Source organism: Kitasatospora sp. NPDC030952 (assembly GCF_055571335.1).
In genome coordinates this window covers 98,040-147,607 of sequence record NZ_JBVIFM010000023.1, presented here as the reverse complement: position 1 = coordinate 147,607, position 49,568 = coordinate 98,040, and the positions used below count along the sequence as shown (strand labels likewise).

42 protein-coding genes and 7 pseudogenes (1 of these 49 only partly in view) are annotated in these 49,568 nt (G+C 72.2%); 18 read left to right on the top strand and 31 right to left on the bottom strand.

Annotated features, from left to right (window positions below):
- Window positions 1-134: 134 nt before the first annotated feature.
- On the bottom strand, window positions 135-518 hold the full coding sequence (locus ACZ47G_RS31860; RefSeq protein WP_465748647.1) for an SH3 domain-containing protein: 384 nt from the start codon (window positions 516-518) through the stop codon (window positions 135-137).
- 183 nt (window positions 519-701) lie between these two features.
- Between ACZ47G_RS31860 and ACZ47G_RS31855 the strand changes: the two genes are divergently transcribed.
- The gene (locus ACZ47G_RS31855; protein ID WP_465748645.1) at window positions 702-1,913 is read left to right on the top strand and encodes a C40 family peptidase; all 1,212 of its coding nucleotides are present in this window, start codon (window positions 702-704) and stop codon (window positions 1,911-1,913) included.
- A gap of 75 nt (window positions 1,914-1,988) precedes the next feature.
- On the opposite strand, the gene ACZ47G_RS31850 is transcribed toward ACZ47G_RS31855, so the two are convergent.
- The 6 genes from ACZ47G_RS31850 to ACZ47G_RS31825 form a co-directional block, all read right to left on the bottom strand.
- Window positions 1,989-2,366, bottom strand: a complete 378-nt coding sequence (locus ACZ47G_RS31850) for a lasso peptide biosynthesis B2 protein (protein WP_465748653.1) — start codon at window positions 2,364-2,366, stop codon at window positions 1,989-1,991.
- A 46-nt stretch (window positions 2,367-2,412) separates the two neighbouring features.
- Complete coding sequence (locus ACZ47G_RS31845; RefSeq protein ID WP_465748643.1) at window positions 2,413-2,670, bottom strand: lasso peptide biosynthesis PqqD family chaperone; 258 nt, start codon at window positions 2,668-2,670, stop codon at window positions 2,413-2,415.
- Entirely contained in the window at window positions 2,643-4,055 is a 1,413-nt protein-coding gene (locus ACZ47G_RS31840) for an asparagine synthase-related protein (protein ID WP_465748641.1), read from the bottom strand. Before ACZ47G_RS31840 ends, ACZ47G_RS31845 begins: the two co-directional genes overlap by 28 nt.
- 2 nt (window positions 4,056-4,057) lie before the next feature.
- On the bottom strand, window positions 4,058-4,183 hold the full coding sequence (locus ACZ47G_RS31835) for a lasso RiPP family leader peptide-containing protein (protein ID WP_465748639.1): 126 nt from the start codon (window positions 4,181-4,183) through the stop codon (window positions 4,058-4,060).
- A 360-nt stretch (window positions 4,184-4,543) separates the two neighbouring features.
- Entirely contained in the window at window positions 4,544-5,035 is a 492-nt protein-coding gene (locus ACZ47G_RS31830) for a serine hydrolase (RefSeq protein WP_465748637.1), read from the bottom strand.
- 112 nt (window positions 5,036-5,147) lie between these two features.
- Complete coding sequence (locus ACZ47G_RS31825; RefSeq protein ID WP_465748635.1) at window positions 5,148-5,636, bottom strand: carboxymuconolactone decarboxylase family protein; 489 nt, start codon at window positions 5,634-5,636, stop codon at window positions 5,148-5,150.
- Between the two features lie 138 nt (window positions 5,637-5,774).
- On the opposite strand from ACZ47G_RS31825, the gene ACZ47G_RS31820 reads away from it, so the two are divergent.
- Window positions 5,775-6,758 (top strand): pirin family protein, encoded by a 984-nt coding sequence (locus tag ACZ47G_RS31820; RefSeq protein WP_465748633.1) that lies wholly within the window; start codon window positions 5,775-5,777, stop codon window positions 6,756-6,758.
- Between the two features lie 295 nt (window positions 6,759-7,053).
- On the top strand, window positions 7,054-7,500 hold the full coding sequence (locus ACZ47G_RS31815) for a hypothetical protein (RefSeq protein WP_465748631.1): 447 nt from the start codon (window positions 7,054-7,056) through the stop codon (window positions 7,498-7,500).
- Between the two features lie 148 nt (window positions 7,501-7,648).
- Here ACZ47G_RS31815 and ACZ47G_RS31810 read toward each other — a convergent pair whose 3' ends face one another.
- Window positions 7,649-8,533 (bottom strand): hypothetical protein, encoded by an 885-nt coding sequence (locus ACZ47G_RS31810; RefSeq protein ID WP_465748629.1) that lies wholly within the window; start codon window positions 8,531-8,533, stop codon window positions 7,649-7,651.
- Between the two features lie 312 nt (window positions 8,534-8,845).
- Between ACZ47G_RS31810 and ACZ47G_RS31805 the strand changes: the two genes are divergently transcribed.
- Window positions 8,846-9,139 (top strand): hypothetical protein, encoded by a 294-nt coding sequence (locus ACZ47G_RS31805; RefSeq protein WP_465748628.1) that lies wholly within the window; start codon window positions 8,846-8,848, stop codon window positions 9,137-9,139.
- Window positions 9,140-9,229: 90 nt separating this feature from the next.
- Window positions 9,230-10,717, top strand: coding sequence for a protein kinase domain-containing protein (locus ACZ47G_RS31800; RefSeq protein WP_465748627.1), 1,488 nt, complete (start codon window positions 9,230-9,232; stop codon window positions 10,715-10,717).
- 469 nt (window positions 10,718-11,186) lie between these two features.
- On the opposite strand, the gene ACZ47G_RS31795 is transcribed toward ACZ47G_RS31800, so the two are convergent.
- Window positions 11,187-11,735 (bottom strand): hypothetical protein, encoded by a 549-nt coding sequence (locus tag ACZ47G_RS31795; RefSeq protein ID WP_465748625.1) that lies wholly within the window; start codon window positions 11,733-11,735, stop codon window positions 11,187-11,189.
- Window positions 11,736-12,063: 328 nt separating this feature from the next.
- Between ACZ47G_RS31795 and ACZ47G_RS31790 the strand changes: the two are divergent.
- Window positions 12,064-12,288: pseudogene (locus tag ACZ47G_RS31790) on the top strand (hypothetical protein); the annotation flags it as partial.
- A gap of 348 nt (window positions 12,289-12,636) precedes the next feature.
- On the opposite strand, the gene ACZ47G_RS31785 reads toward ACZ47G_RS31790, so the two are convergent.
- Window positions 12,637-12,804, bottom strand: a complete 168-nt coding sequence (locus tag ACZ47G_RS31785) for a hypothetical protein (protein ID WP_465748623.1) — start codon at window positions 12,802-12,804, stop codon at window positions 12,637-12,639.
- Window positions 12,805-12,883: 79 nt separating this feature from the next.
- Here ACZ47G_RS31785 and ACZ47G_RS31780 point away from each other — a divergent pair, with 79 nt between their 5' ends.
- On the top strand, window positions 12,884-14,926 hold the full coding sequence (locus ACZ47G_RS31780) for a jacalin-like lectin (protein WP_465748621.1): 2,043 nt from the start codon (window positions 12,884-12,886) through the stop codon (window positions 14,924-14,926).
- A gap of 212 nt (window positions 14,927-15,138) precedes the next feature.
- On the opposite strand, the gene ACZ47G_RS31775 is transcribed toward ACZ47G_RS31780, so the two are convergent.
- Window positions 15,139-16,125: an Acg family FMN-binding oxidoreductase gene (locus ACZ47G_RS31775; protein ID WP_465748619.1), complete on the bottom strand. Its 987-nt coding sequence runs from the start codon at window positions 16,123-16,125 to the stop codon at window positions 15,139-15,141.
- Window positions 16,126-16,252: 127 nt separating this feature from the next.
- A complete protein-coding gene (locus ACZ47G_RS31770) occupies window positions 16,253-16,459 on the bottom strand; it encodes a hypothetical protein (protein ID WP_465748617.1) in 207 nt (68 codons plus the stop codon).
- A 30-nt stretch (window positions 16,460-16,489) separates the two neighbouring features.
- Here ACZ47G_RS31770 and ACZ47G_RS31765 point away from each other — a divergent pair, with 30 nt between their 5' ends.
- Window positions 16,490-16,663 carry a hypothetical protein gene (locus ACZ47G_RS31765; RefSeq protein ID WP_465748615.1) on the top strand — a complete coding sequence of 58 codons (174 nt, stop codon included), beginning with the start codon at window positions 16,490-16,492 and terminating at the stop codon, window positions 16,661-16,663.
- Window positions 16,664-16,821: 158 nt separating this feature from the next.
- Complete coding sequence (locus ACZ47G_RS31760; RefSeq protein ID WP_465748613.1) at window positions 16,822-17,013, top strand: hypothetical protein; 192 nt, start codon at window positions 16,822-16,824, stop codon at window positions 17,011-17,013.
- A gap of 100 nt (window positions 17,014-17,113) precedes the next feature.
- Here ACZ47G_RS31760 and ACZ47G_RS31755 read toward each other — a convergent pair whose 3' ends face one another.
- From ACZ47G_RS31755 to ACZ47G_RS31740, 4 genes and pseudogenes are all read right to left on the bottom strand, one after another.
- On the bottom strand, window positions 17,114-17,992 hold the full coding sequence (locus ACZ47G_RS31755) for a hypothetical protein (RefSeq protein ID WP_465748611.1): 879 nt from the start codon (window positions 17,990-17,992) through the stop codon (window positions 17,114-17,116).
- A 194-nt stretch (window positions 17,993-18,186) separates the two neighbouring features.
- Window positions 18,187-18,791, bottom strand: a pseudogene (locus ACZ47G_RS31750) (winged helix-turn-helix domain-containing protein).
- A 240-nt stretch (window positions 18,792-19,031) separates the two neighbouring features.
- Window positions 19,032-19,961, bottom strand: a complete 930-nt coding sequence (locus ACZ47G_RS31745) for an SDR family NAD(P)-dependent oxidoreductase (RefSeq protein ID WP_465748609.1) — start codon at window positions 19,959-19,961, stop codon at window positions 19,032-19,034.
- 48 nt (window positions 19,962-20,009) lie between these two features.
- The gene (locus tag ACZ47G_RS31740) at window positions 20,010-20,900 is read right to left on the bottom strand and encodes an SDR family NAD(P)-dependent oxidoreductase (protein ID WP_465748607.1); all 891 of its coding nucleotides are present in this window, start codon (window positions 20,898-20,900) and stop codon (window positions 20,010-20,012) included.
- A gap of 71 nt (window positions 20,901-20,971) precedes the next feature.
- On the opposite strand from ACZ47G_RS31740, the pseudogene ACZ47G_RS31735 reads away from it, so the two are divergent.
- Window positions 20,972-21,900: pseudogene (locus ACZ47G_RS31735) on the top strand (LysR family transcriptional regulator).
- A gap of 115 nt (window positions 21,901-22,015) precedes the next feature.
- On the opposite strand, the gene ACZ47G_RS31730 reads toward ACZ47G_RS31735, so the two are convergent.
- On the bottom strand, window positions 22,016-22,756 hold the full coding sequence (locus tag ACZ47G_RS31730) for an SDR family NAD(P)-dependent oxidoreductase (RefSeq protein ID WP_465748605.1): 741 nt from the start codon (window positions 22,754-22,756) through the stop codon (window positions 22,016-22,018).
- 120 nt (window positions 22,757-22,876) lie between these two features.
- Here ACZ47G_RS31730 and ACZ47G_RS31725 point away from each other — a divergent pair, with 120 nt between their 5' ends.
- Together ACZ47G_RS31725 and ACZ47G_RS31720 are read left to right on the top strand one after the other, a co-directional pair.
- Window positions 22,877-23,521 (top strand): TetR/AcrR family transcriptional regulator, encoded by a 645-nt coding sequence (locus tag ACZ47G_RS31725; protein ID WP_465748603.1) that lies wholly within the window; start codon window positions 22,877-22,879, stop codon window positions 23,519-23,521.
- Between the two features lie 149 nt (window positions 23,522-23,670).
- Window positions 23,671-23,837 (top strand): annotated as a pseudogene (locus ACZ47G_RS31720) (IS481 family transposase); the annotation flags it as partial.
- 88 nt (window positions 23,838-23,925) lie between these two features.
- Here ACZ47G_RS31720 and ACZ47G_RS31715 read toward each other — a convergent pair.
- The gene (locus ACZ47G_RS31715) at window positions 23,926-24,588 is read right to left on the bottom strand and encodes an Lsr2 family DNA-binding protein (protein ID WP_465748601.1); all 663 of its coding nucleotides are present in this window, start codon (window positions 24,586-24,588) and stop codon (window positions 23,926-23,928) included.
- Window positions 24,589-24,781: 193 nt separating this feature from the next.
- Here ACZ47G_RS31715 and ACZ47G_RS31710 point away from each other — a divergent pair.
- Both ACZ47G_RS31710 and ACZ47G_RS31705 read left to right on the top strand, forming a co-directional pair.
- A pseudogene (locus ACZ47G_RS31710) lies at window positions 24,782-25,116 on the top strand (transposase); the annotation flags it as partial.
- A 63-nt stretch (window positions 25,117-25,179) separates the two neighbouring features.
- Window positions 25,180-26,370 carry a PP2C family protein-serine/threonine phosphatase gene (locus ACZ47G_RS31705; protein WP_465748599.1) on the top strand — a complete coding sequence of 397 codons (1,191 nt, stop codon included), beginning with the start codon at window positions 25,180-25,182 and terminating at the stop codon, window positions 26,368-26,370.
- A gap of 82 nt (window positions 26,371-26,452) precedes the next feature.
- Here the strand turns inward: ACZ47G_RS31705 and ACZ47G_RS31700 are convergent.
- From ACZ47G_RS31700 to ACZ47G_RS31685, 4 genes and pseudogenes are all read right to left on the bottom strand, one after another.
- Window positions 26,453-26,569 (bottom strand): annotated as a pseudogene (locus tag ACZ47G_RS31700) (IS5/IS1182 family transposase); the annotation flags it as partial.
- A 13-nt stretch (window positions 26,570-26,582) separates the two neighbouring features.
- Complete coding sequence (locus ACZ47G_RS31695; RefSeq protein WP_465748597.1) at window positions 26,583-27,473, bottom strand: extracellular catalytic domain type 1 short-chain-length polyhydroxyalkanoate depolymerase; 891 nt, start codon at window positions 27,471-27,473, stop codon at window positions 26,583-26,585.
- 1,325 nt (window positions 27,474-28,798) lie between these two features.
- Entirely contained in the window at window positions 28,799-29,974 is a 1,176-nt protein-coding gene (locus tag ACZ47G_RS31690) for a magnesium and cobalt transport protein CorA (RefSeq protein ID WP_465748595.1), read from the bottom strand.
- Window positions 29,975-30,163: 189 nt separating this feature from the next.
- Window positions 30,164-30,763 carry a hypothetical protein gene (locus ACZ47G_RS31685; RefSeq protein ID WP_465748593.1) on the bottom strand — a complete coding sequence of 200 codons (600 nt, stop codon included), beginning with the start codon at window positions 30,761-30,763 and terminating at the stop codon, window positions 30,164-30,166.
- A gap of 460 nt (window positions 30,764-31,223) precedes the next feature.
- Here ACZ47G_RS31685 and ACZ47G_RS31680 point away from each other — a divergent pair, with 460 nt between their 5' ends.
- Window positions 31,224-31,829: a PadR family transcriptional regulator gene (locus ACZ47G_RS31680; RefSeq protein ID WP_465748591.1), complete on the top strand. Its 606-nt coding sequence runs from the start codon at window positions 31,224-31,226 to the stop codon at window positions 31,827-31,829.
- A 20-nt stretch (window positions 31,830-31,849) separates the two neighbouring features.
- Here ACZ47G_RS31680 and ACZ47G_RS31675 read toward each other — a convergent pair whose 3' ends face one another.
- From ACZ47G_RS31675 to ACZ47G_RS31665, 3 genes are all read right to left on the bottom strand, one after another.
- Window positions 31,850-32,644, bottom strand: coding sequence for an SGNH/GDSL hydrolase family protein (locus ACZ47G_RS31675; RefSeq protein ID WP_465748589.1), 795 nt, complete (start codon window positions 32,642-32,644; stop codon window positions 31,850-31,852).
- A complete protein-coding gene (locus ACZ47G_RS31670) occupies window positions 32,641-33,042 on the bottom strand; it encodes a nuclear transport factor 2 family protein (protein ID WP_465748587.1) in 402 nt (133 codons plus the stop codon). The genes ACZ47G_RS31675 and ACZ47G_RS31670 overlap by 4 nt, the downstream gene beginning before the upstream one ends.
- Before the next feature lie 495 nt (window positions 33,043-33,537).
- A complete protein-coding gene (locus ACZ47G_RS31665; protein WP_465748585.1) occupies window positions 33,538-33,756 on the bottom strand; it encodes a hypothetical protein in 219 nt (72 codons plus the stop codon).
- Between the two features lie 183 nt (window positions 33,757-33,939).
- Here ACZ47G_RS31665 and ACZ47G_RS31660 point away from each other — a divergent pair, with 183 nt between their 5' ends.
- From ACZ47G_RS31660 to ACZ47G_RS31650, 3 genes and pseudogenes are all read left to right on the top strand, one after another.
- Window positions 33,940-34,746 carry a hypothetical protein gene (locus ACZ47G_RS31660; protein ID WP_465748583.1) on the top strand — a complete coding sequence of 269 codons (807 nt, stop codon included), beginning with the start codon at window positions 33,940-33,942 and terminating at the stop codon, window positions 34,744-34,746.
- A gap of 155 nt (window positions 34,747-34,901) precedes the next feature.
- Window positions 34,902-35,657, top strand: coding sequence for a YcnI family copper-binding membrane protein (locus ACZ47G_RS31655; protein ID WP_465748581.1), 756 nt, complete (start codon window positions 34,902-34,904; stop codon window positions 35,655-35,657).
- Between the two features lie 292 nt (window positions 35,658-35,949).
- Window positions 35,950-36,126, top strand: a pseudogene (locus tag ACZ47G_RS31650) (IS701 family transposase); the annotation flags it as partial.
- Between the two features lie 63 nt (window positions 36,127-36,189).
- Here ACZ47G_RS31650 and ACZ47G_RS31645 read toward each other — a convergent pair.
- The 6 genes in view from ACZ47G_RS31645 to ACZ47G_RS31620 are tightly spaced (at most 17 nt apart) and all read right to left on the bottom strand, a layout consistent with a single transcriptional unit that may run on beyond the window.
- Entirely contained in the window at window positions 36,190-37,974 is a 1,785-nt protein-coding gene (locus ACZ47G_RS31645; protein WP_465748579.1) for an ABC transporter ATP-binding protein, read from the bottom strand.
- Entirely contained in the window at window positions 37,971-39,779 is a 1,809-nt protein-coding gene (locus tag ACZ47G_RS31640; RefSeq protein ID WP_465748577.1) for an ABC transporter ATP-binding protein, read from the bottom strand. The genes ACZ47G_RS31645 and ACZ47G_RS31640 overlap by 4 nt, the downstream gene beginning before the upstream one ends.
- Window positions 39,776-41,440: a (2,3-dihydroxybenzoyl)adenylate synthase gene (locus ACZ47G_RS31635; RefSeq protein WP_465748575.1), complete on the bottom strand. Its 1,665-nt coding sequence runs from the start codon at window positions 41,438-41,440 to the stop codon at window positions 39,776-39,778. Before ACZ47G_RS31635 ends, ACZ47G_RS31640 begins: the two co-directional genes overlap by 4 nt.
- Entirely contained in the window at window positions 41,434-42,738 is a 1,305-nt protein-coding gene (locus ACZ47G_RS31630; protein WP_465748573.1) for a salicylate synthase, read from the bottom strand. Before ACZ47G_RS31630 ends, ACZ47G_RS31635 begins: the two co-directional genes overlap by 7 nt.
- A 17-nt stretch (window positions 42,739-42,755) precedes the next feature.
- Window positions 42,756-48,242 carry a non-ribosomal peptide synthetase gene (locus ACZ47G_RS31625; RefSeq protein ID WP_465748571.1) on the bottom strand — a complete coding sequence of 1,829 codons (5,487 nt, stop codon included), beginning with the start codon at window positions 48,240-48,242 and terminating at the stop codon, window positions 42,756-42,758.
- Window positions 48,239-49,568: the 3' portion of an FAD-binding oxidoreductase gene (locus tag ACZ47G_RS31620; protein ID WP_465748569.1), read on the bottom strand. Its footprint extends 68 nt past the window's final position; the window shows 1,330 of its 1,398 coding nt (coding positions 69-1,398); its start codon lies off the right edge, out of view; its stop codon occupies window positions 48,239-48,241. Before ACZ47G_RS31620 ends, ACZ47G_RS31625 begins: the two co-directional genes overlap by 4 nt.

The window sequence follows — 49,568 nt, the reverse complement described above, 5'->3', positions numbered from 1 at the left end:
AGGGTGCAGCACAACGGGGGGTGCGGCCTCGCAAAGGTGAGCGCCGCGTTGGCCGACCTCTGGACCCGAGGACCGGGCGGTGCGACACGGGGGGGGCGGGGCCACGACCCCCGCCCCCGCCGTGTCGCACCGGCTCAGCACCTCGCATCGGCCGGCAGCCCCGCGTACTCGTCCCCCTTGAGGTAGACCGCGCTGGCCCACCCCTCGGTGAAGCCGATCCACACGTCGTTGGTGTAGCCGTGGTCCCGGACGGTCTCCCCGTGGGTCCAGCAGAGGGCGTCCGTACGGGTCTCCCCGGCCCGGATCCGGTCGAAGGCCCGGGAGGAGGTGTTCGGCGCGGTGCGGATGTTGACGGTCTCGTACGCCGTGACGCTGTACGGACCGAACGTGGGCGCGCCGTCGACGGGGGCCGTCACGGCTCCGGCCGTCGGGGCGGTGGCCAGCAGCACGGCCGCGGCGGCCACCATCACGGCGGCGGGCCCGGCGGCGGAGCGGCGGAGGAACGGGAAGCGGGACACGGCACTCTCCTCACACGGAACGGCTGACACGGAACGGCTGACACGGAACGCCTCCGCCGCGCGGCGGGACATCCGGGAGACGGCGGACGGGCCCGGCGGATATGAGCGCCCCTCCCTCCGGGCGGTGTGACGCACATCACCACGGCCCGCGCATACCGCCACGTCCCCGGCGCGGTCCCCCGGATGACACACCGCCGACCGAGGACGTGCACCGTGAACACGACCACCAGGACGCGACGCACCGCCGGCCGTACGCTGGCCGCCGTCGCCGCCTTCGCCCTCTCCGCCTCCCTGCCCGTGACGGCGTACGCCGCGACGGCCTCCCCCGCGACCTCCCCCGCCGCAGCCCCCGCCTCCGAGCAGGCCGCCTGCGACGTCCTCGCCCCGGGCGCGTCGGCCACCGCCGAGGCCGCCGTCCGCGCCGCGTGCGGCCAGCTCGGCGTCTGGTACAGCTGGGGCGGCGGCCACGGCGCCACGCCCGGCGCCACCTACGGTTACTACGACGGCGTCGACCCGGCCAGCCAGCACGACAACGAGCGGAAGGGCTTCGACTGCTCCGGGCTGACCCGGTACGCCTACGCCCAGGCCACCGGGAACGACCTGCTCAACGGCACGGCCGACGACCAGTTCCACACCTCGCACGCGTCGGCCAGGTTCTCCGCGACCCAGGGTTCGGCGCCCCTCCTCCCCGGCGACCTGATGTTCTGGGGCAGCGGCCACGTCCACCACGTCGCCGTCTACATAGGCGCCGGACAGATGGTGGAGGCCTACCAGTCGGGCACCCACATCCGGGTCACGCCGGTGCGCACCGGCGGCGACTACGCGGGGGCCGTCCGGATCGACGGCTCCGGCACGGTGCCGCCCCCGCCCGCCAACGGCGGCACCACCTTCGAGACCTGGGGCACCGGCGTGCGCACCCACTCCTCCCCCAGCGTCGGCGCGTCCGTCGTGGACACCTTCCCCGGTCCCGGCCAGGTGTCGGTGATGTGCCAGGAGCACGCCGAGACGGTCACCGCGGAGGGCTACACCAACGACATCTGGTCCCGGCTGTCCGACGGCTCCTGGCTGACGAACATCTACATCAAGGGCCCGGCGTCGCTGCCGGGCGTCCCGGACTGCGGCGGCACCTCCACCCCGCCGCCGAGCGGCGGCAGCAAGGCGTTCCAGACCTGGGGCACCGGAGTGCGCACCCACTCCGAGGCCAACGTGAACGCCGGCGTCGTGGACTACTTCCCGCAGCCGACCACCGTCAACGTGGTCTGCCAGGCCCACGCCCAGACGGTGACCGCCGAGGGCTACACCAACGACGCCTGGTCCCGCCTCACCGACGGCTCATGGATGACCAACATCTACATCAAGGGCCCGGACTGGCTGCCCGGCGTCCCCACCTGCTGAGTTCCCACCTGCTCACTCTCCACCTGCCGAGTCCGGCCGCCCCTGGGGGCGCCTCGCGGCGGGAGCCCCGGCCGGTCACCAGCCCGGCCGGGGCTCCGGCGCGACGGTGATCACGGGGTGGAAGCGGGCGAGCTCAGCCGGCTCGTCGACGGGGTCACCGTCGGCCTCGATCCACGCGTGGGCCCGGAACGGTGCCGTGCGGACGCCCGTGCGCCACGTCGGCCAGGCACCCCGCGTCCGGCACAACAACGCTGCGGCGATGGAGCGTTGGAGGCAGCCCTGACCGGCGCAGCGCATGCTCAGCGCGACCACGGCCTGCCGGGCGGCCAGCGCCTCGGCCCGGCTCGCGGGCCGAGCGCCGCACCGCAGGCCGAGCATCACCCGGCGGATCCGGGCCGGGGGGAGCCACTCGATCAGCCGGGCCGCACCGATCGCCGCGAGCGCGAGCGGCAGGCGGTACCAGGGCGGCAGGCCCCCCGGGCGGCGTGGGCGCGCAGGCTCATCCGGTGACCAGCCCGGCGGCGCGGAGGCTCTCGTGCAGCCGGTCGACGTCGGCGAGCGCCCGGTCGGCCGTGACGGGGAACCGGCTGCCGAGGTCGGCGGCGATCTCCTCGGCGGTCCGCCCGTTCAGCAGGGACCGCAGGATCCGCAGTCCGGTGCGGTTCAGCTGGAAGTAGCGGCCGGAGCGCTCGTCCAGCACCACGGCACCGTCGTCGGTGGGGGTGAGCGTCACATCCGGGCGCAATCGGACGGCCATTCGGACTCCTTCGACGGTGCTGGGCGAGCGGTGGTCGGGGCAACGGCACTCGGGCTGGTTCCGTGGGCGCGGAGCCAGTGCTCGGCGGCGATCGTCGCGTCCAGGGCCGCGTACGAGGTGCCGGTCGGGAACAGCCCGAGGCAGGCCCGCCGCAGTGCCTCGGCGTCGACCAGCCCGGCCCGGACCAGGGTGCTGTCCTCGACGAGCTCGGCGAGTCCGGCCCGGTGCCGGGCCAGCCCCTGGTGAGTGTCGACGGTGAAGTCCCCCTTGCCGGTGCGCCGGAGCAGGTCTGCCGGTACGTCCGGCGCGAGGGCCGCCGTGAGCAGCGGCTTGTATGCGAAGGGCGTCCCCCGCACGGTGGTCCCGGCCGCCAGGCAGGCGTCCAGCACCTCGTCGTCCAGGAACGGCACGCTGTACGGCACACCCGCGCGGGCGGTGATGTCGATCAGTTGCCGCACGGCCGCCGCGCTGTGCCGGACCGCGCTCAGCACCTGGTGCTGGCCGTGCTCCGGCGCCAGCGGTCCGGCCGCCGCGCCCCGGACGGCCAGCAGCTCGTCGCGGACGAGCTCCGCGGCCCGGGCGGTGGCCCAGGGCGGCAGCCGGGGTTCCGTGCCCCAGCCGAGCAGTTGGGTGCTCGGCGGATCGGGGTGGGTGAGGCGCTCGGCGGCGAGCGCCAGCCAGGCCGGGTACGGCCGGGGGTCGGCGAGGGCGCGCAGGGCGTCGGCCGACGTCCAGCGCAGCCGGGCCCGGTGTCCGCGCAGGTGGCGGGCGGCGGTGGCCGGGTGCCGTCGAAGGAGGGTGCGCAGGTAGGCCGGGAAGGTCTGGAGGACTTCGTCGCCGCCCTCGCCGCTCATCCGCAGCCGGGCCCCGCGGGCGGGCCAGAGCGGCAGCGCGTCGAGGGGATGGGGCAGCGGGTGGGCGAGCCGCAGCGCGAGCCGCTCGACGGACGGGGCGAGGCCGGCCGCGGCGGCCGGCACGTCCGCCCGGTCGGACAGCACGGGGACGCCGTCGACGTCGGCCAGGTGCAGTCGGCGGAGGCCGGACAGCGAGCCGCGCGCGGTCACGTTGCCGTGCACGGTGGTGAGGAGGTGGAAGCCGCCGGCCAGGTCTCGACCGAGGGCGAAGGCGTCCTGCGGGTCGCGAACGCGTTCGGCGTGGCGGCGCAGCCCGTCCGGGTCGGTGTCGCAGGTGCCGAGGACGGCCAGCACCACCGGTCCGGCCTGCGCGGTGACGAGTTCGTCGGCGGTCCAGTGGCCGAGGACCCAGGGCCGCCCGCTGGGGTGGTGCAGGGCGCGGCAACCCGCCGCGCCCCACACCGCGGCCACCGCGGACCCGGCTTCGGTGTCCGGCAGGACCACGAACCAGGTCCGCCGGTGACCGCTCACTGCTAGGCCGCCGGGGGCGCGGTGTACCAGCCGTGGACGTCCGACTGGTTGCCCCAGTCGACGCCCAGGGTGAGATCCGCGAAGTCACCGAGTTCGATCAGCATCGGGGGCTCGTACACGTCGGTCATGACGGTGTCCTCTCGTTCACGGGCGAATTGGACTGGACCACCGGCCGGTCACTCCACTGTTCCCCGCCACCTCCCGGCCGGACAAGCGCCGCCGGGGGCTTCGGTCGGAACCTTGCGGCGCCCGGCAGGGAGCACGGCCCGGCCCCGGGACTGCTGACCACCCGAGTGACGGGAGGCGAGGGCTGCGGGCGGAGGGAACGGATCCGGCCAAACCCTCACCCTCCTGGCCGCAGGTCCGCACCGCGCCCGCCCCGCCCCGGCTCAGCTCAGCTCAGTTCAACGAGGCCTCGGCCGGACCTCACCCCCACCCCCGCGGTGCCCGCAGAAGGCCTCCTCCGGGAAGCCGCCCTGCGCGATGAGCTACTCGACGGCCTGCGCCTGGTCGCCCCTGGAGGTCACGGACATCGCGACCTGCCGGTCCCCCGAGCTCCACAGCTGGGTGCTGAATCCCGGCATCCCGCCGTCATGCCCGTACACCGGCCCGCAGGACAGCTCCGGCCGCGCCAGCCCCAGGCCGTACGACAGCACCACGGGGCCGCCGTCGGCCTGCGCGGGGATGGTGGTCCGCATCTGCCGCATCAGCTCGGCTGACAGCAGGCGATCGCCCAGCGGGGCCTGCTCGAAGCGGTTCAGGTCGGACAGGGTGGATATCAGCTCCCCCGCCGAATTCGCCCAGGTCACGCTGGCCACCGTGACGTCCCGGTCGCTGCGGTCCTCCGGGGGCGGGCCCTCGGCGAGCGTCCAGTACCCGTGGGCGTGCGGGCCCCGGATGTCGGTGGCCGTGCCGGGGGAGTACGTCGCGGCCGTCCCGAGCGTCCGCAGGATGCGCGCCCGACTCCGGGTCCACAGCATCGCCGCCGGACTGATGCACCGTCATCTTCCACCGGGAGGACCGGTCGTACTCCCACCAACGTAGTCACTACGCCGAACGGGGGATCCGACCGGCCGCCGACGGGCTCCGCGCTCAGACCCCCGGCATCGGGCGGACCGGGTGCTTGCTCATGATCGAGACCCGGTTGAAGGAGTTGATGGTGATCGCCACCCAGACCGCCGCCGAGAGCTCCTCCTCGCTGAACACCTCCCGCGCCTGCCCGTAGGCGACCTCCTGCAGGGCCGCGTCCGCCGGGCTGGTGGTCGCCTCCGCCAGAGCCAGCGCCGCACGCTCCCGGGCGGTGAACAGTTCGGTGCCCCGCCAGGCAGGGAGCACGCCGAGGCGCTGGGTGGTCTCGCCCTCGCGCAGCGCGGCCCGGGTGTGAACGTGCAGGCAGTAGGCGCAGCCGTTGATCTGGGAGACCCGCAGGTTGACCAGCTCCACCAGCCGTCGGTCCAGCCCGGCCTCGGCCGCGACCTCCTTGGCCGCCTCGGCGGCGGCGAGCAGCGCCTTGTAGGCCTTGGGGCTCTGCTTGTCGATGAACACCCGCCGCTCCGCCGGAACCACCGTCACTTCACTCACCTGGACTCCTCGACTCCCACTGCGATCATTGGCTCACTGCCGTTCGCCACTCTGTCATGCATAATAGTTGAATCTAGAACTAACAAGTGATCGACGCCTCACCACCCACGTCGACACCGCACCGGGAGGGACCCCGCCGTGAGCACCGCCGAGACCGAGCCGCGCCCCACCGCCGCACCGCAGGACCAGCAGGACCCGTACGAGGCCCCGCCCGTCGAGGTGCTCTCCCCCCGGGACGTCCCACTCGGCGGACCGCGCGCGATGACCGTCCGCCGCACCCTGCCGCACAGCTCCCGCCGGCTGATCGGCGCCTGGTGCTTCGTCGACCACTACGGCCCCGACGACGTCGCCCGCACCGGCGGCATGGACGTCGCCCCGCACCCCCACACCGGCCTCCAGACCGTCAGCTGGCTCTTCACCGGCGAGATCGAGCACCGGGACAGCCTCGGCGTCCACGCCTACGTCCGCCCCGGCGAGCTCAACCTGATGACCTCCGGCCACGGCATCTGCCACTCCGAGGTCTCCACCCCCGCCACCACCGTGCTGCACGGCGTCCAGCTCTGGGTCGTCCTGCCCGACGAACACCGCCACACCGCACGGGACTTCCACCACCACGCCCCCGAGACCGTCATCCTCGACGGCGCCGAACTGCGCGTCTTCCTCGGCGCCCTGGCCGGCCACACCTCCCCCGTCCCCACCTTCACCCCGCTGCTCGGCGCCGAACTCACCCTCGCCCCGCACGCCACCGTCACCCTGGCCGTCGACCCCGCCTTCGAACACGGCGTCCTCGTCGACCACGGCGAGGTCCGCCTGGCCGGCACCGACCTCCACCCCGGCGACCTCGGCTACCTCGCCCCCGGCCCCACCACCCTGACCGTCACCAACACCGCCGACGCCCCCACCCGGCTCGTCCTCCTCGGCGGCACGCCCTTCGAGGAGCAGATCGTCATGTGGTGGAACTTCATCGGGCGGTCCCACGAAGACATCGCCCGAGCGCGCGAGGAGTGGATGAGCTCCACGAACCCCGCTCGCTTCGGCGAGGTCCAGGGCTACCCCGGCGACCGCCTTCCCGCCCCGGAGCTCCCGGGAATCCCCCTCAAGCCCCGCGGACGCACCCGCTGACCTGCGTGTCACGCAATCGGGGGGTGCGGTGGCCCGGGCCACGAGCGCTGCCCGGACCATCGAGCTGAAGGAACATCAGCGACTCGTCGAGCACATCGAGGAGGCATGACCGGCGCGGTCCAGGGGCGTCAGCCAGAAGCGTGGTCTGCCTCACATCAATACGTCTGCAATGAAACACAGCCGGGAGCGAGCATCGCGAACGCCACCTCCGCATGCCGCCAGCTCAAAACCAACACGGACTGATCCGCACACGGCCTCTGCGGACACAAGCAGGATCTTCGTCACCGACGCCATCATGAACGGCCTCCCACCGCACATCGCCCAAGTGATCTGCGGGCACAAGAACATCGATACAACGATGGGCTACAAGGCCGTCTACCCGGCCGAGACGATCGAGGCGCACCGGGCCTTCATCGCCCGCCGCCGGGCCACCCGGCCCAGCGAGGAATACCGGACTCCTACCGAGGAGGAGTGGGATGCTTTCCTCGCGCACTTCGAGAAGCGCAAGGTGTCCATCGGTACTTGCGGCCGCGCATTTTCCACCCCGTGTGTTCATGAGCACGCTTGTGTCAGATGTGCACTCCTCAGGCCGGACCCGGCCCAACGGGGCCGCCTTGAGGAGATCCGCGACAACCTCATCGCGCCCGCATCGCTGAAGCCGAACGCGAAGGCTGGCTCGGCGAGGTCGAAGGACTCCGGGTCAGCCTGGCCGGCGCCGAGGACAAACTCGCGCAGATCATGAGGAGCACGGCCAGGCCGTCAGTCGACCTCCCGGTCCCGAGGTTTCGGGAGGAGCCGTGAACGCGCCCGGGGTGGCGGTGCCTGCGTCGGTGGGACGAAGCGTCGAGACTTCGCTAGGAGGCGTCCATGGTCCTTCGCCGCCAAACTCCCTAGGCGAGCACCCATCGGGGCGGGTGTCCAGGGTCGGCCGGGCAGGTGAAAACGTGCAGGTCCCGGTCCCGGCCGAAGCGGAGCCGAGTGGGTTGGGCAACGGATTGGCCACCCCGGATCGATGCCTTGCCCCTCAGGGTCGGGTCACGGTCCTCCAGTGGCACCCAGCTGTGCGAGCCGGCGTCCATCTCGTAGCCCTCGGCCGTCAGCAGCAGCCGCATGGGGGTCGCGCAGGACGCGCAGTCGATGGCCATCGGGCCCGTCGACGCCCAGCTGGGGTAGCCACCGACGCGCCAGCCGGGAGGGATCGACAGGTCGTACTGGTAGCTGGGGGCGTCGGGGCCGTGTTCCGCTACCTGGCCGTCGTCCCACGCGTCAATGCGCGCGATCAGCGAGGCGGGCAGCGTGTCGTCCTCCGCCCAGGGATACGTGTCCACCTCTTCCGGGTGCAGGACACACGGCTCGGGGAGTTCGTGCTCCCACCGAAGCATGGGCACCTCGGGCGAAGCGGCGAGGAAGCGTTCCGCGTGCTCAGTCTGCCCGGCCTGTCGCCACCGCAGGCGGTAGCGGCGCTCCAAGTACGGGCCGTGGGTGGAAGGGCAGCGGAAGAGCTGAACCAGGTCCGCGCCGTCAGGCCCGCAGACAAGGCCCGGGATGTCACGGCGGAAGAACTGGGCCAGCCCCACGAAGGGCACCGGACCGTCCAGTCCGGGAGTACCCGCGGGGGGCCACGGCCGGCTCGGCGGCCAGACCTCTGCGGCGCGGGCACTGCGAATCTCCTCCGGTGCGTATCCCTCGGTCTCGCGCAGGTGCGGCTCGTGGCAGAGCGGCCATTGTTCGCCGTCCGGCCACAGCATCGGCCCGCCGACGTGACTGTCGCGCATGCCGGGCCGCCCCGGTCTGGGGTGCAACCGGGTAGTCCGGGCTCGGTAGGGGGCCAGCTCCGGGAATACGGCCTCCACGGACACCGGTCTGGTCGGCGTGGTCCTCGTCATGCGCAGACCGTACGCGGCCGAGCAAACGACGCGCGAGCGGATTGCCGCCCGTCCTCGCCCCCATCGACCTCAGCCCCGGGGGCGAGCGCCGCCCCGAACCGGTGCAGATCCTCTGTCACCACCCGTGCGCAGCCAGCGAACGACCGAACCTCGGCTGTCGCTCTCACCTCGTAGTTCAGAGAAGCCTGCATCCGCTGCCCGATGCTCAACGTCAACAAGACGCTCGGCCGGCTCAACGAACTCGAAACCGACCTCCTCACCCGCCGCGAACGCGCAGAAGCCGAAGGCTGGTTCGGGGAGATCGAAGGTCTGGACCTCACCCTTGCGCTCCTCCGCTCGGAGAGGGACGAAACGGAGCGATTCACTCGCGGGCCCGTCATCGACCTGGGCATTCCCGCGCCACGAACAACCCCATCCCCACCGAAACAGCTTGAATGCCGACATAGCCACGTTCGCCGCAAAGCGCTTTGCCCACTGGCCAGTTCATGTTCGTGAAGACAATCAAATCATGGGGTAGATCTGGAAGACTGCTGCCCGGCGCGAGCTGGCGTCAGGGCAGGGAACCTGAGGAGGGGGAGAGCTGCTGTGGAGCCGGTCCTCATCGTTTTGATCATCTTGGTGGCGCTCGTCATCAGGCCGTTGTTCAAAACGGTTTGCATCGTTCGGGAGGCCAGCGCCGCCATCGTGGAGCGCTTTGGGCGCTACAGCCGCACGCTGGACCCCGGCCTGAACTTCGTCATCCCGATCATCGACAAAGTTCGCTTCCGGGTTGACCTGCGTGAACAGGTCATGGCGGTTCCGCAGCAGCAGGTGGTCACGCAGGACAATCGACGCGTCGACATCGACATCATCGTCTCCTACCAGGTGTCCGATGCAAGGGCCGCCACCTACGGCGTGACCAGCTACGTCCAGGCAATCGAGCAGCTCACGGTAGCCACGATGCGCCGCACCATCGACGGCATGGACCTCGAACGGGCCCTGAACTCCCGGGAGGAGATCACCACGGACCTGCTCGCTGCGCTTGATCGGGACACCGCCCGCTGGGGCATCCGGGTCCACCGAGTCGAGTGCAAGATGGGCACACTGCCGACCCCCGTCCAGGATCCGACACCGCAGCAGGTTCGCGCTGACCGGTACGGGGGTCCCGTCGCCCCGACAGATGGTGATGGGGCGGCACCTGGTGCGCCGCAATCGCTCGTGCGGTCGGGCATCGTCCCCGGGCACCGTCCGCTGCGGCAGGATGATCCTCGCCGCATCGGCCGCTACCGGCTGACGGCGGTACTGGGGCAAGGCGGAATGGGCACGGTCTACCTCGGCCAGTCGCCGGGGCAGCGCCTGGTCGCGGTAAAGGTCATCCGGCGGGAGCTCGCCGAGGATACGACCTTCCGGAAACGCTTCGCCCGCGAGATCGAATCCGCAGGCCTCGTCGGCGGGTTCCACACCGCGTCAGTGGTCGACGCCGATCCCCACGGCGACCCGCCCTGGCTGGCCACCGAGTACATCCCCGGCCCATCACTGCACGAGGTCCTCAGCCAGCAAGGGGCCCTGCCCCCGAGGACCCTGCACACTCTCGCTGTCGGCGTCGCCGAAGCGCTTGAGCGCATCCACTCCCGCGGCATTGTCCACCGCGACCTCAAGCCAAGCAACGTCATCATCTCCGGCTCAGGGCCCCGCATCATCGACTTCGGCATCGCTCGCGCCCTCGACAGCATCGGACTCACCAGCACCAACTATGTCCTCGGCACGCAGGGGTTCCTCGCTCCGGAACAGCTCACAGGCGCGCCGATCACACATGCCACGGATCTCTACGCCTTCGGCATGGTGCTTTGCCATGCCGCCGGAGCCGCGCCGCTCCCGGACGGCGAATCCCTGGAGTCTGCCCTCAGCTTGTTACCCTCTCGGTTTGTCGATGTCATCACCGGGTGCCTCGACCACGATCCCAGCCGCCGTCCGACTGCGACCCAAGTACTCGAACTGCTATCCCCAAGCGACCAGTCGACAGGCGATTGGTTGCCGCTCCCAGTGCGCACGATGGTTGACCTATACAACTCTCCCGCCATCGCAGCACCTTGAAGCCCGCGCGCGTTCGATTGTGATCAGTCTGCGGATTCGCCCGCCCCGCGGGCTCTGATCCGCTAGACCGCCGTGCGCGACGCGAGTGCACCTGACGGACACCGTGTGGCATCGGAACCCAGGTGATCACCGGTGAGAGATCATGCGCCGCCGGACCGGCCCGCCGCATCACCCGATTGAGTGAAGTGCAGAGAAGCACCGTCTTGGACAACGTCAGTCCTCTCGCGCGCGAAGACCTCCTTGCCACCAGCGCGCACCTCGCCCACCCGCTCGCGACGCACGCGGTCGGGCGGTCGGCCCTTCCCTCAACGGCTCACGCCTGATCAGCCTGGCCGTACCAGGCGGGTGGCACGACGAGGGCCGGCCCGCGTAGCCGTACGGTGCTGAGCTGGTCGACAACATGCTGGTGGGTCCGGACGGCGGCGTCCGGACCCACCAGCCGCCTGCGCCACGCGTGAATACCCGCGGCCTACGCCTCATCGCCCCCGCCGACGTCGTTCAGCGTCTCGCCGAACCGCTCCAGCGCCTCCTGCGGCCCGCAGCCGAAGGCGCGGCCGATGTACTCCCAGGTCATCATGCTGCTGCGGGCCTTACGGCCGGCCAGCAGCGCGGTCGAACCGGCGGCCCGCTCGAACCGGGCGGCCGCACGGGCGGCGGCGTACGGCCTGCTCTCCGTCAGGTCGCAGATCCGGTCGACCAGCGCCGCGAGCAACTCCTCGACCTCGCGCGGCACCACGCCCTCGGCCAGGTCGACGTGCGCCTCCCAATCCGCGAACGGCCCGGTGGCCTCGCCCACCGCCTCGGTCGCCTCGTCATCGCCGAAGTCCAACAGGTGCAACCGCTCACCCCGCCAGCCGCAGCCGCAACCGCCGCGCACGGCGGCGGCCCGGGGACCGTCCGCGCCGTTGTAGAGCCACCAGGTGGTGCGCCCGTCCGGCAGCGGCGCCGGCTCACTGCCGTCCGGCAACACCGCAGCCGGGAAACCCCGGTGGCGCCTGCTCTCGTCAACCCATGGCATGCCGCATCCCTTGCGTCCGTGGAGTACCGCATCAGGGTTCTCGGCCTGTGACGCACTGTCAAGGCATCTTGACAACCGGTGCGATCCGCAGCTCAAGGCGGGGGCGCACGAGCCGCCGTGCGCCGGTCAGGGCGCTGGGGCGGATCGGTGAGCCGCTCGATCCAGGTGACTGTCCCATCCGCCATCGGCGTGGCGAAGTGCTGATCGCAACGGGTTCCCCTACCCCCGTGTTGGGCCCGGAGGTGGTCCACGGCTGGCCGTTCGCCCGGACGAATTGTGCTAGGGAGCCGGCGGGTGGATCGAGGCCGACTTCGACGGCCTCGGCCCGCTGTACCTGAGCCTGTTCCACCTGCTCCAGACGTACTCCGAGCACTCCGTCGACCTGGACGTCGGCATCCCGGCCCGCGGGCTGCACGGCGAGGCGTACCGGGGACACGTCTTCCGGGACGAGCTGTTCGTCCTGCGGCTGCTCAACCTGCGCTTCCCCGAACTGGCCCGCACCGCGCTCCGCTACCGCCACCGGCGCCTCGACGTCGCCTGCCGCCAGGCCCGGGAGGAACCGGTCCGCATCCGTCTACGCGGAACCGAGGCGACGATCCGCCCCGGCGAGACCCGACACTTCCACCTCTGACGCCCTCGGCTCCCACCTCTGACGCCCTCGGCTCCCACCTTTGACGCCCCCGGCGGCGGGTCCGGCTCTGGAAGTATCCGGCCGTGACCGACATGGACCAGAGTCCCCGCCACGCCCTGCTCCGCCGGGGATTCGCCCTCGAGTGCACGACGCTGGGCTGGGACGTGATCGGCATCGTGGTCCTCGCGGTCGCCGCGATCGACGCCCAATCGGTCGCGCTGGCCGGCTTCGGCCTGGACTCCCTGATCGAGATCGGCGCCTCGGCCGCCGTCACCGGCGCCCGGACCATCCCGGCCCCACCTGCTCCCAGGAGGCCTCCCAGCCCCGCGCCGCCCGCCGGTCCAGCGCGCGGCGGCGCAGCGCGCAGGCGCCCTCCGCGCCGAAGCCGAGCACGATCACCGTGCCGAGGCCGGCCAGGACGGCGTCCGTGACGATCATGCCGGTCGGCTTGGGCCGATAAGGTCTCCTCTCGGCTTGCGGGGTGAGAAGCCGGTCGGGCTAGCGCATGGGAGCAATCGTGGTCGTGGAAGCGGACGGGCCGTGCCCGGTGGTGGGGCTGTTGCCGACGGGCCCGGTCAATGACGTCGATCTGGCAGTGGCTGCGGCGCGGGAGCAGCTCGCGGCGGCCCCGCAGCGGCACGCCGAGATCAGCGCCATCCTGATCCACCTACTGGACCACGGCCCGGACCACCGCCCTACGGCGGCGAGAGCGATCACCGAGCTGGTTCCCGAGGCGCGTGGTCAGGCGGCGGCGCGGGTGCGCGGGTACCTGGTCGACCGGTCCAGCGACCCGGTCCTGACCCGTTATCCGGACTGGTACACCCCGGACCCGGACTATGAGGAGTTGGCGCTGCTGATCGCACTGGGGCTGCTGGACCCTGGGCAGGCCCCGGCCACCCGGGCCCCGTTCGCCGCCGCGCACATGCGGACGGTGCTGAACTTCGCCGCCGTCGGCTACGCGGGACTCGGCCCGGACTACGCCGCCGAGGCGCTGGCCCGCCTGGCCCAGTGCGCCACCGAGGGGTGGGAACAGGCCGGGCAGGCGGCGGCGACGATGGCGAAGCTGGGCGCCGAGCACCACCTGGCCGCATGCGAGGCGCTGGAGACCGTGGTGGCCGGCGGGGTTCCGGTCGGGCTGGTCACCCAGCCGTTGACGGCGCTGGCGCCGGAGGCGGTGCCGGTCGCGGTGCGCGTCGCGATCGCCTCCCTGATGCTGGAGCCCGCCGCCTACCTGTCAGCGACCAGCGGACCGGATCTGGCCGACGTGGTGCGCACGGCCGGGGAAGAGCCTGCCGCGCAGGTCGATGCGGCACTGTGGACGCTGGTGCGCGACGAATCACGTCAGATGAAGCTCCGCCTGGACGCCGCGGCGATGCTTCCGCCGCCGTCGCGGACTGCGGCGGAGACTCTGCTACTCGGCGCACCGCAGACCAGCGGGCAGGCCCCCGCGCCGCTGGTGGGTGCGGCGGTCGCCGAGGCGTGGCAGCGGATCGAGGCCGCGCTCGCCGACGTGGCGCCGGCGCTCCTCGGTGGGCTCGGTGCTCCCGCGAGCCGGCTGGACATCGACGTCGCCGAGGCGAAACTCGGCTACCGGCTGCCGGACGACTTCGCCGCCTCCCTGCTCATCCACCGCAGCATCGACATCCCCGGCGCCGACCGGGACAGCTGTGGCCACTTCGACGTCTCGCGGCTCCACGAACAGGTCGGTGGCGCGTTCGGCGACTGGGACGAGCAGTGGCGCGCGTGCGTTCCCCTGGCGTACGAAGGCGACGGCTCCCTGGTCGTGCTCGACCTCGACCCCGCACGCGTGCCGGGTCGGCTGATCTACTCCGACCAGGGGTGCGACCCAGACCCCGACCACATTCGCGCCGAGAACTGGCTGTCCGTCCTGGAGCGCTTCGCCACCCATCTGGAAGCCGGCTGGTACTCCCACCACGTCTGGGACGAGGCCAGGGGCCAAGGCGGGCTGGAGTGGAACGATCGACCGACGGGCGTTCCGGTGGCCCCTGCTTCGGCGCCGGGGGTGGAGGCGGACGGGGGCGCACCGCGCCGAGTCGGGCCCAGTGGTCATCCGACGTCAGTGGCAGAGGAATTCGACGACTCCGCCGAGAACCGGACCGGGGGTCTCCGTCTTGCGGGAGTCCGCGTGTTCCACGGCGACATCGTCGACGGGATCCAAGGGTCTTACGGCGATGAACCCACACCACTGCGGGTACACGGCGATAGGACGACGGGGTTCACGGACGTCGTCATCGAGCGGGACGACCCGCTGGTGGAGATCACCGGATTCCACGGGTCCTGGTTCGGCGCGAACTACATCCTGCAGTTGGCGCTCCGCACCCGTAGCGGCAGGATCCACGGTCCCTTCGGAACCATGTCGTACTCCGTGAATCGGGTTCCGTTCAGCCAGTGCGTCGGGGAGGGCGAGCGGGTGTCGGGGTCCTTCGGCACGATTTCCCTCGGGAACAACGGCGCCGCCCGGTACCTCGGCTCAATCGGGCTGATCGCCGAACCGGAGCAGGAAACGCGCGACGGGTCTGGAGCACCAGGGCCTGGCTGACCGCGCACCCGGTCGCGCCGGAGGACCGGTGGAGCGACTGGTCTCCACGTTCTCCGGCGGGATGGCCCGCCGACTGGAGATCGCCCGCGGCGGCTTCACCCGGGCCCTGCTCGGCTCGGTCGGCACGTGCTGCGCGCAGCACGCCACTGCTCGGTGGTCATCGTCCGCGCGCAGCGAGGCCGCCGGCGGGCAGGGCCGCTCGGGCGGCCCCGTCAGTCATCGGCCTCGCCGAGGACTTCCTCCACCGGGCGGCGGGGGCTGGCCGCACCGGGCGGCCCGTATCCGAGGCGCAGCACCAGCTGGACGTGGCCGGGCCCCTCGGCGGGGTCGCGCAGGCGCCAGCGGGTGTCGGGGATCTCGACGGCCTGGTGCAGGACGGAGGCGCGCAGGCCGTGGACGGTGGCGAGCAGCCAGACCCGCTCCATCGCCTGCCCGGTGCGCAGCCAGTCGGCCTGGTGGTCGAAGTGGGTGGCGAGGGTGGCGAGTTGGGGAAGGGCCTCGAAGCGTTCGGCCGGGGTGGTGTGGCGCGGCGGGTGGCCGGCGAAGCCGCGCATCGGGACGCGGGCGTCGCGGTCGTGCGAGCCGAGCGCGGCGAGCGGGATGCCGTCGCAGGAGGGTTCCAGGCGCAGCCAGTTGCGGGTTTCGGCCTCGCGGGTGACGTCGGCGGCGATGTGGGCCTCGGCCTCGGCGGTGAGGGCGAGCACCCGGCGTACGCCGTGCTCCTCCAGCATGGTGAGCGTGGCGCCTTCGTCCCGGGCTGCCGTGATGAGGTCGGCGACCAGCGCCTCGGGTACGTCCCGGTTGGTGAACGGCTGGCGGCTGGAGTGGCGCCCGGCGACGGCCGGGTAGAGGTCCGCGCCGAAGGGCCGCGGTGTGCGGGTGGGTGCGGACAGGTCGAGCACGGCGCGCGGCTGGGCGTCCTCGCCTCCCGGTAGGAGGTGGACGACGGCCTCGCGGCCGAGGTGGGCGGCGGCCACGCGCAGGTTGAACAGGGCGGCGCCGATCGAGATGTGCAGCGCCCTGCGGTCGGGGTCGGCGGCCGGGACGGCCCGGCGCAGGTCGGCGTGGACCTCCAGGCCGAGCAGGTCGGGCGTGGGGCGGAAGCGCCATGGCTGGCTGTTGTGCAGCGAGGGCGCCGCACCGCCGGCTTCGGCCAGCAGGCGGAGGTCCGCGGTGGTGAGGGCGGTTTCGGTGGTCATGGTGGTTCACTCCCTGCCGGCGGGGAGCGCCGGTGATTCGAGCATCCACCGGACCGCGGCATCGGTCGAGGGTCCAACGGCCCTGACCGCTTCGGCCGTGCGGCACTGAGTGCTGAGAGCGTGCTCCTCACCGGACGGCCGGGGCCGGCAGCTCGACGTGCCCGGTGCGAAGGTGGTTGCGGTGTCCGTCGGCGAACTCCAGCCGGAGGCTGTGGTCCGCCGGGGCGTCCACGACCACGGCATTCTCGATCCTGCCGTAGGAGGACTCGCGGTAGACGCAGACGCGGTCGCCGACGTGGAACTCCACTGTCTCCGAGACGATCACCGGACTCACCTTCCCTCTCCCCTGTTCCGATGCCTCCACGTGACCGCCGACTTCACCATGGCCCAGGGTCGCCCGGCCCGGATCGCCTCGGTGACCATCGAAGTCACCGCCCCCGGCCTCCCGCCCGAACGGGCGGCCGGCCTGCTCGCGGTTGCTGAACCGGTGGAGGGTGGTGAGTTCGACGGCGCCGGCCTCGGCGACATTCAGCCGTAGCGTGCCGCCCGCTTCGACGAAGCTGAGCTGATGGCGGTCGAGGGTGGTACGAGAGCGACGTACCACGGGATCACGGTGCTCCCAGATCGTCCTTGAAGAAGCACCTTTGGGCTTCTTCGGTCGCACCCAGGGCGACCGGCCTGTTCAGAGGAGAGTCCGTGCTTTCGCAGTTCATGACCGTCAAGCAGACCGCAGAGCATCTGAACATGTCCGTACAGTGGGTCCATCGCGAGGCGCCCGCGGTCGGCCTCGTCCCGTACCGGTTCGGGAACGGGCGGAATGCAAAGCTGCAGTTCAAGGTCACCGAGGTCAATGCCGGGGCAAAGCAGCAGCGGATGTCCGGTGACTGAGTCCGATACGAACCGTCGAGGCGCCCTGTTCCGGAACTTGGGTTCTACTGAGCTTGAATTGGTGATGTCGATCAGCCGTTCGTGATCAGGCCGACTCCGGTCAGCGCGCCAGGCGATGAGGCGATGCGGTCCGCAGGTGGGTGACCTGGGCCTGGTGGCGTGCTCGGCTGGCCCGGCGCTCCCCGGCCTCGGCGAGCACTGCGACCCTGGCTTCCTCTCCGGTGTCGAATGGCGCCGGGGAGAAGCGGTTGCAGGCCCTGACATGCCGTGCCCAGTCGTCCTGCCAGAACTCCACCGTCCAGCCCGGCCACAACTTTGGTACCTGGTAGGCCTGTGGGGAGGAGTAGAGGGACCACCAGCCCAATCGGCGGCGCTCCGGGTCGAGGTGGATACCGGAGTTGACGTGCAGGCAGCAAACTTCGTGCCTGGGGGCATCTGCCAGGCGGTCGAGCAGGGATACCCCCTCTCGGACGGGGTGGTCGAAAGCGTTGGAGGCGATGTGGCTGCGACCGGCGCCGACCGTGACCACCACGCCGCCCGGGTCGGGCCAGGCCAGGTCCTCATCTCCGGGTGCGAGGAACGGGGCCAAGGAGAGGTCCGAATCGCGGCAGCGGACGTACTCGGGGTCCAGCCCGACGTGCTCTCGCAGTTCGGCCGCGCCGTCGTACAGCCAGCGGATCTCCCAGCCCGGCCACGCCGCTCGAATCAGCTCGAACACGGCCGCGCGGTGGCGGAGCTCAGTGCTCGGTCCCTCCCAAGCGAAGAAAAGGAGCACCTTCCGGCCGAGGTCGAGCAGCACCCCGCCTTGGGCCATGGTGTCGTCCAGCCACCAGCCGTCCTGGCGGAGTCCCGGAAGCATGGCGAGAACCGCCGCCGGCCCATCCAGCAAGTCCAGGTCGATTCCGACCGCCCAGCCGGTCCGGTACAGCTCATGTTTGCTGTTCTCGCGGACCACGATGATGTTGGCTCTGTCTCCCATGGGGTCAGGATGACCGAGCGGGAGGCTGTCGGTCATCAGTTTTCGGCAGCTCGGAGGCTCCGGTGCCCAGAGAGTGGAGTCGTGCCGACCAGGTGGGTGGCCGGGGTCAGGGTCATGTCCCTTGAAGTGGTCCAGTGATCGTGTTTCAACGGTCATCCGGGTGGGCGGCGCTGGCTCCGAATGCGTGCTGTTGGTCAGTCGTCCATGATCAGGCCGGTGCCGGCCAGGCAGCCGTTGACCAGGTCTGGACGGTACTGGATCTGCTTGAGCCTGCGCTTGACGGCGCGGGTGATCTGGCCGAGATCGGCTGCGGCGAGATTGCCGATGTCGCGTTTGACCAGCGACCAGATGCTCTCGACCGCCTGCTCGTCGCGTTCGATCGCCCGCCGGGCAGGCTGCTGCCACGACCAGCCGTGCCGCCGCAGGAGTGGCCAGGTGCGCTCCACCGTGTAGCTCACCTGGAACAGGCGTCCGATCAGTGTCTTGATCCGAGCGAGCGTCCACCGCTGGTCGGCCCACCTATGTGCCAGCGGCCCGCGATCCAACTCCCGCTCCAGCTTGGCTACCTGCATGTCCGACAGTCGCGGCCGGCCAGGCGATCCCTTCGACGCCAACCCGTCCAGGCCCTCCTCGCGCCACTGGCGCCGCCAGCGTTCCACCGACCGTCCGAGACCCGCAACGAGGCAGCGATCTCCCGGGTCTTCTCGCCGGCCTCGAAGCCAGTCACAGCCTGGAGCCGGATCCGCTCCCGCCCGGCCCTCTCGGCGTCGGTCAAGCCGCCGCCCTGCGGATATCTCACCCCAACAGGACTGCCGAAGCCCCCTGCACGGTGTCCGGCGAACAGCCCGACATCACCCGATCAAGTTCAGTAGCGGTTGCCGCAGCACCCCAACTCAAGGGGTGCGTGTGACTGAGCGCTTGAGTTGGCGAGTGAGCGCTCCATCTGGCGGTTGAGCGGCGCTGGCCGGGAGTCGGGTTGGTCGGCGTTGTTGCGTTGCCGGACGGGCCCGGACCGAGAGCGTCGTCGACGGCGTGAGGTTCAGGTGGCGACCGCGAGCAGGTCCTGCGAGAGCGTCCACAGGCGGCGGGCGCCTGCCGGGTCGAGGGCGTAGCGCGCCACGCCCTGCAGTGGGGTGCCGCGTCGGTCGAGTACCGGTGCCTCGTTGCAGTCCGCGAAGTAGCGCCCGCCGAGTCCCTCCAGGCGCGGGGAGGCGGCCAGCAGGACCGAGGTGGCCGCGCCCTGCTCGACGGTCTTGATCAGTTCGGCCGGCACGCTCCCGCTGCCCTTCCCTTCGGTGTGGCGCTGAAGGTTGGTGTAGACGGCGCCGGGCATCGCGGCGTTGGCGGTGATGCCGTCCGCGGCCCAGCGGCGGGTGGCTTCCACCGCGAAGAGCACGTTGGCGGTCTTCGACTGGCCGTAGGCCAGCCACGGGTCGTAGCGGCGGAAGGCGAAGTTGACGTCGTCCCAGACCACGGGGGAGAGCTGGTGGCCGGAGGAGCTGACGGCGACGATGCGGGCGGCGCCGTCGGCGGCGAGCGCGTCGTGCAGGCCGGTGGCGAGGGCGAAGTGGCCGAGGTGGTTGGTCGCGAACTGCCTTTCCCAGCCCTGATCGGTGTGCTCCTCGGGGCAGGCCATCACGCCGGCGTTGTTGACCAGGATGTGCAGCGGTCCCCTCCAGGCCGTGGTGAGCGACCGGACGGAGTCGAGGTCGGCGAGGTCCAGGTGGGCGACGTCCAGGCCCCGGTTACCGGTCGTCTCGGCGATGGTCTTGGCGACTCGCTCGCCGGCCTCGAGGTCGCGCACGGCCAGGGTGACGGCGGCTCCGGTGCGGGCCAGGGCACGGGCGGTCTCCGCGCCGAGGCCGGAGGAGGCGCCGGTGACCAGTGCGCGGCGGCCGGTGAGGTCGACGCCGTGGCTGACTTCGGCGGCGGTGCTGGCGAATCCGAAGGGCGTGGTGATCCGGGTCATGGTTGGACTCCTCGTGTTTCGGGGCGGGTTGGTCCGGGTGCGGTCGGCTCACGGAGTGAGCAGGCGGTCCTGCTCCACCGGTGGGGTGCCGCCGTGCCAGTTGAGGGCTGTCCCGGCTCGGATCAGCTCCCCGTAGAGCGCGGGGTCGACGGGCTCGGTGAACACGAGGTCGAGGACGGCCCGGGCGGCCTCGGCGGGCGGTTGGGCGGTGTCGGCGTGGTCGCTGAACCAGGGGCGGGAGGTCGCGGTGTCGACCATGCCGGGGCAGACGGCGGCGATCAGGGTGCCGGTGGCGAGGTCGCGCTCGCGGCGTTCGGCGGCGACCGCGCGCACGGCGGCCACCTGGGCCACCTTCGAGGGCACGTTCAGCCAGCGTGACCAACCGGCCTGCTCGGCGGTGTTGTTGTGGATGGCGGTGCGCCAGGACTCGACGGCGTACTCGACCTGGTCGAGGGTGGCGCCGTCGAACAGGTGGTGCAGCCGCGGGTCGAGGTGGCCGAGGGCGCCCAGGGTGCTGGCGACGACGAGGAGTCGGCCGCCGGAGCGCAACACGGGGAGGAAGGAGCGCAGGATCGCGTGGGTGGCGGTGTTGGAGACGTCAATGAACTCGTCGGCGCGCTCGGCCTGCGACTCGCCGGGCAGGAGGCGGGCGACCGCGTTGGAGATGACGATGTCGACGCCACCGCGCCGCTGCCGGAGTTCGTCGGCGAGGTGGGCGATGGCATCGGTGTCGGTGACGTCCAGGACCTGGCCTTCGACGCGGCTGCGGGTGGTGGGCAGGCCTGCCACTTCGAGGGCGGCGTCGGTGACGCGTTGCCGGTCGCGGCCGGTGAGCAGGACCAGGTCGTCTGGTCCCAGGCGGGCCGCGAGCTCCTCGACGAGGGCCCGGCCGAGTCCCTGGTTGGCGCCCGTGACGAGGGCGGTGCGGAGATCGTTCATACCGACAACGCTAGGAGCGGCTCCGTTATGAGTCCAACGAAACTGTGACATACGTGATATGCGTAAACGTCATGGACTTCACGGATGTCTCGCTGACCGCGCTGCGGGTGTTGCGCGAGGTGGCCGAGCAGGGCACCTTCACGGCGGCCGCGCAGTCGCTGGGGTACACGCAGTCGGCCGTCTCTCGACAGATCGCCTCGATCGAACGGGCGGCGGGCGCCGAGTTGCTGGAACGGCGGCGCAACGGCGTGCGGCTGACGACCGCCGGACGGGTCGTGATGCGCCGGGCGACGGTCGTGCTCGACGAGATCGACGCCGTCGCCCGCGAGCTGACCGGCCTACCGGAGCAGGGGGCCCGGTGCGCCTCGGTTGGGTGCCCAGCGCGGGCAGCACGCTGGTGCCGCGAGCCCTGGCCGCGCTGCGGCGCAACCATCCGGGCGTACACGTGGTCAGCCGAGAGGGGGGTACCCCGGCTCTGGTGCGGGCGGTGCGGGCGGGCAGCATCGACTTGGCCCTGCTGGCCTCAGCGCCGCCGTTTCGCGCGCCGGACACCGAGTCGCCCCCGCTGATGCTGCAGACCCTCACGGAGCGTGCCCTGTGCCTGGCCGTGCCCGCGGCGCACCCGCTGGCGCGCAGGGACTACGTGGACGTGGCCGACCTGCGCGGCCAGCGGTGGATCGCCGGTTCCCCGTCCGGCGCGGACCGGCTGTTGGGGGTGTGGCCGGGTCTGGACGAACGGCCCGAGATCGCCCACACGGCCCGGGACTGGCTGGCGAAGCTGAACCTGGTCGCCGCAGGCCTCGGCCTCACCACCGTCTCGCCCGCGATGGCCGCCGCCGCACCGCCCGGGGTGCGCGTCCTGCCAGTGCGCGGCGGCCCCCAGGAAGTCCGGCGCCTGCTGCTGGCCCGGCTCCCCGAACAGCCGACCGAGCCGGTCGTCCGCCTGACCGCGGCCCTGCGCGCCGCCGCCTTGGACGACGGCGCCGTGGCAGAGCCGTAGCGTGTCGGGCTCGTCGGGCTCGTCGGGCTCGTCGGGCTCGTCGGGCTCGTCGGGCTCGTCGGGCTCAGCGGGACAGTGCTCGGGGGTGGAGCGCGGGCCGGTGCAGGGGGGGTCGTCACACCGCGGCGCGGCCGCCGTCGACGGCCAGGACCGCGCCCTGGACGAAGGAGGCCTGGTCGCCGGCGAGGTAGGCGACGGCGTGTGCGATCTCGGCGGGGTCGGCGGGGCGGGCGGCGGGGGCCTGGGAAGCGAGCTGGTCCAGGCTCTCGCCCATGGGGGCGGTGCTCTCGGTGCGGACGGGGCCGGGGGCGACGGCGTTGACGCGCACGCCCTGCGGGCCGAACTCCGCCGCCCAGGCCTTCGTCAGCAGGTTCACGGCCGCCTTGGTCGATCCGTAGAGCGCCATTCCTGGCATCCCGAAGCCGGCGACCATGGTGGACACGTTCACCACCGCGCCGCCTCCACGTTCGGCCATGGCAGGGGCCAGCGCGGCCGTCAGGAAGTACGGGACCTTGACGTTGACCGCGTACATGGCATCGAAGTCCGCCTCGGTGGTGGCCGTGCTGGGGCCGAACCCGCTCAGGCCAGCGTTGTTCACCAGGATGTCCACACGACCGCCGGCCTCGGTGGCGCGACGGGCCAACTCCCGTGCGGAGTCGGCGTCACGCAAGTCGGCGGGCAGGAAGTCCGCCTTGCCGCCCTCGGCGCGGATGGCGGTCACGGTGTCGGCGCCGCGCTCAGCGTTGCGCCCGGAGACCAGGACGTGGGCGCCGCGGGCGGCCAGGGTCTGGGCGACGGCGCGGCCGATGCCGCTGGTCGAACCGGTCACCAGGGCGACCTTGCCGGAGAACTCCATGACGAACCTCCAAAAGAAGAGACCCTCGGGACTCCGGCCGGAGCCCCGGATTGGCTTGCACGATCCACTATTCGCCGGAAAAAATGGAATGTCCAATCCAAAAAAGGGTAGAGTGGAGCCATGACGACACGCACCGCTCACCAGCCCAGAAAGCTGACGCCCAAGGGCGAGCAGACCCGTCTGCGGATCGTCGCCGCCGCAGCTCAGCTGATGCTCGACCGTGGCGTCGCCGGCACCACGATGGAGGACGTCAAGGCGGCCTCCGGAGCCAGCAGCTCGCAGCTCTACCACTACTTCGCCGACAAGCAGGCCCTGATCATGGACGTGATCGCCTACCAGGACGAGCGCGTCGTCGGCGGTCAGGAGCCCCTGCTCGCGCGGCTCGACACCATCGACGGGCTGCGCGCCTGGTGCGCCTTCCTCGTCCAGCACCAGCTCGACCTCCAGTGCCGCGGTGGTTGCCCGATAGGCTCGCTCGGCAGCGAACTCGCCGAGGTCGACCCAGCCGCCCGGGCCGCCGTCTCGGGCTCCTTCCTGCGCTGGGAGTCCGGCATCCGAGGCGGCCTGCGGGCGATGCACGACCGCGGCGAGCTGACCGCCGACCCCGAGGACATCGCGCTGACCGTCCTGGCGGCCCTCCAGGGCGGCTTGCTCCTCACCCAGATCCACCGCGATGTCCGGCCCCTGCAGGTCGCCCTCGACGCCATGATCGACCACGTTCAGGCCCACACCACGACAGCCGCCCCGTCGCCCGGGCGCCGCTGAGCGGAGCACGGGTTCGCCGACTGAAGCACTAGGTGTACTGACCACGGAGGTTGGTGAAGGAGTTCATGGCGGCGTGATCTTGAAATGAGTGAGGGCCTTCTGGCCAGGTGTGGATTGCGACATCTTCACCGGCGACCAGAAAGGCCCTCATGCCACACCGTAACGCACCGCTGACCGAGACCGGACGCCTGCGCCTGGCCCGGTGCGTGGTCGAGGACGGCTGGCCGCTGCGGCGGGCCGCCGAACGGTCCGCGTCCTGCGCCGCTGGGGCCCGGCGCGCATCGCCTACCCGCTGAGGCTCAACCCGGCCACCGTCCCAGGCTTGCCGGAGGGCCGCGGCCATCACCGGGCCGGGCACCACCGTCGCCGTCACGGGCCGTCCCCAGCCGTTGACGGTGGCCGGATCAGGTGGTCATGTCCTTGTAGGCGGCGCGGATGTACGAGGGGATCCGTCCGCAGTCGTTCACGGTCATGCCGTGGGCGTGGGCCCATCGGCGTATCGCATCGTCCTCCGGGTGGGGTTCATCGTGCTTGAGGGGCCGGACGGGAGCACCGGGGCCACTCCAGTCCCCGGTGCTGACTCCTTCCAGCAGGTCCGCCGCCCGGTGGAAGAACGCGGACAGCGAGGCGTACACGCCTTCCTTCGGCATATCCGCCTCCGTCCACGTTCCGATCGTCCCGTTGGCCGTGTCCAGGAACGTCCCGTAGAAGCCGTCATGCTCCGCGGCGATCGGCAACCACTCCTGGCGCCAGAGCACGTAGTCGGGGTCTCCGGATGCTCCCATCCGCTCCAGGGCGAGCTGCCTGAGGTAGGCCCGCTGGATGTCCTCCAGGCCGAGCAGGAGGCCCCCGCCGGGAACGGGCACCTCGCACCCCCGCCGCACCAGCGAGCCCGGGCACTCGGGGCGCTCGCCGGCATCCACGTCGTTCACCAGGAGCCACTGCCGTACCGGCGCCGGCAGCTCCAGCCCCATGTGCAGTTCGGCCCGGTCGATGGCCTCCTGACTCCCCGGACCGCCGAGGGCGGCGAAGGTCTCGGGGTCGTTCCGCTCGAGCCATGTGGTCACCCGGGCCCACGCCTCCCGAACGTCTTGTGCCTGGCTCATCGGAGTGCCCTTCGTGTGCGCCGGCGGTTGAACACGCATGGGGGCACCGTAGGCGTGGCCACTGACAAGAACGCTCGGCCCGGAGATCTCAGGCCCGTCCATAATTGATCTTGTGGCAGGTCGGGGTGAGTTGACGGACGTGGCGTAGGAGCGGATCGAGCCCTTGTTGCCGCGGGTGGACGGGCGTGGTCGTCCGTGGCGTGATCACCGGCAGGTGGTCGATGGTGTGCTGTGGCGGCTGCGGACCGGGGCGCCGTGGCGCGATCTCCCGGAGCGGTACGGGCCGTGGCAGACCGTCTCGCGCCAGGCCCTCGGCAGGTCCCGAGGCGGGCTGACCACCAAGGTCCACCTCGCCGTCGACGGCCGGGCCTGCCGCTGTCGATCGTGCTCACGCCCGGCAACATCAACGACGTCACCGCGTTCGGCCAGGTCCTCGACGGCATCCGCATCCCGCGTTCCGCCACAGGCCGTCCGCGCACCACACCGGATCGCGGCCCATCGGTCGTCGGTGGCGGGCTGGTGTGAAGCGGTGAAGCGGTGCACTGTGGAGGGATGGCGATCCGGCGTTTGGTGGCCGGTGTACGGCAGGCGTGGAAGCCGAACCACGCGCTGCTGACGATTCCGCTGGTGCTCATCGCGGCGATCACGGTCGTGGATATTCTGGTGCCGGCCGATGTGCACCTGGGACCGCTCCTGGTGATCGCACCGGCGATCACGGCCTCGTTCGCCGGTCCGCGGCTGACCGCTTTGATTGGTTTCCTGGCCGTGGGGGCTCAGGCGTTCATCGGCTGGCACTTCGGCGTGCTGTTCTCGCGCAACGTGCTGGTGCAGATCCTCGCGTTGACCGTCCTGTCGTGCCTTGTGGTGATCTTCTGCGTGGCGCGGGAACGGCGCCGGACGGAGCTGGCCCGCGTGCGGTCGGTCGCCGAGGCGGCGCAGAGCGTTCTGCTGTGGCCGCTGCCGGAGCGGATAGGTCCGCTGCGGATCGCCTGCCTGTACATGGCCGCCGAGGACGAAGCCCAGATCGGCGGGGACCTGTATGCGGCCACCCGGACCGGCAATGCGGTCCGGGTGATGATCGGCGACGTGCGGGGCAAGGGTCTGTCCGCGATCGGTGAGGCCGCGTTGCTGCTGGGGGCCTTCCGTGAGGCCGCCCACCGGCACACCGTTCTTCCTGACCTTGCCGCGGCTCTGGAGGAGAGCGTCACCCGCTACCTGGCGGAGTTCGAGCCGGCGGACGAGGCGGGGGAGCGATTCGCCACCATGCTGCTGCTGGAGATTCCCGACGAGGACCACGTCACGCGCATGATCAGCTGCGGTCATCCCCCGCCCGTGCTGCTGAGTCCCGGCGGCGCCGTCACGGTGCCGAGCCTTCACCCGGCGCCGCCGCTGGGCGTCGACGGTACCCTCGGCCCGGCGGGCTACGCCCTGGACGTGGTCTCGTTCCAGCCCGAGGACACGCTCCTGCTGTACACCGACGGTGTCATCGAGGCCCGTGAAGCCTCCGGCGCCTTCTACCCGCTTGCCGACCGAATCGCCCAGTGGACGGAAGCGGGCCCCGAGACACTTCTTCACCACATCCGGCGCGATCTCCTGGCCCACGTCGGCGGACGGCTCGCCGACGACGCGGCGCTCGTCGCCCTTCACCGCACGCCCGCCGTGCAGCGCGGTCGACGGCCCGGTCGCGCCCTTCACGTCGGCGGGTTCGGCCATGCCCCCGACCGCGGACCAGGCGGCCGGTAGGCCGATGCCGGGGTCCGGCAAGGCACGCACCGGGCCCAGGCTCCCGAGCCACCGCGGCACTCCCCCACGGAAGGCGGAGGTCACGCCGGTGCACTCCGGTCCGCACCCGGTGCAGAATCCCGTCGGTCACCTGCCGGTGGTCCCGCCACCGGCCACAACGCCTGTTGCTGACCGGCAGGAACGGCCGCAGCCGTTCCCACTCGGCGTTAGACCTAGGGTGCCAGGCCCATGAACTTCAGTGCCAGCAGTGCCATGCCGGGTTTAGGCAGCTCGTGGCCGTACCCCTCGAAGCTGTTGGCCTCGACCGGTGGTCTCGTGCTTGCGTTGCCGTAGCGGGTCCTTGTCCAGATCGACTGGGGCTGGTCGGTGAAGACCGGGGTTTGGCTGACACCGAGGACGTTGGTCCACTGTTTGATCTCTTCGCCGAGGTTGTGATGGTTGAGGGCCTCGTCCTCGGTGCCGTGCCACAGCTGGATACGCGGCCGTGGCCCGTGGTAGCCGGGGTACGCGGCGCGGACGAGGTCGCCCCACTCCTGCGGGTCCTTGGTGATGTTGCCTGTGGAGCAGTCACTGTTCCAGCCACGGAAAGTGCCGGTGTAGAAGCAGTGGTACGGCACGCCCATGAACGCCGCTCCGGCTTTGAACAAGTCCGGGTAGTCGGCGAGCATGACGTTCGTCAGCATCGCGCCGGAGGAGATGCCGGTCATGTAGACCCGGTGCGGGTTGGCCCCGCGGTTCGCGATCTCCCACCGCACCATGGACATCACGCCGGCCGGATCGCTGGAGCCGTCGTGCTTCAGCGCGGCGTCCGACGCGACGTCCCAGCACTTGATGTCACCGGTGATCGAGGGGTAGACCACGATGAATCCGTACTGGTCGGCCAGTGACGCGAATTCGCTGCCGTTGAACATGTCGGGGCCGGAGCCGGTGCACCAGTGCGCGGCCACGAGCACCGCCGGATGACGGGGCAGCTTGGCCGGCACGTACTCGTACATCTGGAGGTTCGTGGGGTTGTAACCGAAGTTGTCGACCCTGGTCAACGTCGTCGCCGCGGACGCCGGTAATGCGAACACCAGGCTGCCCGCTATGACGCTCAGGGCCATGGTCGCCGCTGTGGCTGCCTTCCTCATCCACCCTCCGGTCCTGCCGACGTGTGCAGCCTGCGCCGGACCGGCGGTCGCGACCGTGAATCGACGTCGTTGTCTGCCCATGCTTCCTCCCACGTGCGGATCTGTTTACTGGCGGCGCTGTCGGCCGATGCCGGCTCGGTATGGCCGGATCGGCGTCGGATCTCGAGTCGCAGCCCACGTCGGTCACTGTGGAGGTGGCGCTGCCCGTGGGCTGTGCGACCGTGGCGCATCGGTTGGAGCCATGCCGCTCATTTGGTCTGCACCTTGTCGCGGCGATCCAGCGGACAGCATTGCCCCGCTGTGGTCGGCCCTTCTTCATTGGAATGTCGAAGCGCTTGAACCAGTTGCGAGGCTAGTGACACAGCTTGCCGTTCGACAAATGTTTCGATGAATCAAATTTTCGTTCGACAGGGCCTGTTAGCGAGCCCCGGGGGTCGCATGCCAAGAATTCGAAGTGTTTGAATGCTGGAGGCGTCCGGGCGCGATTCCCCCGCCGCCTGCCGCCGAGGGGGTGCCGAGCCGCGATCTTGCGCTCCGCAAGGCCAATCTGCAGCGGGTGGCCGATGCGCACCCGCAGACCCCGGCCTGCGCAGGAAGTCGGCCCGGCCGACTTCCTGCGCGACGGATGTCTGCTGCTCCAGCAGGACTTCGACGTTTTACCTGTTCAGAGGCTGCGCGCTGTGAATTCAGCGGGCTGATGTCCCATCAGAGGCGGCCTTCATGGGACCGCCCCTCGATCGGGTGCAGCCGTCGTTGGTAGGGACAGCGGCGGGCGATGGCCTGGCGTAGTCGGCGCCAGGTAGACCAGTTCAAGACGGTAGCCACGCACAACGCACGCAGAGGGCATCTGGTCCGCTGGGTTCAGCGGCCCGCGCTGGCTCGCTGGACAGACCCGCCGTAGCGCTCGAGCCCGGGTGCGTTCCACCAGGCCTGCATGTTAGCGCTAACAACTCCTTACCCCCGATGCATGCGGGCGTCACACAGACGCACGGCAGGTCGTCGGGCACGGTGTGGAAGGACATGCACCCGGCATCGGCAGCCGGGCCGGCCGAGGGAATCCGGCAGGAGTCCGGACTCCGCCAGCCGGTCGACCGCGTGCCCCCGCCGCTCAGCGGGGTGCGGTGCCACGCTCGCCGCACCCCCGGAGGACGGAAACGGGCATGCGGCGGCGTCAATGGCGCAGACGGGGCCCGGGAGTCGGCCGGCCTGGACGGGATCTCTCCGTCGCTACGGCTCGGCCGATCCGTCCGGCAGGGCGGTGTCCGTCGGCTGTTCAGGCGGCTCCCCACGAGGGTCTGCTACAGCCAGTCACGGCGCTTGAAGGCCAGGTACAGACCGGTGCAGACCAGCGCCATCAGGCCGATCGCGAACGGGTAACCGAAGGCCCACTTGAGTTCGGGCATGATCTGGAAATTCATGCCGTAGACGGTGCCGATCAGGGTGGGGGCGAAGAGGATGGCCGCCCAGGACGAGATCTTCTTGATCTCGTCGTTCTGCGCGTGGCCCGCCTCGGCGAGCTGCTTCATCTCCTCGTTCTGCCGCTGGGAGACCAGGGTGGCATTGACCGTGAGGATGTTCTGCAGCATCTGCCGGAACCCGTCGACCCGCTCGGCCGCGTAGGTGGCGTGGTCGGCGACGTCGCGCAGGTAGCGCTGGAGCTCCTCGTCGGTCCCGTACTTCTCGAAGCCCGCCTCCAGGCTCCGCATGATGTCGAGGAGGGGGCGGGTGGCACGCTGGAATTCGATGACCTCGCGGGAGAGCTCGTAGATGCGGCGGGAGACTTGCGGGTCGCCGCCGAAGACCTCGGTCTCGATCTCGTCGATGTCGTGCTGCAGGCCAGCGATGACAGGTGCGTAACCGTCGACGACGGCGTCCAGGACCGCGTAGAGCACCGCCTCCGGGCCGAGCGCGAGCAGCTCCGGGTCGGCCTCCAGACGCCGGCGGACCGCTGAGAGGTCGGGAGCCTGCGAATGACGCACCGTGAGGACGAAGTCGGGGCCGACGAACAGGTGGATCTCGCCGAAGTCGACCTCCTCGACATCGTCCAGGTAGCGGGCGGCGCGCAGTACGACGAACAGCGTGTCGCCGTAGCGCTCCAGCTTCGGGCGCTGGTGGGCGACGATGGCGTCCTCGACGGCGAGCTGGTGCAGGTCAAACCGCTCGGCGGCTTCCAGCAGCTGGGCCTCGGCCGGACGGTAGAGACCGATCCAGGTCATGGTGCCGGGTTTGCCGGGCAGCTGCCGGTAGATCTCCGTAAGGCTGGACGGCGTCCGGGTGCGGTGGCCGTCCCGGTAGACCGCGGCATCGACCACCGAGCGTTCGAGCGGGAGCGCCGACGGCTCGTCGTGGTGGTCGGGCCGGGGGTCCATCGAGTGCTCGGGCGCCGGGTGGGGGGTGTCGTGGCCGGTCGGGTCGGTCGGTCGGGTGAACGGACGCCTGCTCGCCCGGGTCGCGCGGGCACGCCAGTCGGGCATGGAAGGAACCTCCACGGGAAAGTATCCGCCGCCCCTGCCCGCGCCGCCTGCGGGAGGCGGTGGTGCGGGAGGGGTGGTGTGCCAGCCGGCCGCGCGGTCCGGACGGTCTTGACGGTGCCGAGGGCCGGCGGCGATCAGCAGGTGGCCGCCCGGGCGCCCGCTGCCTATCCGGTGGCCGGAGGGCCGCGGTCAGCTGGATTCGGCGGCGCGCCGCACTTGATGGCCTCGGAGCCGGCTCGTCATCGAACCGGTCACGACATCGGCAGCACTGCGGCTGACGGCTGGTCGCCGGCCGTTCCCCTGCGGCAGCGTGGTGCCGGCGATCTGGGCGGGGGTACTCAGGATGTCGGCCGTGCCGGTGCCCGTCGGGTACCAGTGGATGATCACGAAGTCGATCGACTTGCCCGCGATGGCGAGCACGGTGTTGTTCCAGTCGGCGTTGTCGCCGGAGCCCTTCAGCCCGTCCGGCCAGGAGCCCGGGGTGGTGAGCACCGCCCCGATCTTGACCGTCGGGTCCACGGCCTTCATCGCCTTGGCGTAGGCGAGCAGGTTGGTGGCGTACGCGGTCGGGCTCGTGTCGGCGTGGGTGTCGACCTCCCACTTGCTGCCGTAGTGCCCGTGGCCGGGGATCTCGTTGCCGATCTCCCAGTACTTGACGCCGTAGCCCTTGTCGACGTTGGCGTACTTGACCCGGTCGGCCGCTTCCCGGGGCGTGCCCGAGCCGTAGTTGGCGGTGATGATCGGCTGCGCGCCGACCGCCTTCGCGGTGGCCATGAACTGGTCGAACACGCGGCCCGCTTGCGCCGCCGCATCGCCACCGCGAGCAGCAGTGAGAGCACCGCCGAGGTCAGCCCGGCGGTCACCAGGTAGGGGGTGAAGTACTCGCCGTCGTTGTGCGCCTCCACCTGGTCGCGGAAGGGCGCGGCGAGCACCGCCACCAGGTTCAGCAGTGCGACCAGCCGCAGGTACCAGACCGTCGAGGCGGCGGCGCGCTGCCGCAGCCGGCCGGTGGGACGGGCGGCTCGGGAAAGTGGGTTCACAGACACGTTCCCACCCTGGCGGCGGGCGGTCGGGGATCCCATCCGGCAGGAAGCCGGGGGTCCCCCGCCGGATGGCCGCCGCTTCTCCCCTGGTCGGGGGGAGCAGCGGCAGCCGTTCCCGGTGGCCGCCCGGGTAGCTGGTTCCGTAGGTGCGTTGTTGATTAATCGCATCGGTCGCCGGCGCATCGGGCGCTCGCTAGGCTGGCGGCATGGCTCTGCGCAACGCGATCATGTCGACCCTCCTGGAGGGCGAGGCGTCCGGTTACGACCTGACGAAGGCGTTCGACGCGTCGGCGGCGAACTTCTGGATGGCCACACCGCAGCAGCTCTACCGGGAGCTGGACCGGATGAAGGCCGAGGGGCTGGTCAGCGCCCGGGTCGTCGAGCAGGAGCGGCGGCCGAACAAGCGGCTGTTCTCGCTCACCGAAGCGGGCCGCGCCGCGCTGCGGTCGTTCACGGCCTCGCCGCCGCGACCGTCCGCGGTCCGGGACGAGCTGCTCGTCCAGGTGCAGGCCGTGGACGCGGGCGACCCGGACGCCGTGCGCGCGGCGCTGCTCGAACGGCTGGTGTGGGCGCAGGCCAAGGTGGCCCGCTACGAGCGCCTGCGGGCGCGGCTGCTGGACGGGCGTTTCGAGGACGAGTACCTCGCCACGGCCGAACGGATCGGGCCGTATCTGACCCTGATGCGCGGACTGTCGTTCGAGCGCGAGAACCAGCGCTGGTGCGAGCAGGTACTCGCCGTTCTGGACCGGCGGGCCGCCGCGCAGGCCCCTGCGCCGGCCCCCGCGCGGGGGTCGGCGCAGGGGCCGGTCTGACGGTCTTCGGGGGCGGCCGCTCAGTGCGCCGGGCGGGGAGCCCCGACCGGCCGCAGATCCGGGCGCTTCGCGACCCGTCCGTCGCCGGAGGAGCGCCCGCGCAGGCGGCGCATCAGCCACGGTCCGAGGAAGGTGCCGAGCCAGGCGGCCTCCTGTGCGGCTCGCCTGCCGAGCCGCGCTGCCGGGAGCGGTGGCAGCGGCTCGGTCCACCCGCCGTCGCTGCCGGGCAGCGCGAGCGCTTCGGCCGCGGCGGCGGCGATCCCGGCGTGGCCGAGCGGACTGGCGTGCAGCCGGTCCGTGCTCCACATGCGCGGATCGGTCGTCACTTCGTGCGGGAAGAAGTCGACGACCGCGACGCCGCGGTGGTCGGCCGTGGCCCGGATGCGCGCGTTGAGGTCCAGGAGCCGGGGTCGCAGTCCGCGGGCCAGTGGCGCGATCCGGCCGATGTCGGGGAAGGTGAAGGTGAGCACCCGCGCCCCGGTGGCCGTGAAGGCGGCGAACATCGCGTCCAGCTCCGCCACCACCTCGCCCGCGTCGAATCCCGGCCGCATCAGGTCGTTCATCCCGGCGACCACGGTGACCAGGTCCGGCCGCAGCGCGAGGGCAGGGGCGAGCTGTTCGGCCCGCACCTGGCCGGCGAGTCGGCCGCGCACGGCGAGGTTGGCGTAGAGCAGGCCGGGTTCGTGCCCGGCGATCGTCTCGGCCAATCGGTCCGCCCAGCCACGCCATCCGGCCGCCTCGTCACCGTCACCCAGGCCCTCGGTCTGGCTGTCGCCGACCGCGACGTAGCGGCGGAATCCCGTGGTCGCGATCATGCCGCGGACGCGCCCAGCGCCTCGGCGGTGATCCGCTCGAACTGCGCGCCCATCGCGGCGGCGAGCGCCTGCGCGCCGGAGAGGGGGCGGACCATCACCGTCAACTCGTCGATCAGGCCGTCCTCGTCGACGTGGAGGAAGTCGCAGCCGTGCACCTCGCGGCCGTCGACGGTGGCCTTGAAGACGAACGCGTGGTCGCGGCCGCCGCCGTCGTTGATCTCGCGGACGTAGTGGAAGTCCTCGAAGACCCGCGCGGCACCGCGCAGGATCGCGGCGGTCATGGCCTTGCCCGGGTAGGGCTTGAAGACGACGGGGCTGGTGAAGACGACGTTCTCGGCCAGAAGGGCCTCGATGGCATCGTGGTCGCCGGCCTCGACGGCTACGCGGAAGGGGTGCACGACGGGCTCCATAGTCAACAAATTGAATAGCTTGCCTGCGCGTGAGCCTAGTCGCGCGGTCCGGGCGATGTCGAGGATGCACCGAACCTCGGCGGTCGCGAGGGCGCCAGGGCGTTCCGGGTGCGGCCCTGGTCTCCGACGAGAGCCGCTGGGTCAGCGGCCGGAACATCGAGTACGGGCGGCGGCCACGGACTCCGCCGACGAAGCAGTCAACGCGCTGGCCGGCGCCCGCCGGTGCGGCGGGCGCCGGTTGGCGGGCGCCGGTTGGCGGGCGCCGGTTGGCGAGGAGGGCGCCGGTTGGCGGGCGCCGGTTGGCGAGGAGGGCGCCGGTTGGCGGGCGTTGGTTGGCGAGGAGGACCGGCTTCGCTCCGCGGGCCCGACCGGCCGCGCGACGATCGGACGTGCGCCCGGCGGGGACTCGGCTTCGCACCCCGCGCCGACGCGCCGAGGCGCGGTGACCGGCGCGCCTGCGGCTCAGGCGGGGCACGGCGGCGGTCAGCCCACGACGGATGCGACCTGGTCGAGGGAGCCGGACCTGGCCTGGGCGATCAGGTCCCGGAACTGATCGGCGCTCATCTGGATCTGCTGGCCGAAGTCGTCGGTGATCCGGATCCGGCGCTCCTGCGGCGCAGCACGGTCGACGAACAGCTGCGGGCAGCCGCAGTTGCAGTTCCCGCAGAAGGTCGCCACCGGCTCTTGCTCGGGCGTGGGCATGGGACACCTCGTCTGCTCGAAGGCGGGCACCGGACGCTCGCCGGCGCCTCTCCCGATGCCTGTACCCGCTCGGCGGGCCCGCACTCACCCTCCGGTACCCCTCGGTGGCTGTAGGTGTCGGATTGGGAACGATGCGGGGGAGCCCGCTCGGGGGCCCGACCGGGGTGCCATGATGTCCCGGCCATGTCTGCCCTGGAATCCGAGGCCGTGCCGGTGCCGGTACGTGCCGCCGCGCTCGACCTTCGCGTACTGCGGGCTCTGCCGTTCGCGACGGTCTGCGTCGTGCTGGCCGCAGGCGGGCACGCGCTGGCGTCCGGCCGCACGGTGCCGTTGGGCGCGTTGCTGCTCGGGTGGGCGCTCATCGGCGCCGCCGCCGTGTTCGGGGCGAGGCGGGAGCGTTCCCTGCGGGCGATCGTCGGCGGCCTGGCCGTGGGGCAAGGGGGCTTGCACGTCCTGTTCCACTCCGCGCAGTGCCTGCCCGGTCTTGCGAGGGCGACCGGAACAGCCGGCATGGTCGCCATGCCGGGCATGGCCGACATGCCCGGCATGGCTGCGACGAGCGCCGGGCGGTCCGGTGCTGCGGTGACGCACGTGACGGCCGGAGGCGGAGTGGCTCCGCACGCCGTCGTGGCGGCGGCCCATGCCGCCTTCTGGTCGCACGCGATGCTCCTGGGGCTGAGTCCCGCGATGCTCGTCGCGCACTTGGCGGCGACCCTCGCGGTCGGCTGGTGGCTGCGCCGGGGCGAGGTGGCCGTGTGGCGGGTGGTCCGGCTCACCGCCGAGACCGCCTCGGCGACGGCTCACGCCTGCGCGAGGCCGCTGCGCGGGGTGCTGGCCTTGTTCGCGGCGCTGCGCGACGGGGCGGCCGGTCGGCGACAAGCCGGTGCTGTGCGCCCGATGTGGGCCGGGGAGCACTGGCGGCTGCCGCGATCGCCTCTGCTACGGCATGTGGTGATCAGGCGCGGTCCCCCGGCGGTGCCGGCCGGCTGACCAGGGCGGAAGGCTCTCCGGTCGCGGCCCTCCACCCCCACCCCTGATCACATACGCACGCGTCGCCTCCACGGGCACCGGCGCCGGGTCACCCGCGCGCCCGCCACCCGTGCACGCCGGCGCGCGCGTGCCTCCAGCCTGGAGAACACGAACCCATGAACCTGTCCCTCAAGAAGCGTCTCGTCGCCGCCTGCGCCCTGGGCGCCGCTACCGTACTGGCCACGGCCGTTCCGGCGTCCGCGCACGTGACCGTGCAGCCGTCCAGCGTGCCGAAGAACGCGACCGACCAGACCTTCGCCTTCCGCGTCCCGAACGAGGACGACAAGAACAACACGGTGAAGGTCGAGATCGACTTCCCGGTCGACCACCCCATCCCGTCCGCCCTGGTCGCGCCGGTGCCGGGCTGGACCGACCAGATCCAGACCACCAAGCTCGCCACCCCGATCCACACCGACGACGGCGACATCACCGACGTCGTCTCCCAGATCGTCTGGACCGGCGGCCAGATCGCCCCCGGCCACTACCAGGACTTCACCATCGACCTCGGCGCACTGCCCGACGGCACCGACAAGGTCGTCTTCAAGGCCCTCCAGACCTACAGCAACGGGAACGTCGTCCGCTGGATCGACGAGTCCCAGGACGGCCAGCCCGAGCCGAAGAACCCGGCTCCCGTGCTGCACCTGACCGCTGCCACCAGCGGCGGCTCCGACACCGCGACCCCCAGCGCGGCGGCCAGCGCCAAGGCCGACCCGGCCACCCAGACCACCGCGACGGCGAAGACCGCCACCAGCGACTCCACCGCCCGTGCACTGGGCATCGCGGGCATCGTCGTGGGCGTCCTCGGCGCGGCGGCGGGCGTCGTGCTCGGCCGCCGCGGTCGCGGCGCCAGCGGCTCCGACGCCTCGGCGTAGCAACCCCGGGCCGGTGCGTGGCGTGCGCCCGCACCGGCCCCGGGGTCCGCGTCGCCCTCGGCTTCCCCCATGTCTTCCGGGCCGGGGCCCCGGCGGAATCCCTCCGGCAAGCCGCCGGGCGCTGCAACCGCGACGGTCATGTCAGGACCGGCGGCGCACGACCGGCCGGGCAGGCTCGGTGCCGGGCAGCGCGAGGGCCACGGTGCGGGTGCGCTCCAGCCGACTCATGACCTGGCAGCGACGGGGCCGGTGCCAGCAGGCCGCCCCGACCCGAAACCCGAGGCGTTTCGGGAACGAGTGCGGCCCGGACCAGTACGAGGTTCGCCGCTACACCGGCTGGATGCGACACATGACCCTGGCCATGCTCGCGCACGCCTTCTCGGCCGCGATGGCGGCGGCGTCAAAGGGAGCTGCAGAAACGGTTCCCACACCTCGGTGGACCTCACCGTGGCAGAGATCCGGCGGCTCCTGCCCGTCCCCACCGACCAGCTCTCAGGTAGCGGTGCGGGACGCCGGCCGACGACCTCGGAGGTCAGGGCTGCTTCCGTCGGCCACCCACCGCTTCGCCGGTCGCCGGCGCCTGCCAGGCGCGGGCTGCCAGCTGTGCCGCCCACATCCGCGCGTACCGCCCCGCGGGGTCGGCGAGCAGGTCGGTGTGGGTGCCGCGCTGGGCGATCCGGCCGCCGTCCAGGACGAGGATCTGGTCGGCTCCGACGACGGTGGACAGGCGGTGGGCGATGACGACGACGGTCTTGCCCGCCACCAGGTGGTCGATGGCCTGCTGAACCACCACCTCGGATTCGGTGTCCAGGGCGGCGGTCGGCTCGTCGAGCAGGACGACGGGGGCGTCCTTGAGGATGGCGCGGGCGATCGAGATGCGCTGGCGCTCGCCGCCGGAGAGGGTGGACCCGATCTCACCCACGCGGGTCCGGTACCCGTCGGGGAGCCGGGTGATGAACTCGTGGGCGTTGGCGGCGCGGGCCGCGGCCTCGATCTCGGCGTCGGTGGCGTCCGGCCGGGCCAGGGCGATGTTGGCCCGGACGGTGTCGTCGAACAGGTAGACGTCCTGGAAGACGACGGCGATGTGCCGAAGCACCTCGTCCGGCTGGAGCGTTCGCAGATCGATGCCGCCCAGCCGGACGGTGCCGTGCTGGGGGTCTGCGAAGCGGCTGATCAGCTTGGTGACGGTGGTCTTGCCCGACCCGGACGGGCCGACCAGGGCGGTGAGGCTCCGTTCCGGGAGGACGAGGTCGACCTCGGTCAGGGTCGGTTCGGGCCGGCCGTCGTAGCCGAAGGAGACCTGCTCGAAGCGGATGTCGAACGTGGTGGGCGCCCCGGTGTCGGCGGGGACGACGGGCAGCGGCGGGGCGGCCAGTACCTCGTCCACCCGGCTCAGCGCCGCCTCGGACTGTTCGAAGAGCTTGGTCATGGTGGCGGCCATGCCCAGTGGTTCGGCGAGCCTGGCGGCGGTGACCACCACGGCGACCAGGACGGCGAGCGGCAGCCGGGCGTCGAGGACCAGCGCGGCGCCGACCGCGACCAGCGCCACGAAACCCAGCTGGACCACGAGTTGGGCACCGGCCACGGGCAGCGATGCGGAGCGGTTGGCCCCGGCCTGGGCGTGGTGCTGGTGGGTCAGTACGGAGGCGAGGCGCGGCGAGTCGGCACCGGCCTGGCCGGTGGCCTTGAGGACGGGCAGGCCCTGGACGTACTCCACGATCCGCCCCGACAGCGCGGCATCGGCCTCGTCGACCACGTGGAAGCCCGCGTTGGACCGCCGCTGCACCTGGCGGACCAGCGGCAGCGCGGCGCCGGTCGCGGCCACCAGGACGAGCCCGAGCCGCCAGTCGAGGGCCAGCACGACCACCCCGAGCACCGCCGGCACCGCGACCAGCTGCACGAACAGGGTGGAGAGCGAGGAGATGGCGCTCGCCGCGGTGGTCGCGTTGGCTCCGACCACCGAGGTCAGGTCGCCGGCCGCGCGGCGGGCGAGCTCCTGCTGCGGCATGGCCCGCAGCCGCGCGCCGAGCCGGAGCCGGGTGGACTGCGTGACCAGGTGCCAGTAGTCGTAGGTGAAGGCCATCTCGCGCACCCGCAGCACCGCTTCGGCGGTCACCAGGACGGCCAGCACCGCGACCCAGAGCCAGGCACGGCCGGTGCGCACGGGCGTGTGGGTCAGCTCGGCGAGCAGCGGGACGAAGGTGGCGTAGGCGGCGACCTGCACCAGGGTCGCGGCCAGCGAGAGGCGCAGGGTCACGCGGAACCGCGCGGCGTAGGGGCCGGCCGCGGTGAGCATCAGCCGCAGGATCCGCCTCATCGGGTTGCCTCCAGGTCGGGGGTACGGGTGCCGGACAGGCCCCAGCGCGCGGCCTCCTCGTGGCGTGCCCACAGGCGCGCGTAGCGTCCGTCGGCGGCGACCAGCTCGGCGTGCCGGCCGCGTTCCACGATCCGGCCGCGGTCGAGGACGACGATCTGGTCGGCGTCCACGACGGTGTTGAGCCGGTGGGCGATGATCAGCACGGTCCGGCCCTTCGTGAGGCGGGCGATCGCCTCCTGGATCGCGGCCTCGCTCTCCGGGTCGGCAAAGGCGGTCGCCTCGTCCAGGATCACGATCGGTGCCTCGGAGAGGATCGCCCGGGCGATGGTGACGCGCTGGCGCTGGCCGCCGGAGAGCAGTCCGCCGCGCTCACCGACCTGGCTGTCGTAGCCCTGGGGCAGTTCGCCGACGATGAAGTCGTGCGCGGCGGCGGCCTCGGCCGCGGCGCGCACCTCCTCGTCCGTCGCGTCCGGGCGGGCCAGCCGGATGTTCTCGGCGACGGTGCCGGCGACCAGGAAGGGGTCCTGGAAGACCAGCGCGACGTGCCGCAGCAGCACCTCGCTGCGGATCTCGCGGACGTCGACGCCCCCGACCCGCACCGCACCCGATTCGACGTCGTAGAACCGCGGGATCAGCCTGGCCACCGTGGACTTGCCGGAGCCGGACGGGCCGACCAGCGCGCACACCGTGCCCGCCGGGACGTCGAGGTCGATGCCGTCCAGCACCGGGTCGCCGCGCTCGGCCGCGTAGCGGAAGACCACGCGGTCGAGGGAGATGGCCGAGCCTTCGGGCTCGCGCGGGTGCTCGGGTTCGGGCAGTGCCGGCATGTCCAGCAGTTCCCGGATCCGGACGGCGCCGGCCTTCGAGTCGTTGATGTAGTTGGTCAGGTGCATCAGCGGGGCGACCGCCTCGATCGGCATCGCGCCGATCAGCAGGCCGAGCAGGAGGTCCCGGGGCGAGATCCAGCCGGCCGCGAGCATCGGCACGGCGGTGGCCGCGAGGATCAGCAGCGTGGGCAGCGGCACGATGAACAGCCGGGTCAGCAGCCCGGAGGCCCGCGAGGTCGCCAGCCAGCCGGCCACCGACTCGGTGAACTCCGCCACTGCCGTGGCGTACCGCCCGAGGGTGGCCCGTCCGTCGTCGAAGGTCCGCACCACCGGCATGCCCTGGACGAACTCGACCACGGCGGCGTTGACGTTCTCGTTGGCCGTGTTGTACCGCTCGCGCTGTTCGGTGTAGTCGCGGGAGAGCAGCGAGAGGCAGAGCATCGCGACCGGCACGACCAGCAGCACCGCGAGGAGCAGCCGCCACTGCACCACCCCGAGGGCGAGCAGCGCCGCCACCGGCTGGGCGACGCCCGAGCCGAGGAACGGCAGCGCGTCGGCGACCACGTTGTGCAGCGACTTGACGTCGTCCTGCATGATCTTCTTGATCCGCCCCGAGCCCAGCCGCTGCACCTCGCCGAGCGGGAGACGCGCCAGGGCGCCGGCCAGTTCGCGGCGGAGTTCCACCTCCAGCCGGTAGCTCGCCTCGTGGGCCAGGTTCTCGGCCAGCCAGCGGGCGACGAATCCGGCGACCAGGCCGGTGAACGCGCCGCTGGTCCAGCCGGTGACCACGGTGCCTGACGGATGGTCGGCGAACAGCTCGCCCACCGCGAACGCGGCGCAGACGGAGCCGGCGACCGCGCAGACTCCGCCGAGCACGCCCAGCAGTGCGGCGCGGCGCAGCCCGGCGCGGACGGAAGGGGCGAGGGCGACCAGGTCGAGGACGGTCCGCAGGCCGCCCGGGGGCCGTTCATCGGTCATGGGGTGGCTCCGGAGATCTGCTCGGCCAGTGCTCGCTTGTTGACCTTGCCGAGCGCCGTGCGGGGGAAGGAGTCCAGCACCGCCAACCGGTCGGGCAGTTTGAACGCGGCGAGGCCGAGCGCGGTGAGGTGGGCGTTGAGTTCGGCGCGGGTGGGCGGGGTGCCGTGGGCGAGGACGCAGGCGCAGCTGCGTTCACCGAGCGTCTCGTCCGGGATGCCGACGAGGGCGACGTCGTGCACGGCCGGGTGGCTCAGCAGGTGGTTCTCGACCTCCTCGACCGGGACCTTGTCGCCGCCGCGGTTGATCACGTCCTTGATCCTTCCCTCCACCACCAGGTGTCCGCTGGGAAGCCGGCGGACCAGGTCGCCGCTGCGGTAGAAGCCGTCAGTGGTGAACGCGGCGCGGTTGTGGTCGTCCGCGCGGTAGTAGCCGCGCAGCGTGTACGGTCCGCGCACGTGCAGTTCGCCGACCTCGCCCGGGGCCACCTCGCGGTCGTCGGGGTCGACGATCCGCAGCTCGTCGTCGGCGGCGAGCGGGCGGCCCTGGGTGGTGAGTACCAACTCCTCCGGGTCGTCGGCCCGGGTGAAGTTGAGCAGTCCTTCGGCCATGCCGAAGACCTGCTGGAGTCCGCAGCCCAGGGCGGGCCCGATCCGCTTCGCGGTCTCGTCCTTGAGCCTGGCGCCGCCCACCTGCAGCAGGCGCAGACTGCTCAGGTCGGCCGCTGACCACTCGGCCGCCTCCAGCCAGAGCAGCGCGAGCGGCGGCACCAGTGCGGTGACGGTGATCCGCTCGCGTTCGATGAGCGGGAAGGCGTCGTCGGGGCTGGGGGTCGGGCTCATCACCACCGTGCCACCGGCGTGCAGCGTGCCGAGGATGCCGGGGCAGGCGAGCGGGAAGTTGTGCGCGACGGGCAGGGCGGCCAGGTAGCGGGTGCCGGCGTCCAGGCCGGTCACGTCGGCGCTGGCCGTGAGGTTGTAGACGTAGTCGTCGTGGGTGCGCGGGATCAGCTTGGGAGCGCCCGTGGTGCCGCCGGAGAGCAGCAGCAGTGCCACGTCGGCCGGGTCGGGCTCGGGCAGTTCCACCGGCTCGGCGCCGACCTCGGACAGCGCGCCGATCTCGGACAGCGCGGTGAACTCGGACAGCGCGGTGAACTCGGCATCCGCCGCGCCGGCGGCTGAGGTCGCCGTGCCGGCGACCAACACGTGCTTCAGACCCGGGACTTGTGCGCGGACGGTCCGCGCGAGCACGCGGTGGTCGAAGCCGAGGTGAGTGTCCGGGACGACGTAGGCGACGGCCTCGGAGAGCCGGGCCAGGTGGACGATCTCGCTCTCCCGGTGGGCGGGCAGCGCGTACACCGGCACCGCCCCGCAGCGGAACAGCGCGAAGGAGAGCGCGAGGAAGTCGGCCGTGTTCGGCAGGTGCACCAGCACCCGGTCGCGCGCGGCGATGCCGAGGCCGAGCAGGCCGGCCGCCAACCGGTCGGCCCGCTCGTCGAGTTCGCGGTAGGTCCAGCGGCGGTCGCCGTCGACGACGGCGGTGCGGTGGGGCCGCTGCCCGGCCCGTTCGCGCAGCAGGGAGCCCAGCGTGCGGCCCTGCCAGTAGCCGCGCTCGCGGTACCGGGCGGCGAACTCCTCGGGCCAGCCGGTGGATCCGCTCAGCACGGCGCCTCCCGCCGGGCCGGGACGAGATACGGCGCGACGCTGGCGAGCTTCTCGCAGGTCTCCTCGTACTCGCGGGCGGGGCGGGAGCCCGCGACCACGCCCGCCCCGGCGCGCAGCCAGGCGCGCCCGTCCCGCTGGTAGACCGCCCGCAGCACGAGGGCCGCGTCCAGCGAGCCGTCCGAGCCGGCCATCAGCACGGTGCCCGAGTAGAGGCCGCGGGGTTCCTCCTCCAGCTCCCGGATCAGCCGGTACGCGGCGGGCTTGGGGATCCCGGAGGCGGTCACCGGCGGGAACACCGCGCCGAGGGCGTCCCAGGCGGTGCGGCCGTCGGCCAGGGTGGTGGCCACCCTGGAGGCCAGGTGTTGCACGCTGCCGCGCGGCTTGACCACGAGGAGCTCGCTGACCCGGGTGGACCGGGGGCTGCCGACGGCGGCCATCTCCTGGAAGGCGAGCTTCACCGAGGTGGCGTGCTCGTAGACCTCCTTCGGGTCGGCGTGGAGTTCGGCGCACAGGGCCGCGTCCGTGTCCGGGTCGCCGGTCAGCTTCCGGGTGCCGGCCAGCGGCTGGGTGGACGCCGTGCCGGCCGCGTCCACCTCGACGACGGTCTCCGGGCTGAAGCCGGCCGCCTGCCAGCCGCCCAGGTCGAGCAGGAAGGAGCGGGCCGGGGTGTTGTGCGAACGGCCGAGCACGTACGTGGCGCTCAGGTCGACGGCGAACGGGATCTCCACGGGGCGCGACAGGATGACCTTCTGCAGCCGCTCCCGGCCGATCTCGGCCACGGCGTGCGCGACGCCACTGCGGTAGGAAAGGCCACCGGTGCGTACGTCGACGGGCACGGCCTCGGCGGGGACCGGCTCCGCGGGTTCCGCGAGCAGCGTGCGGACGCCGTCGACGGCGGGCTCGTCCAGGCCGCGGACCAGGACCTGCTCCCGGGTCACCCGGAGTTCGAGCCGGGGCACCATCAGGTGCGCGAGCGTCCGCTCCGCCATCCGGTCCGCCCCGCCCGCGAGTTCGAAGCAGGCCCAGCCGTAGGCGTGCCAGCCCGGGACGGGCACCCGGCCGAGGGCCGCCTGGACGCGGGGCCACGGCGTGCCGGACCACTGCGCCGTCTGTCCGTCGAAGGTGCTGTGCACCTGCCGGGCGTCCACCCGGATCTCGCCGAGCGGGTTGCCGGCGACGTGGAAGCACGAGTCGCGCTCGTACACCACGTAGTCGGCGAGCAGGCCGGAGCCGACCAGCCGGGCGACGACGGAGAGGGGGTCGAACGGTCCCTCGACGACCGTCTCTTGGTATCTCAAGGCAGTGCTCTCCTGGCTCAGTTGTGGAACGGTGCGGCGATGAGGTCGGCGACCCGGCGGGCGTTCGGCTCCTCGATGCAGCTGAAGTGGTTGCCCTCGATGTCGGTCACCCGGAGGTCGCCGAGGCAGACCTCGCGCCAGAAGGCCAGCGTCGTCTCGTCCATGCCGGGCGCGAAGCCGGAGGCCCCGCTCGGGCGCAGGAAGCGGATGTCGCCCGCGTAGGGTTCGGGGGTGAAGCGCGCGGAGCGGAAGCTCTGCCGGAACACCGTGAACATCGCGCCGACCAGCTCCGGCGGCATCTCCTGCCCGGTGAGCTCGGTGGCGGTGCGGGCGTACCGGGCGAAGCGCTCCTCGCGGGTGTGCGCGGCGAGGTCGCGGAAGAAGCCGGCGGCCTCGTCCAGCGCCGGGTCCCCACCGACCTTGAGGAGTTCACCCACCGGCACCCGGCCGTCGTTGCGCTCGACGACCTGCATGAAGGCGCGCACCATGGCGTCCGGGTCGATCTCGCCGAAGCCGGTCTGCGCCAGCGAGATGTGCAGGTTGGGGACGAAGAGCAGCTCGATCATCAGGTCGTCCTCGGCGTCGACGACCACCGGGTGGCTGCTGACCAGGATCAGGTCCTCGACGTGGGCGCCGCGTTCCTCCAGCCGCCGGGCCACCTCGGTGGCGTAGAGGCCGCCGAGGCAGTAGCCGATCAGCTGGAAGCGGGTGTGCCCCTCGGCGAGGAGGCGCTCGGCGTAGTCGTCGGCCGCGCGCTCGATCACCTCGGCCGGGTCGATCGCGCAGTACCGCTCGGTGTCGGCGACCACGATGCCGAGCACCGGGCCGAGCCGCTGCTCCACCAGTTCCTTCGCCAGCGGCCGGTAGCAGTCCATCGTGCCCAGGCCCGCGTGGAACAGCACCCGCAGCGGACCCGGCTCGCCCGTGCTGAACGGCACCAGGACGGCGTTGCCGGACTCGCTCCGGAGCTCGGCCGACCCGGTTCCGGCCGACCCCGTTCCGGCCGACCCCGTTCCGGCCGACCCGGTTCCGGCCGGTCCGCCTTCGGCCCGGCCGCGCAGGAGCCGGGCGAGGGCCTCGATCGTGGGCTGGTTGAGCATCTGCCGCAGCAGCGTGTCGAAGGGCACGTCGGCGGCCTCGGGCACCTCCTCGCGCAGGCGGCCCGCCATCCGCGCCGTGATCAGCGAGTCGGCGCCGAGCTCGTAGAAGCTCTGTGTCCGGCCGACCCCGCTCACGGCCAGGGCGTCCGCCCAGAGCGTGGCGAGCCGGGCCTCGAGCGGGTCGGCGGGCGCCTCGCCCGGCAGCGGGCGCGCCGCCTCGGCCGCCGCGGGCCGCCAGCCCTGGAGCGTGCGGCGGTCGACCTTGCCGTTGCCGGTGAGCGGCAGCGCGTCGACGATCTGCAGGTGGGACGGGATCATGTGGGCGGGCAACCGCGCCCGCAGGTGGCGCTTCAGCTCGTCCTCGGTGGCCGGGACCCGGTCGTTCTTGAGGCTGGTCGCGAACAGGTGCACGCCCTGCGGGGCGAGGGCGTGGCCGTCCTCGGGCAGGCAGAGCACCGTCTCGGCGCCGGCCTTCGCGAGCAGGTCCAGCCACTGCTCCCGGTTCAGGTAGGACGGCCCGCCGTCCCGGTGGGTGTCCCCCGGCTCGGTCATCATGAAGGCCTGCGAGGCCAGGATCCACGGGTGCTCACGGGTCGGCTCGGTGAGCACCAGCCGGCCGGCGGGCGCCACCAGCTCGGTCAGCCGGGTCAGCGCGGCCTCGATGTCGCGGGCGTTCTCCAGCACCCCGGCGGCGAGCACCACGTCGAACGAGTTCGGTGCCAGCCCCTGCCCCCGGTGGTCGGCGTCGACGTCGAACACCCCGAAGCCGATGCCGGGGTGGGCACCGAACCGGGTCCGCGCCTCGGGCAGGAAGAACGGCGACACATCGGTGAACAGGTACTCGGTGTCGAAGCCCGCGAGCGCCTCCAGGGCGCCCTCGGTGGTGCCTCCGGTGCCGGCGCCCACCTCCAGGACCCGCAGCCTCCGGCCGGCCGGGTGCGCCTCGGCGATCTGCCGGAGCAGCGTGCCCACCGCGCGGTTGAGGTAGCGCGCCATCGCGTTCTCGCGGTAGAGCGCCCGCGCGGTGTCGAACCTGCCCTCGGGGAAGAGCAGTTCGACGGGGTCCTGGCGCCCGGCCAGCAGCTCGGGCAGGCGCTCGGCGTTGCGCCGCAGGTAGCCGAGGAACTCGGGGGACCCGAGTTCGCGGGTCCAGGCCCGTTCGGCCGCCGCCCAGTGCCGGGACACGGCCTGCTCGTCGGCCGGTCGCGGCAGCGTGAGCCGCCCGTCCCGGCCCGTCGACAGGAGTCCCGCCCCGGTCAGCACCGCGAGCCAGCGCCGCACCAGCCACTCGTGCCGGGGATCGACCTTGCCGGTCATCTCCTCGACGGTGTCGCCCAGTTCGCTCAGGGCCCGGGCCATGGAGGTGAGCACGGCACGGTCGAGACTCGTGACGTGGGCCTCGACCCCCTCGCGGTCCAGGTCGGCCGCGGCCTCGTCGGCCGCCGCGCCCACCAGGGCGGTCAGCCGCTCGTCGGCCGCGGGCGCCGGATCGGCCGACCGCGCGCTCTCCACGACGGCGAGCAGGCCGCGCTCCGCTCCCGCGCCGTCGAGCACCGCGCCGGCGGCCGCCACGGCCGGGTGCTCCAGCAGCGCCGCCTCGATCTCGCCCAGTTCGATCCGGTGGCCGCGGATCTTGACCTGGGTGTCCTCCCGGCCGAGGAACTCGATCTCCCCGCCCGGCAGGTAGCGGCCGAAGTCGCCGGTGCGGTAAAGGCGTTGTCCATCCAGAGGGTGGCGTAGGAAGTGCCGGGCCGTCGTCTCCGGGTCGCCGAGGTAGCCCTGCGCGAGGCCGTCACCGCTGATGTACAGCTCGCCCACCGTCCACACCGGGCAGTCGCGCAGCGCGACGTCCAGCACCCGGAAGCCCTGGTTGGCCAGCGGACGGCCGTAGGGAATGCTCCGCCAGCCGGGCTCCAGGCCCTGGTACGGGTGCGCGATGGACCAGATCGAGGCCTCGGTGGCACCGCCGAGGCCGATCACCCGCAGGCCCGGCAGGCGGCGGGTGATCTCGTCGGGCAGGGTGAGCGGGATCCAGTCGCCGGAGAGCAGCGCGAGGCGCAGCGAGGGCAGGTCGAGCCCGGGCTCGGCGTCCAGGTAGCTCGCGAGCATCTGCATCAGCGCGGGCACCGAGTCCCAGACGGTGACGGAGTGTTCGGCGATCAGCTCGGCCCAGTGCGAGGGGTCGGTCCGGCGGTCGGCATCCGGCAGGACCAGGGCGCCGCCGACCGACAGCGGCCCGAAGACGTCGTAGACGGAGAGGTCGAAACCGAGGCCCGCCAGGCCGAGCACCCGGTCCTCGGCGGTGACGGCGAAGCGCCGGTTGACGTCGGCGACGGTGTTGCCCGCGGCCCGGTGGCTGATCACCACACCCTTGGGGCGGCCGGTGGAGCCGGAGGTGTAGATCACGTAGGCCGGCGCGTCCGGGTCTCCCCCGACGGCCTGGTCCGGGGCCGGAGCGGGCGCCAGCAGGTCGACCGCGGTGGCCCGGGTGCCCGCCGGCCAGTCGGCGTCCACCCAGGACTGGGTCAGGACATGGCGGACGTCGGCGTCGACCAGCACGGCGTTCCGTCGCAGCGGGGGCTGGGCGGTGTCGACGGGCAGGTAGACCGCCCCCGCCAGCAGCACGCCCAGGACGGCGGTCACCTGCTCGACGCCCTTGTCCATGACGATCGCGACGCGCTCGCTCGGGGTGCAGCCCGCCGCCCGCAGGGTCTCGGCCACCGCGGCGGCCCGCCCGGCGAGTTCGCCGTAGGAGAGCGTGCTGCGCGGGCCGATCACCGCGGGCCGTTCCGGCGTGCGGGCCGCCTGGGCGAGCACCTGCTGGTGCAGCGGGGAGTCGGGCAGCGGGGCGGCGGTGTCGTTGGCCCGGCGGCGCTCCTCGACCTGCCAGGCGGGCAGCGGGACGGCGTCGTCCGTGTCCCAGGCCTCGTCGGTGGTGGCGAGGGCGCGCAGCAGCGCCTCGAAGGCGTCGAACATGTCGTCGACCACGCCGTCCGGGAAGACGCCGTCGCGGACGTCCCAGTTGGCCTGGAGGCCCTCGGCGTCGTCCATGGCCTGGCAGTCGATGAAGACCTGCGGCGTCTGGGTGATGCCGAAGCCGTCCAGCCGCCCGGCGGCCCTGGGGCTGTCGCCGCCGTCGCCGAGTCCGATCGCGCTGGTGAAGACGATCGGCATCAGCGCGGCCTCGCGCCCACGGCGGCGGGCGAGTTCGCGCAGCACCTCGACGCCGGAGCAGAGCCGGTGGTCGAGGTCCTCGAAGAGCCGGCCGTTGACGGCCCTGGCGCGCTCGGCGAAGGTGCGGCCGGCGGTCCAGTCGACGGCCAGCAGGTTGACGGAGGTGAAGTCGCCGACGATCCGGTCGGCCTGGGGGTGCAGCGGCAGCCGGTTGAGCACGGTGAGGTTGAGGGAGAAGCGGGGCGTGCGGCTCCAGCGTTCGATCGTGGCGGCGTAGGCGGCCAGCACCACCGCGGACGGGGTGAGGCCGTGCTGCTGGGCGCGGCGTTTCAGTTCGTCCCAGGCCGGGCCGTCGAGCTTGAGGAAGCGGCGCCGAAAGCGCGGCGCGCTGTGCTCGCGGTCCGCCACCGGCAGGTCGGGGGCGGGCGGGAGCTCGTCGATCCGGGTCCACCAGTAGTCACGGTCCCGCTGGTGGCGGCTGGTCTCGCGGAGCCGGCGCTCGGCCAGCAGGTAGTCGCGGAAGCCGACCTCCAACTCCCGTAGCTCCTGCTCGGGATCCGCGTGCAGAGCCTCGAACTCGGCCAGCAGCAGCCAGATGCTGGCCCAGTCGGCGATCAGGAAGTCCATCGACAGGTGCAGTACGGCGCGCTCGGCGCACCGGGTGACGCGCAGGTCGAAGAGCGGCCACTGAGTGGTCTCGTAGACCCGGTGGCCGAGTTCCGCGCGGGTGGCCTCCAGGGCGGCCTGGACCGGCTCGCCGGCGGTGTCGCGCAGGTCGGCGGCGGGCACGCTGAGGTGCGGCACGGTCGGCAGGACGCGCTGGTAGCCGTCGGCCTCGACCACGGCGCGCAGCATGTCGTGGCGTTCGACCAGCCGGTTCCAGGCCGCCTCGACGCGCGCCGGGTCCAGGTCGGGGTAGTTCACCTCCAGGTAGACGTGGCAGGCCACACCGCCGAAGCCGAACACCTCGCGGCGGCCGAGCAGGTAGGCCGCCTGCACGTCGGTCAGCGGGAACGGCTCGTACCGTGCCTCCGGATCGGGTGTGGCGAGCACCCCGGGACCGGCCTCGGCCCGCAGCCGCTCGATCACGGCGGCCTTGTCGGCCCGCAGCGCCTCCAGCAGGCTCCCGGTCAGCGCCCCCTTGGGCGCGCGGTAGCGCAGCTGCCCGGACTCCTCCCACAACTGGACTCCCGCGCGCTGGAGTTCGGTGATCAGTTCGACTGTTCTCATGCTTCGTGGCCCATCTCTCGATCACTGCGCGGGGGAATGTTGGCGTTGAACCGGAAGACGTTCTCCGGGTCCCAGGTGTGCTTGAGCCGCGTCAACCGCTCGTAGGTCTCGCTGCCGTAGGCCGCGCGGACCCAGGCCGGTTCGGGGTCGGGCAGCAGGTTCAGGTACGGCCCCTTGGTCACGCCCTGGAGCGAGCGCCAGCCCCGGAGGGCGGGCTCGATGTGGGTGGGGTTGTCGGCCGTGCCGTACCACTGGGCGCAGATCTCGGCGAACCACCGGGCGTCGCGGTGCGTGAAGGCGGTCGGTCCGGCGGGCGCCCGGCTGATCGCCCCGCCGAGTGCGCCGAGGACCACCGAGAAGTTCGGTCCGGCCGACGTCCAGCGTTCGAGCAGCGAGTCGATGGTGTCGTCGGAGAGGTCGGTGAGCAGTTCGCCCCGGTTGTAGACGTGCTGGTCGGTGAAGTCGGGCGGGGACTGGAGCAGTTGCTGGTACCGCAGGTACGGCATGGGCGCGACCCCGTCGTGGGCCGGCCGCGGCGCCCCGCGCCGCAGTGGGGCGAGGACCTCCTCGCCGAGCGCCGGATCCCCGAACCAGGTGGGGATCAGCACCGCGCCCCGTTCGAACTGCAGGTGCTCCGGGATGAACGGGAGCGGCGGCGCGGTCCACACGATGGCGATCAGCGAGGCCTCGTCCGGTGCGGTCGCCAGCCAGTCGCGGGCGACGCGCAGCGCGCCGGACACCTGCCGGGCGGGGTGGACCAACGGCCCGGCCAGGACCTCGCGCACCGGGTGCAGCCGGAAGCCGAACCTGGTGACCACGCCGAAGTTCCCGCCGCCGCCGCGCAGTCCCCAGAACAGCTCGGGGTGCTGCTCGGCGTCGGCCCGGATCGTTCGTCCGTCCGCCGTGACCAGGTCGAAGAAGAGCACGTTGTCGCTGGTCAGACCGTACTGGCGGGAGAGGTCGCCCACTCCGCCGCCCAGGGTGTGCCCGGCGATTCCGACCCCGGTGTTCCGCGCCCCGGGCAGGGCGAGGCCGAACTCCTGCGTGGCGGCGTCGAACTCGCCCCAGGTGAGGCCCGGCTCGGCGACGGCCGTGCGGGCCCCGGCGTCGACCTCGATGCGCTTCATGGCACCGAGGTCGAGCACCAGGCCGCCGTCGCAGGTGCCCCACCCCGCGACGTTGGCGCCGCCGCCGCGGACGGCCACCGGCAGTGCGCGGCCGCGCGCGTGGGCGAGGGCGGCGAGGACGTCGTCCTCGCCCCGGCAGCGGGCGATCAGGGCGGGCCGCCGGTCGATCCGGGCGTTGCGGACGCGGCGGGCGGCGTCG

Bases quoted from the DNA above. Each gene is read 5' to 3' on its own strand.
- ACZ47G_RS31815 (WP_465748631.1), top strand. From the start codon at position 7,054: ATGAACGGCCTCCCACCGCACATCGCCCAAGTGATCTGCGGGCACAAG.
- ACZ47G_RS31855 (WP_465748645.1), top strand. From the start codon at position 702: ATGACACACCGCCGACCGAGGACGTGCACCGTGAACACGACCACCAGG.
- ACZ47G_RS31725 (WP_465748603.1), top strand. From the start codon at position 22,877: ATGACGACACGCACCGCTCACCAGCCCAGAAAGCTGACGCCCAAGGGC.
- ACZ47G_RS31755 (WP_465748611.1), bottom strand. From the start codon at position 17,992: ATGGGAGACAGAGCCAACATCATCGTGGTCCGCGAGAACAGCAAACAT.
- ACZ47G_RS31665 (WP_465748585.1), bottom strand. From the start codon at position 33,756: ATGCCCACGCCCGAGCAAGAGCCGGTGGCGACCTTCTGCGGGAACTGC.
- ACZ47G_RS31775 (WP_465748619.1), bottom strand. From the start codon at position 16,125: ATGACCACCGAAACCGCCCTCACCACCGCGGACCTCCGCCTGCTGGCC.
- ACZ47G_RS31655 (WP_465748581.1), top strand. From the start codon at position 34,902: ATGAACCTGTCCCTCAAGAAGCGTCTCGTCGCCGCCTGCGCCCTGGGC.
- ACZ47G_RS31835 (WP_465748639.1), bottom strand. From the start codon at position 4,183: ATGACCGACGTGTACGAGCCCCCGATGCTGATCGAACTCGGTGACTTC.
- ACZ47G_RS31810 (WP_465748629.1), bottom strand. From the start codon at position 8,533: ATGCGCGACAGTCACGTCGGCGGGCCGATGCTGTGGCCGGACGGCGAA.
- ACZ47G_RS31730 (WP_465748605.1), bottom strand. From the start codon at position 22,756: ATGGAGTTCTCCGGCAAGGTCGCCCTGGTGACCGGTTCGACCAGCGGC.
- ACZ47G_RS31675 (WP_465748589.1), bottom strand. From the start codon at position 32,644: ATGATCGCGACCACGGGATTCCGCCGCTACGTCGCGGTCGGCGACAGC.
- ACZ47G_RS31690 (WP_465748595.1), bottom strand. From the start codon at position 29,974: ATGCCCGACTGGCGTGCCCGCGCGACCCGGGCGAGCAGGCGTCCGTTC.
- ACZ47G_RS31845 (WP_465748643.1), bottom strand. From the start codon at position 2,670: ATGGCCGTCCGATTGCGCCCGGATGTGACGCTCACCCCCACCGACGAC.
- ACZ47G_RS31795 (WP_465748625.1), bottom strand. From the start codon at position 11,735: ATGCCATGGGTTGACGAGAGCAGGCGCCACCGGGGTTTCCCGGCTGCG.
- ACZ47G_RS31805 (WP_465748628.1), top strand. From the start codon at position 8,846: ATGCTCAACGTCAACAAGACGCTCGGCCGGCTCAACGAACTCGAAACC.
- ACZ47G_RS31705 (WP_465748599.1), top strand. From the start codon at position 25,180: ATGGCGATCCGGCGTTTGGTGGCCGGTGTACGGCAGGCGTGGAAGCCG.
- ACZ47G_RS31695 (WP_465748597.1), bottom strand. From the start codon at position 27,473: ATGGCCCTGAGCGTCATAGCGGGCAGCCTGGTGTTCGCATTACCGGCG.
- ACZ47G_RS31645 (WP_465748579.1), bottom strand. From the start codon at position 37,974: ATGAGGCGGATCCTGCGGCTGATGCTCACCGCGGCCGGCCCCTACGCC.
- ACZ47G_RS31785 (WP_465748623.1), bottom strand. From the start codon at position 12,804: ATGATCGTCACGGACGCCGTCCTGGCCGGCCTCGGCACGGTGATCGTG.
- ACZ47G_RS31740 (WP_465748607.1), bottom strand. From the start codon at position 20,900: ATGAACGATCTCCGCACCGCCCTCGTCACGGGCGCCAACCAGGGACTC.
- ACZ47G_RS31625 (WP_465748571.1), bottom strand. From the start codon at position 48,242: ATGAGAACAGTCGAACTGATCACCGAACTCCAGCGCGCGGGAGTCCAG.
- ACZ47G_RS31745 (WP_465748609.1), bottom strand. From the start codon at position 19,961: ATGACCCGGATCACCACGCCCTTCGGATTCGCCAGCACCGCCGCCGAA.
- ACZ47G_RS31660 (WP_465748583.1), top strand. From the start codon at position 33,940: ATGTCTGCCCTGGAATCCGAGGCCGTGCCGGTGCCGGTACGTGCCGCC.
- ACZ47G_RS31640 (WP_465748577.1), bottom strand. From the start codon at position 39,779: ATGACCGATGAACGGCCCCCGGGCGGCCTGCGGACCGTCCTCGACCTG.
- ACZ47G_RS31830 (WP_465748637.1), bottom strand. From the start codon at position 5,035: ATGCTGTGGACCCGGAGTCGGGCGCGCATCCTGCGGACGCTCGGGACG.
- ACZ47G_RS31680 (WP_465748591.1), top strand. From the start codon at position 31,224: ATGGCTCTGCGCAACGCGATCATGTCGACCCTCCTGGAGGGCGAGGCG.